The sequence below is a fragment of the Sphingomicrobium lutaoense genome (assembly GCF_014195685.1).
Lineage (GTDB): Bacteria > Pseudomonadota > Alphaproteobacteria > Sphingomonadales > Sphingomonadaceae > Sphingomicrobium > Sphingomicrobium lutaoense.
This window is the reverse complement of record NZ_JACICF010000001.1, coordinates 427,233-484,056: the sequence shown is the minus strand read 5'-3', so window position 1 is coordinate 484,056 and position 56,824 is coordinate 427,233. Positions and strand designations below refer to the sequence as shown.

The following is a 56,824-nucleotide window of genomic DNA, read 5'->3' as shown; positions in this document are numbered from 1 at the left end:
AAGCAAAAAACTTCGGCATCGAGGATTGGCGTGAATTCCTTTATTACTTGGTGGATTACCTCAGAGGATATTTTGCTATCGATGTTGAGGAGGAAGATGCACGCTGGATGCCTGGTCGCGCTCGACCAAGAAATGTCATTGGACCAGGGGATCCGCCGGGCCAATTGCGCGATATCATTTGGCCCAGTGCGAAGAGCAAGGGCGCACAGACCGATGCGGTTAAGTTACTTGCCATGGCGCTCGATCTAGACCTCTCCTCAGATCGAGATCGACACATAATCAATGAGACCATGCGCGTAGCGTGGGGCCAGCTCCTACCCTTACTTGAGGGGGTCGGAGGCACATACCGTTTGCGCCTTGAGAAAACCGCTCAAATCGAAGCAATCACAAAGGCATGGCAGTGCCCTGCAACCCGGCGCATCTTGCCGCGCTTAGTATTCGGAAGATCTCCGAACGCGATTAACGCGCAATTGTCGTCCAACAATTCTAAAAAGTGCGAAGTTGTCTTCCCCAAGCTCCCTCGGACGCGACCATTGAAGCCTGATGGCCGAGAAGAGATCAGCAAATGGCTCCAGAGTGACGCAGTCGTTGCGCAGCTACGCGACAGGATGCTGTGGGGAGATCTGCATGATCAAGCGGCGCTAGCCATGCCTTATCTGCGCGCCGAGGAGCATAGCGCTCAACAGCCTCCATATCGTCTTCGCGAATTCGAGGAGCAATTCAAACAGGGCGACATCAATCTGCTTGCCTGTTCGACCACCATGGAGATGGGCGTAGATATCGGATCGATAGAGGCTGTCATGATGACTAATGTGCCTCCCTCGATTGCCAATTATAATCAACGCGCAGGCCGCGCTGGACGTCGTGGGCAAGGGTTCTCGAGCAGTCTGACCATCGCTCGAAATACGCCCCTTGATCGAGAGACGTTTTTTGATCCAATCGCCTACCTTGGTCGAAAGCTCGCTTCCCCACGGGTCTCGTTGGACTCAGATCGAATTGCGCAGCGCCACGCTAATGCGTTTTTACTTGCTCGCTGGTTCAGTGAGGTCGACGGGCAATTCGCGAAAACAAAGTGCGGTGATTTCTTCGGATGCCGCGTTGATCTCCAACCGTTTGAGGGGCTGGCTCCAGTTGACGATTTCATTGAATGGCTCGGACGTCCTTCTACAGCGGTGGAAACTGAAGGAGCGCTACAACGGCTCCTAAGGGGAACGGGCTTGGCGTCCGACAAAGAGGTCTGGTCACACACGTCTGCGATGTTCAAGCTGGAAGCGGGCAAGTACAGAGGCATTTGGGATAGACTGAAAGCAGACCATCAAAATCTGACCGGACCGGCCAAAAAGGCGATCGAGTTTCAGGCGCGACGGCTCTGCAGAGAGTTTTTGCTAAAAGAACTGGCCAACCGGGCGCTCATTCCAGGAAGCGGATTTCCCACTTCGGTTGTCCCGTTCGACACGCTTTGTGCCGAAAGCCAAAAGGCTCAGGCCCGCAAGCCATCTGACGAAGAGGGTGCACGCGATACACGCTACGAATGTCCAACCCGCAACGCAGATATTGCGATCAGAGAATATGCCCCTGGGGCTGAAGTGGTTGTCGATGGCCTAGTGTGGCGCTCTGAAGGCGTAACACTCAATTGGCAAAGTCCGATCGATAGCGGGCAGAAAGAACCGCAGAACCTGCGCTGGGCTTGGTGGTGCGACCATTGTGGCGGTGCTGGAAGCGGACATAAGATTGAGGATCACTGCCTAAACTGCGGCGAAAGCGATATCTCGACAGAACAGTTTCTAGAACCGGCGGGCTTCAGGGTCGACTGGAACGCCAAGCCTCACGCGGACACTAATAATGCCGTTTACATTGAGCCCAAGAAGCCAATTGTGAGCGCAGGCGACGTGGATTGGCAACCACTCCTGATCCCCCAAAGTGGCCGGGTTCGCGCTACCCATGAGGGGCACATATACCACCACTCGCGAGGACCCGAGGATGACGGCTACGAGATCTGTCTGGAGTGTGGTCGAGCAGCTAGCGCGGGTAGCGGCGATCTCGAAGATCATCGCCCCTTAACCCCGCGCAATGGACAGTCGTCGTCTGAGCGTTGCCGAGGGAACGATGCGGCTTACGCTATCACGCGCTCGCTCGCGCTCGGCCACGAGGTCCTAACCGATGTGGTTGAAGTCCAGATACCCGGCGTGGAGACTGAGGGGGCCGCTTGGGCATTCGGTGCGGCTTTACGCGAAAGCCTCACGCGGTGGCTCGGCATCGAACCCCGCGAACTCGGCATCTCTGTAGCAGCGAGAGATGGCGAACTGGGGCAGCGAGTGGCGTCGATTTACCTATTCGACGAAGCTTCGGGCGGGGCCGGCTATTCCCCGCGCTTGCTCGAAAATGTTTATCCGATTTTCGAGCGTGCGGCTGATATCCTTGATTGTTCGAAGGACTGCGAAAAAGCGTGCGCAAGCTGCATACTTTTGAGTGATCTCCACAAACAGCAGGAAATCCTCGATCGAAAAACTGCGCTGGTCGCTGTTCGAGAATTCTTGAAAGTAAACGCCGAGTTGCCCGATGATGATCGCGCTGTTGCGGATGCTCGACCAATCAATGATGCAGCAAACGCAATCTTATTAAGGGCTCGAGGCGAACACCGGATTTCGGTCTTCGCTCCGGGGAAATTCGATCTCAACGGATTGCGATCAACGAAGATGCGTACGTTCTTCGCAACCGCGGCTGCTCGGGGCGTGCCCGTGACACTCGTGCTCGATGACAAAGCATTCGAACAATATGGAGAGGTTGAGCGCCGGGCTTTGCGAGACGCTTCGATCCGCCATGAGTTCGAGCTCGGGGTGGGTTCGGCCCAGCAAGGCAAAAACAAGAGCCACCGTATCGCAGAGCTACTCACAGATGAGGGCGGAACTGCATTCTTCTCACGTGATGAATCCTCGTGCCATCCGGGTCGTTCATGGGGCATCGGGCGGTCGCACCCTACGGTCGAAGGCGCTATTGGCACCCCGACAGCATATCGTGTGATTGACCCGGATGAGTTGGAACGACCTGGAGCTAGCGGCGATCTTGTCGAAGTCCTCGATGGTTTTGCACAGTGTCCCGTTGAACAGTTCGGAAGACGCTTCGGCTCCAAACTTAAGAATAAGCTCGAGACCATCGGCGCGTGGAAGCCAAACAAACTCGCGAGGATAACTTACGTCGACCGGTATCTGAAAGCGCCGCTGCAAGTCCTGCTCCTGCTTCGGACTTGTGAAGCGCTGGCTCGCGAATTGGCAGCAAATGAAACGACGGAAGTCGACATCGAAACCTGGTCAATCACCAACGCTGGTTACCCGAACGCCATTTTTCATGACTGGTGCAAGGACAACGATCGATATGACGTGACCAGGGAGCTCGGACATAAATTGGGACTCGACGTGGAGATCGCAACTCAAAGCGATATGCCGCATGGGCGAAAGCTTGTTCTCGAATATACAGACGGTGAGAAAGTTGCGATCTTCCTCGACCTTGGCTTTGGCTATTGGCGGGCAAGCGGCAAACCTTTTCACGACTTCCGCAAGCCTCCTGCCTATCAAGCAGGCGAATTGGTGCGGTCTAAGGCAGCAGTATCAGCGATTGGGGAAAGCTACATTGCAGTTGCGCGGATATGACAACATGCAAACTCGACTTGACCGAGCCTCAGGACCTTTGGAGCGAGGCACTATCAGGGCGATACATGTGGCCAGGGATTTGAACCTTTGAAAGAAGTCGCAGCCGCAATAATCGTCGAACATGGCAAGGTCCTGATTGCGAGGAGACGCCCCGGACAAATCCTAGAAGGGCATTGGGAGTTTCCCGGAGGAAAGCTAGAGCCCAATGAGACCGTTCAAGAATGTATTGTGCGCGAATTGCATGAAGAGCTCGGCATCGGAGTGACAGCCGGAGAAGTGCTGACCCATTCGATTTACGAGTATCCCGGCGGGGCAATTAAGCTGATCGCGATATACGCCGAAGTGAAGTCCGGCGAAGTTAAGTTAAGCGTGCACGATGCATTAGATTGGGTCTATCCATTGGAACTTCGCGAGACCCGCTTAGCACCAGCAGACATTCGGATCGCAGAAGAGGTTATCCTTCGCCATGCATGACATCGCCTCATTAGAGCTAGGCGCCCAACTTAGTAATGACGAACTATGCGCGATATTCTTATGCGGACCCCAAGGAGGAATGCGCCGGTCCAAACGGACCAACACGCTGGTTTTAATCTGTAACCACCTTGATTCAATTTACGAAGATCGTTGGATTGACGGGGTTCTGCATTACACTGGCATGGGGCAAAAGGGCGATCAGTCTTTGAACTTTATGCAAAATAGGACGCTAGCAGAAAGCTCACGGAATGGTGTGGCGGTCCACCTATTTGAAGTTTTTACCCCGAAGCCACGAATCTACACATACGCTGGCGAAGTCGTCTTGGCAGATGAACCCTATCAGGAGGTTCAGCCCGACGAAGACAAGAACGATCGGAAAGTGTGGGTCTTCCCACTCACACCCAAAAGCGACCGCATTCCGGCATTGCCTGCCAACCTCTTTGAGGAGGTCGAGGAGCGAAGAGCCCGCCGCATAAAGCGGCTAACCGACAAAGAAATTGAGGCTCGTGCGCGCCAAGGGGGAAAATCAGTTGTCGGTTCGCGCCCCGCCACAATCCGCACACATCAGCGCAACGAGTATGTAGTCGAACATGCCAAGCGACGCGCCAAGGGACATTGTGAGCTATGCAGAAAACCCGCACCGTTCACAGATAATGACGACAGACCATACCTTGAGACGCATCATATCGTTTGGTTGGCCCGCGGTGGACCCGATACGGTCGAGAATACAGTGGCGTTATGCCCGAATTGTCATCGCCGCATGCATGTTCAGGATCGAGCAGTCGACAAACAAACCCTTGTAGCAATGACACAGAACAAGGAATCTCGGACAGTCGCACACGACGATTGCGACAGCTGAATAGCAGTTTAGGGGTATAAGCCTTCCATCACCTGGGACCATTATAGCAAAAACGGCTAATCTGATTGATGTTCTAAATATAATGGATAGCACACAACATTAAATCCTCACCGCTGCTTTTTCGTTCTTTTCACGGCTGTCATATTTCACCGGCGCGCTCGTGTGGATAATTACTAGTAAAATCATATGAGAAGAAGAAAAAGAACACCTGCAGAAAAGGCTGAACGCGAACGGCGTATTCAGGCGACATTGCGCAAAGCGATGAAGGAAGCCCGATCAGATTCGCCGAAAGCCGGCAAGCAAAAGACCTCGCGGAAAGCTTCGCCCTCCGGCAGTGCCATGGCACAGGCGCTTGTCAGCGCGGGTCTAATAAAAGCTAAAAGCGGCGAAAGCTCGAAGATCGACGTACGAGATGGAAAAGGCCTGGCGACAAAAAGCAGCAAGAAACCTGCTCAGAATGGGCAAAGCAGCAAGCAAAAACGCCCAAGATCGCGTGCCCTGCGCAAGACGAAGAGCCCTGAGCAACGCGCACAAGAAGCAAAGGCGCGAGAAAAGCTGGAAAGAAAAAAACGAGAGCGCCTGGCTAGGAAGCTCGCCGCAATCGAGCGTGCGAGAAGGCGTGAGGAAGAAGGCCGGAAAGCGGATTTAGCGCGCCGAAAGGCAGAACGCGAAAAGGCTCTGCAGGGCTATCTTCGACAAGCTTCATCGCTGTCATTTACTATGCTGCTGTCGGGTTGGAAAAAATATGTCGGCTTACTTGATTACTACCAGAGAACTGGGAAAAATCCGCAACGAGCCGAGCTTTACGCTGAAGTTGTCGCCGCGGTTGAACGCGAATGGCAACGCCGTGCGAAGTTACCCCATACGAGTGATGAATATTTTGACTGGCCATCCACTAAGGCCGGAAAAGGGAAAGGCGGCTTGTCATCGGATCATTGGGTCGACCAGGGTGTGCTTGGCTACTTAGGTTACTCGGTTGGTGAGAAATCGGACCTGACGCAAAGCGAGCGTCACGCGATCTTGCGCCGCGTGTTTGAAATGCATTTGCCGCCGATCGAAAGCCCCACGTACATGAAACAATGGGGACGGCCAGCGAGCGCCTCACGACTAAGGAAAATGGCAAACTCGCTCGCCAGTTTTGCGCGTCAAGCGAAGCGGCGCCGGTCTACCAACATGCAGGAAGCTATCAATTCTTGGGAGCATGATTTGGACATGCTTTACCGCGAATATTACCAAGCTAAATTTGGGTTTGGCTGGCCTCCCGTTTGAACAAAGTGATGTAAATGCGTTGCGCGATGAAAGCCTCGACGCTCTCGTTGATCTGATCGCCACCCTGCTCTTCCGTCCGTACATGCTTATATATCCGCATATTTTGTTGGTAACGTGCAAGTTCTTCAGTCGGCAGTGTTTGTCGCCCGACCTTCGGAAACGCCGGTAACTGGTGTGTATTCCTCAGACCTGTTCTGACCCCTAGCCTCCGCTGGAATCGGTATCTGCTCTTGCAACTTGCTTGCTGACCGGGATGATGGGCGGATGCCCGAGCTCAATCCCTTAGGTCTGACAATCGGCGGAAGTAATCACGAACCGCTGATGGTTTTGGCGAAAGGCCCGGATGGGCAGGAACGATGGATCGACGAGGTCCCCAGGGGTTTGGCGTGTTTTTGCGTATGCTTGGCATGCCATGGCCCCCTAATAGCTCGGCAAGGCCAGACGAAAGCTTGGTCCTTCGCTCACACGGCATTTTCAGAGTGTTCCGGAGGTACGGAAACCCTAGCACATCGCTTCGCCAAAGAAGTTATTCAAAACGCTGGTGGACTTTACGTCGCGAGCGTCGAGGCCGACGGTTGGGGAAAGCTTCATGATAAGTTTGTCCAGCTAGAAGACATCCGTCTTGAACCAAAGATTGCTGGCTACAAAGCTGACTTGGTCGGCTCATCGAAGGGGCGTGACCTGATAATCGAGGTGAAGGTCACGCACGCGTGTTCCAAAGAAAAAGTAGCGGCTTATCGAATGACTGGCATGTCTGTACTGGAGATCGACCTAGCGCGGTTTCGGAACAAGAGCGAAGTTGAACTGCGCCAAGCCGTTTTGAAGGATGCCCCGCGAGAATGGCTTTGTCTGAGTGGCAATCGAGAAATACCCAAGCGATCCGCGAGCCTCGGATGGCGGGTCTCACGAAGTAATCTCTGCGGCGTTCAATACAAAAGGCCCGCGCGGATTTCCGCTCGAGAATGGGAACAAATGACGCCTCTTCAAAGAGTCAACGCGATTGATCCCGATGGTAGCCAAGCGATCCGGAGCCGTGGATTTCGAGGGTGAGACAGGCCCAAAGGGCTTGGCCTTTTTGGGGCGCTATTTGAATGTCAGCATTTTGGCCGATAAGAGCCGAATTCTCACCATGAATTGCGAACTGAGCTGAGAACTCCGAGCATAGGCTGACAGAGGCATGCCTCCGCGATAAGCGTTGTTCATGAGTGACGCATACGAAAGCCTCGAACGATTCATCCGCAATGAAATGCGGATGTCTCACATTTACCAGCCTGTCATGTTGCTGGTGCTGCTCAAGTCCAAAGGGCGGGCAACAGTTCGCGAAATTGCTCAGATCAGCAGTTTGACGTGAGGGCCAGCGAGGCGATCCCAATACTGAAAACGCGCGTGCCGCAGCGTCGCTACCCGCCAGCACATCGAGAACTTCGCCGCGCAGCGGTCCGCAAACCCGCCGCCAGTCACCCGAACTACGGCGTTGAGCTGCCAGCCGATGACGAGATTTTAAATGTCGGATTAAAAGTTGTCAGTTTTTGTTATCTCCGTTAACTTCCGCTGTGGCGCGGGGGCGCCAGCTTATTTAGCGTAGCGAGTAAGATGGGGCGGCGTAGTGGCGATAGCGTTAAGTAATCTTTCGGCCTCACCGTTTACCGTCCTTGGGGTTTCGCCACGAGGGACTCACGATGCGATAGTTTCCGCCGCCGAAGATCGGATTTTCGATGGTGTCGATGCCGATATTTTGGACAACGCTCGCACGTCACTCACGATTCCACGCGAGAGGATAAACGCAGAACTTCGGTTTTATCCTGATGTCTCCCCTGCTCGGCTCGAAGAGATTTGGCAGACGCTGAAGGCAGGAGCCAGCCGTGACAAGATCGAAGAGCTTCTAAATGGCCTACCGGCGCTTGCTCGCCTGAACTTGGCGACGGATCTTCTATGCTCGGAAGGCATCGATTACCTACCGGAATTCTGCAAGGCACTCGCGAAGTTTGAACCTGACTTGGCACTGCAAGCCATTGAAGACACCAGGTCCGTATCAAAGTTTCGTAAGGTTGGCCCCGATGAATGGCGCGATGCTCTCCAGTCGTATCAGCAGGACCTTGCTGAGGACCTCGTTCGATCACTTATTCGCACGAACGAGCCCGCCTCGCGCTTGATCGACCTTCTGAGCCAAAAATCTTGGCTGGAGGCGGAGTGGTATACATCGACACTGAACATCGCTGTCGATCGGTACGACCGATGGAGCGAGCCCAAGCTCTCGAAAATCCAGGCAAGCCTTGAGGGCAACATAGAGTTGGCTTTGCAGGGTCAACTTGAGAAAGCAATTTCGGCTATCGAGAATGATCTCAAAGATTGGGACTCGGTCAATCAGCCGGTACAAATGCGAGACGAAGCGCGTGGGCTGGACGAGCCGAAGTCTCGGAAGATTTTCAATCAAGTACGGGACCTGGCGCTCAAATTGGCCAATGAGGAAGGGCACTACCCTGAAGCGAAGCGACTTTCAGAAGCGCTTGCGAGAACATTCCCTGAGCTGCCGTCTGTCCTAGCGCGCCTGGATGAAGATCTTGAAACGCTTGACGAGCTAATCGCACAAAGCAAAGCGCAGGAAATCCTGCAGCCTCTTTTGTCGGCTGCGGAGGCCGCAAAGGCGGACCTAACTACCACCGCTAAATGGATCGACGCAGGGCACTTTTGCAGGAACGGAAAAGGCATCGCCGGAGAACTTTTCTCAACTCACTTCCGAGCAATTGCGCATGTCGAGAATAGCGACCTTGGCGAGTTTCGCGACCTGCCGTGGCGCATTACCAGATCGGTTGCGCTCGAGCTTAGTAACGATGCGGGCAAACCAAGTGCGGCAAGATCGATTTTAGAAGTTATTCGAACCGATGCGCCCTCTTCAATTGCTGCACAGATTGACCGTGATCTGTCGACCCTTGAAGGATTGATCCTGCAGGGTGAGCTCTCTTCAGCAATCAACGCAGAAAACTGGGATAAAGCCCTCGCAGCAGTTTCACGCCTAATCGAAATAGACCCGACCAATCGAGGAGATTGGCTAAAGGTGGAGTCGGGGATCAAGTCGAGGATTGCCAGTCGAACGCGAGGACGATGGTTTTGGGGGGTCGTCGCGCTGGGCATCCCGATTTTTGCTTTGTCCGACTGCGCCGAGAACGGCTCGACCACAGGTGGCTCTTATGAGAGTTATGAGTATGAAGACGCTCGAGGCGACAGCCCTACCTATGAGACACCAACAACGCCCCAGGACCTCGAAGCTGACAGTTCTGCAGATTCGACTGAAGAGGAACCCGAAAGCCTGAGCTCCCTCTTGGTGAAAGTTCCAGCTGCAGAGGCTGCTTACAGTACCTTGTCTCGCCCTGAATTGCGCTATTGCATGTTCGAGGAACGGAAGCTGTCCTATCTCGAGCCCCGCGTCAGGCCTTTTGCTTATAGCAACTATAATTTGCGCATCGACGAACTTAATAGTCGATGTGAGAACCGCCGATTCAATCGCCGTGACGAGACGGCAGTGCGTTTGGAAGCCGATAAGTATAGGGCCGAATTAGAAGCAGAAGCTCAGCGGATTCTCGATAGTTGGTCCGCGCAGAACTCATCCTCCAGCGCGATGAATTATGAGTTCGGTCGAGATGAATACAGCAGGCCTTCCACCCCTGAAACAGCCTACCCTGCCCCGCAAACCAGCGACGAGCTCGACACGGATGACGTGTTGGACGGTGACCCGCTAGCCCCCTTCGAACAAAGCGAGCCGAACGCTTATGAGTATTGAAAATGACGACTTGGCAGAACTTGCTGTCCAGTATTGGAAGCTTTCGCGTAGCTATCAGAAATCTCTCAGTATTCTGCCGGAGAAAAAAGCGAACAAAGCGCGTGCGCAGGTTCGGTTCTCAGATGGCAAGGTAAGCTCCATCTTTGAGCGGCTGCGTTTGGAAATTATGACTTTCGACGGGGCTCTGTTCTCGGCCGAGTTGCCTGTTTCGCCGATTAATGCAGACGACGTTGAAGGATCACAACCCGTCAGAATAATTCAGACCATAGACCCGGCAGTAGTACTTAACGGCAAAGTATTGCGCGTTGCTCGGGTTATGCTGGAAGGAGAATAGCGCGTGTATATCGGCATCGACCTGGGAACCTCCAACTCGGCCATCGTCTGTAATGGCGAAGATGGCTTGCGGCACTGCAAAACTATTGAAGGCCGAGATATCCTTCCGAGCGTTATATTCGAAGATCGACGTGGTAATCGCTTTGTTGGCGCGAAGGCATATGACCAAGGGTTATTGTCACCACAAAACGTTGCGGCTGGTTTCAAGCGTTTGATGGGTACTGACACCGTAATCGAGCTTAAGGCGAGCGGAACGAAGATATCGCCAGTTGAGGCAAGTGCTGAAATCATACGTACGCTACTGACCCAAGCAAAAACCGAATTAGGTGATTTCGATGTAGAAGGAGCGGTAGTTACGATTCCGGCGGCATTCAATCAGCTCCAGTCTGAAGCCACAATTCAGGCCGCCAATGATTGCGATATCGAGTTTGTCGGACTTTTGCAGGAGCCGATTGCAGCGGCGTTAGCCTCTTTGGAAAACGCGAAAAATAAGAGCGGTCAGTTTTTGGTTTACGACCTAGGAGGGGGGACATTCGACGTAGCCCTTGTGCAGAGTGTGAAGGGGGCCGTCACGATCCTTGCGCACGAAGGGATAAACATGCTCGGCGGTCGCGATTTCGACAAAGCGATCGTAAACTCAATCGTTCGTCCTTGGCTCCAGGAAAACTTCGATCTGGCAGACGACTTTCAAAAGCAGCCGCAATTCCAACGCTTAATCCGCTTGGCCCAACTTAAGTCAGAGCAAGCCAAGATTGAGCTTTCCGGACAGGAAAGCGCAACCATTTTCATTTCTGAGGAAGAAGCTCGTTCTGCCGATGACAATGGTGAGGAAATTTACGTCGAGGTCGAGATTACACGAACTGACCTCGAAAGGCTCATTTCGGATCAGGTCGATGCTACGATCGCGCTTTGCAAGAAGGTGCTCGCAGACAATGGCTACTCCAATGACGATATCGATCGCGTCGTCATGATCGGCGGCCCCTCCAAGATGGCTGCAATCCGAGAGCGCGTTCCAACGGAGCTGGGAATTCCTGTCGATCTCAAGACCGATCCTATGACCGCGGTGGCACGGGGCGCGGCGATCTTCGCTGAATCGCGTGACTGGTCCGGCACCAAGAACAAAAAGAAGTCCGCTATCTCCTCGAAGGAAAAATCGGGATCGGTATCTCTAAAGTATGACTATGAAGCTCGAACGTCATCCGATGAAGTGCGGGTCAAAGCTACCGTTTTGTCGGGCGATGCGACGGGTATGCGCATTCACGCGGAAACCGATGATGGTTGGAAATCAGGCGCTGTATCACTGGATAACGGGCCAGTAATTAGGGTCAGCTTGAATAAGCTAGGTAAGAATCGCGTTCGAATTTTAGTGACCGATTCATCCGGCTCCGTCCGCAAGGATGTCTCGGAGACCCTTGAGATTGTGAAGACTGCAGCATCAGCAGCTGGAGCGCCCGCCACGCACGCATTGGCTGTAAAGATCGTCGACGGAAGCGGGAGCTTTCAGCGCAATTTTCTCAAAGAAGTGCTTGCAAAAGGAACGACTCTGCCGACGTCACAAACTACAAGTTTCCGTGCGGCAAAAACACTCAAAGCTAATGAGTCCGATCACATTGATGTCGAGCTTTACCAGCAGGCCGAGGGAGTCCCTGAGCCAGAAAATAACTTGTTTGTAGGATTGCTTCGCATTTCGAACGACCTCCTCGACGAAGGCCGCGACCTGCACCGCGGCGATGAAGTGCACTTGCACCTAAACGTCGACGAAAACGGGATTGTGAATCCAGTGGTCGAACTGCCCACGCTGGATCTCCGAATCGAGCAAAAAAGCATATATCTCCCCCAACTGGGACAGCTGGATTTTTCCAGCGAGAACGGCCGGGCGATTGTGGGAGAGGCCGTTATTTCATCGGACAATGCAATCGATCAATTGCAGGACGACCTGGGCGATCGTGTATCAACGGAAATTCGGGACTTGAGGCGCCGTCAGGAACGCCTGTTCGAGGCATTGAACGATTCTACCGAACCCGATGACCTCCGCTTGATCGCGGAATCAGCGCGTCACATCAAACAAGATATTTCGCGTATTCGTCACTCAGAGGGTCATCGACAAGCCGTTTTGACGGCCGAGTTAGGGCGTGTGCTGAAGTTAGTCGAGAGAGCGCAAGAAGGCATCGAGGTTGACGGCGCGCGAGAACGCGCTGCTCAGATCCATGACCATATCAAACGCTCGCTCGCAGACCGAAAATATGACGACGCGGAATATGGCATAGACCAGCTTCAGCATTTCGCCTTCGAACTTTTGCGGGCCAATCCGGGCTTCGTTGTCAGCCAATTCCGACACATTGCTTCCCTGAAACATTTAGCAATCGACCCTGCCCTGCATGACCGGCTTGTGGCTAATGGCTTGGCAAAGCTCGAAAGCGAAGATGTTGACGGACTTAATTCGACGATCGCAGAAATCTATAGCAACCTCGCCATTGCCGCTGACGCGGAACATGACTTGGCAGCAGTGGCAGACCTAATGTCACACTAATAACTGCGAACCTTTAGTGTAATCCATGCGATTAGCAGAATCTGCGCCCAACTCGCCGAACGCGAATTCGCCTGGGTTAAACTTTCGTAGCTTGCTGCCGATCACTAGCTCGAATGACTTTCATGTAGTTGTCTAACGCTCGCGATTTTCGGCATGATCAGGTACAAACCAAATTGATTACTAAACATGTTGCAAATACTTGATGAGGGGCTAGGGTCTTGCTCGTTCTTAATTTGGGGGCAAATATGGAAACTGTAGCAACTGACACGCGTCCTGATCACAATTCTCTTGGAAAGGCGGCGGGAATAACCGGGATCTTGGCACTTATATTAAGTTTTGTTCCATTCATCGGCTTTGTCAGCTGGTTGCTAGCTCCTCTTGCAATTCTTTTTTCCTTATTTGCATTGAGGCGAACTCCGCGATCCATGGCAATTGTCGGCCTGATAACCGGGGCTCTTGCGCTTGTCGTTTGCTTCACTTGGATCGGGGCTACCAAATCAGTTGGTGAGGCGATGAGTGCGGACACCTTTAATCCCTCGGGAGAGGCCCGTGACAACTCCAATGCCGAGGTGATGGACGCTTCGATCAAGACACTTTGGAATGATATCGAAGCGAACAAAGTGGCGGCAGGTCAGCGCTACGGCGGAAAACGATTGGCTTTTACCGATGAGAAAATTGCTGATTTTGGCGGAGACGCAACTAATCCCTCAATCCAGATCATCGGAAAAAGCGATGGATATCTAAATTACTTCGTTACTGCCTCATTTTCGGAAAAAGATGGGCCAGCCATCGCACAGATGGCCAAAGGGGATGGTGTTAGTTTCATTTGCAACGAAATCTCGGAAAGCTTTGGAGAAGGATACAACCTTCGCGAGTGTACTCTCGGCCACTAGCCGCGAGGAGCTCCGAGAATCCGAACACCGCATCGACGGCTAGGCGTGGCCCAAGAGGTGCCTGACTGGACCGGGGCGAGGCTGGGGCGATGAGCATCGCTTCGAAGTGGCAGCGCTATAAGGCTAAGCTGCAGTCGCGTCGACGATCAGATAGGGCGCCTCTTTCTCGGCGCGCGCGGCTTCGAGATAGGCGCGTCCGTCCGTGTCTTGCTTGTCAAGCAGGGCTTCTCCGCTTGCAGAGAGATTTCATAGAGGTCGGGCGAGGTATCGACTGCCTCGGGTTCTGACGCAGCCGGCGCGGGGTGTGCAGCACGACTGGCAGGTTGCGGTGACACCGGCGACTGCCAAACCGGCGGCTGCGCCGGCGGTGCCCAGACGGGTTGGACCGGGTGCTGTGCATAGCGCGACTGAGGCGGATAACCGCGCATGATGGCGTCTGCATCCTGGCAGGCATCGCGATAGGGTTCGTACATCGCAGCAGCAATCTGCCGGCGATGACCGTTGTGCGGCTCGATGCCCATATCCCGAAGTCGACTATCGATAAAACGCGGGCTGATGAAAGCGTGGCCTTGCTCCTCAAGGGCTATGACCGCTTCAAGTTCCTGGACGCGGCGTATACCCCACCTGGCAGCCAGCACGCTGCGCTCGGCAGTGGTCAAAGGCGCCGGACCTCCCCGTTCACGGCAGCGCTCGTAATAGTCCGCGAAGGCGCGGTTCGCGATCGTATGCGTATCCGCGAGTTGCGGCGCGCGGCGCTGTTGCTCGCAAAACCGCCCCAGGAGTTCGTCATAGGCCTGGCGCGCGATCGCCTGGACCTCGCTTTCGGTGAGCCGCGCGTCTGCCGCGCGGATCCTCTGTTCGAGCATGTGCTGCACTTCCCCCGTGGACGCGGTCAGAAATGCCCCCCGGCAGACCGCCTCCTGTTTTCGATATATTCTTAAGGATAAACGCAGATCGAGGGGTCGAAAAGCGGAAGTTGAAATTTTTCTTCGCCACCAGAATATCCGGCCGCGCAGGTAGAGGTTGGGAGTTGTCGTCATTGGTCTGGCCCAAGGTTTGGGGCACAGTGAGGGGCACAATCTGGGGCACACTCCTCACCGGCCGGTGAAGCTTTTCCAGATGTTTCAATGACTTGTTTGGAAAATGGCTGGGGCGGCAGGATTCGAACCTGCGAATGGCGGCACCAAAAGCCGCTGCCTTACCACTTGGCGACGCCCCAGCAGCGTGGGCGGCTTATAGCCGCTGTTTCGTCAATGAAAAGGGGTCAGGCGTCCTGTCGTTGCGCGAGGCGGCGTTCGGGAATGAGGTCGGCCTCGATCGCTTCGGGACGGCCGAAGTAGAAGCCCTGCATCTGCTCCACCCCGAGCGAGGAGAGAAGCGCGGCTTCGCGTTCGCTTTCGACCCCTTCGGCGGTGGTGATGACCTCAAGTCCATCGGCGAGCGCGAGGATGGCGCGGAGGATCGCGAGGCAATCCCGCTGCCCCTCGGCCGCGCCGCGCACGAAGCTGCGATCGATCTTGATCTTCGAGAAATGGGCGCGGCTGAGATAGCCGAGGCTGGAGTAGCCCTTGCCGAAATCGTCGAGCACCAGCTTCACGCCCAGGGCGCGCAGCCGTTCGAGCGAATCGAGCGTCTCGCTTTCATCGCCGATGAAAATGGTCTCGGTGACTTCGAGTTCGAGCCGTTCGGGATCGAGGCCGGTGCGCGCGAGCGCGTCGATGACGGTCTGTTCGAGCCCTTCGCCCGACAATTGGGCGGCGCTGATGTTGACCGCCACGGCGGCGCCGTCCTGCCATCGCATCGCTTCGCTGCACGCTTCGCGGATCACCCAGGAGCCGATCTGGTGGATGAGCCCGGCATCCTCGATGATCGGGATGAAGCGTTCGGGCGAAATCGCGCCGCGGATATGATGGTCCCAGCGAAGGAGCGCTTCGCGGCAGACGGTATGCTTGGTCCGCGCATCGACGATCGGCTGGTAGGCGAGCGTCATCTTGTTGGTGGCGAGCGCTTCGCGAACGTCATTTTCGAGAAGGCGGTTATGTTCGGCAGCTTCGAGCAGGCGCGGTTCGAAGAAGGCATAGTCGCCCCGCCCGCCTTTCTTGGCATGGTAGAGCGCTAGATCGGCGGCGCGCATCAAGGCGCCTTCGAGCGTACCGTCGCGCCCGCCGATGGCGATGCCGACGGTTGCCCCGACATTGAGCGCGGCGCCGCCCACATGGACGGTGCGCGAGACTTCCTCGACAAGGCGCTGGGCGATGCCGGAAAGCGTGTCGCGGTCGGCGCTGCCGCGCCAGATCACCGCGAATTCATCGCCGCCCAGCCGGCCCACCACCCCATCTTCGCCCGTGGCGCGGTCGAGGCGGTTGGCTACCTCGCAAAGAAGGCGGTCGCCGATGGCATGGCCAAGCGTGTCGTTGACCAGCTTGAAACGGTCGAGATCGACGAGCAGAAGCGCGCCGCGTTCATCCTCGTCATAGGTGTCGAGCAGCAGTTCCTCGAGCTGTTCGCGGATGAACAGACGGTTGGCAATGCCCGTCAGCGGATCGCGGCGTGCCTCGCGCACCGCGTCGATGCCGCGCAGCCGCACCTCGGTGATGTCCGAGCCGACCCCTCGCCAACCGGTGATCTGGCCGTCCTCGTCGCGGGTCGGGCGGCCCGACAGCGACCACCAGCGGTCGTTGGCGACCGCGGGGACCGCGATGTCGCGGAAAGGTTGGCCGGTGCGCAGATGGTCGAACAGGGTGCGCATCCCGCTCGACAGTTCGGAGACGCGATTGTCGGGATCTAGCATCTTCTTAAGGGGGATGCCGATCAGGCTTTGCGCGCTGTTGCCGATCTGCTGCGCCAGTTCCTCGCTGATCATGGTGAGGCGCAGGTTGGCGTCGGCTTCCCACAGGCCGCCCGACCCCGAGGCCTCGAATTCGCGCAGCAGGCTGACGATCTCGCCTTGCTCTTCCAGTTCGATGCGCGAGCGGGCGTGGGCGATCGATTGGCGTGCGCTGGCGGTAATCGCGAAGAAGACCGCGACGCCATAGATGGCGGTGAGAACCGCCATCGGCATATTGTCGAGCTTGAAGGAAATGATGAAGGTGCCCGCGAGGCTGACCGATGCGAAGGCCAGCGCGGCGGGAGGCACTGCGAGGACAGTGAGCGAACCTGCGCTGACGAGCACCGCGGCGACCACCGCCATGAGAAGTTGCGCCGAGGCGCTGGCCTGGTCGAACCAGATAAGCGGCGGGACCAGCCAGAACAGCGACAGGCAGAAGACCGTGAGCGTGGCCGAGAGGAAGGATGCCGGCGCTTCGTCCTGATAGTCGGGGTCCTGGCGCAGTCTCCAGACGCGCGCCATGCGGACCGCGCAGAACACCCCGGCCAGGGCGAACCAGAGCAGAAGCGCGAAGGGATTGACGCTGTCGGCCAGGGCGGCGAGCACCACTCCGCCGCACAGCATCTGGACGACGATCGTATAGGGCGCGAGGCGCAGGATCTTGTCGATCTGCTGGTCGCGGATCGAGCAGAGCACCTGGTCGTCGGGACAGCAGAGCCGATAGATGTCGAGCAGCGAAATGCGCGGGGACCGCGAATCAACCGCCTGGCCGGTCGTTCTGCTCATGACGCGTCCACTGCACGATGTCGCTGCATCGGCTCCCCCACCATCGCGCCGAGGCGCCTCTCAAGGTCTCCTTGTTACAGGAAATTGACCCAAAGACCAATGAGCGGAGTAAGTCAGAAATTAACGACGCGCTGGTTGACCAGATCGTCATAGTCCTGGCGCATCTGGCGCGAGATGGCGCCCGGCGCGAAGTTCCAGGGACCGGCCTCGGAAACGAAGGTGACCTCGGCTGCGCTGCCGGTGAGGAAGAATTCCTCGAAGTCGGCCAGTTCCTCGGGCCAGATACGCTTTTCGACGACCTCGATGCCGCGCTTCTCGGCCAGTTCGATGACCGTCTGGCGAGTGATGCCGTTGAGGAAGACATCGGCGGTGGGCGTGAAGAGCTTGCCGTCGCGGACGAAGAAGGCGTTGGCGCCGGTCGCTTCGGCGACGCGGCCCTGCCAGTCGAACATCAGCGCATCGTCATAGCCGCGCTTCTCGGCATGATGCTTGGACATGGTGCAGATCATGTAGAGGCCCGCGGCCTTGGCATGGACCGGCGCGGTGTGCGGCGCGGGGCGGCGATAGGGCGCGATGTCGAGGCGGATGCCCTTTTCGGCCTTTTCCTCGTCGAAATATTTGCCCCATTCCCAGGCGGCGATCGCAAGGTGCGGCTTGGTCTGCTGCGCGCTGACGCCCATCTGTTCGGACCCGCGCCAGGCAACCGGACGGACATAGGCATCGGTGAGGTCATTGGCGGCGAGCACCGCATTGCAGGCATTGTCGATTTCCTCGACGCTCCACGGCAGATCGAAGCCGAGGATCCCGGCCGAGCGGCGCAGGCGTTCGGAATGCTGGCTGAGCTTGAAGATCACGCCATTATAGGCGCGCTGCCCTTCGAACACCGAGGAGGCATAGTGCATCGCATGGGTGAGGATGTGGACATTGGCATCGCGCCAGGGGCGAAGTTCGCCATCCATCCAGATGAACCCGTCGCGATCGTCATAGGGCTGTACCATGCATGTCCTCTTTGCATTACCGGCGTTGGCGAGCGCCTAGCGGCTAGTGCGGCAGACGGTCAACCACGCGCTGCGGCGGCGAGTTCGTCGCTGCGGCGGCGCGCGGCCTCGACCACGCGGCGGACGAGCGCGTCCACGCCCTTTTCTTCGTCGAGCACTGCGAGTCCGGCTTCGGTGGTGCCGCCCGGGCTGGCGACGCGGCGAGCGAGCGCGTCCATGCTTTCGCCCGTGCGCCGCGCCATGAGGCCCGTTCCGGCGACGGTTTCGAGCGCAAGCCGAGCGGAGAGTTCGGCATCGAGGCCCGCCGCGCAGCCTGCCTTGGCGAAAGCGTCGATGAAGCGCGCGACATAGGCAGGGCCCGAACCCGCGACGGTCGAGGTGATGACGAGTTCGTCGTCGCTCTTGCACCAGGGCGCGAAGCCGAGCGCCGAGTGGAGCGCCTCGATTTGGGTCCGCAGCTGCTCGTCCGCGTCGGGGGAGTAAAGGGCGGTGACCCCCTCGCCTTCGCTGACCGGCAGGTTGGGCATCAGCCGGACGATCGCGCGGGCATGGGGGAAGCGAGCGCGCAGCGTGGCGGCCTCGACCCCTGCGAGGAGCGAGAGGACAACCGAGTCCTTGCCGATGGCGGGGGCAAGATCGGGCGCGATCCGGTCGAGCATCTGGGGCTTGAAGCCGAGGAAGCACCAGCTGGGCGGGCCTTCGGGCAAGCCGGTGACGACTTTGAGGCCCGGGATGTCGCGGCCCGAGGGGCTGATCGCAGTGAGACCGACAAGGTCGATCCCGGCCTTCTGCCAGCCGCGCACCATCGCGCCGCCCATATTGCCGCAGCCGACGAACCAGCTGCCATGGGGCATCACAGCCTTTTCCATCAGGCTTCGCCGTGGGTGTCGATGAGCGCCGCGGCGATCGCTTCGCTGGGCGATTTTCCGCCCCACAGCACGAACTGGAACACGGGATAGAAGCGTTCGCATTCCTCGAGCGCGGCCTCGGAGATGGTTTCGGCTTCGTCGAGGGTCATCTGGCCCGACAGGTCGATGAGCGCGGCGTGGCGGAAAGCGATGATGCCTGCGCCCGACCAGAGTTCGAAATGGCCGAGCCACAATTGTTCGTTGATGAGGCCGATCGCTTCATAGACCGAGGCGCGCTTTTCGGGCGGTACCTTGATGTCGGGAAAGGCGAGGAATTGCAGCACCCGATCGTCGGGGCGCCACACCGCGCGCAATTCATATTGCGACCAGCTTCCGGTGGCCGAGGCGAGCACCTCTCCCTCGGCGACCCGTTCGGCCACCCAGCCGCGGGCCTCGAAATAATTTTCGAAAATCTCGATCGGCGCGTCTTCCTCGCGTCCGGGTTCGTCCTGCCTGTCGGTCAAAGGACCTCCTGCCTGCCGCTTATGATTTTTTCTTCGCCGCGGGCTTCTTTGCCGCGGACTTTGCCTTGGGCGTGTCCGCCTGCATCGCGTCGAGGCGCGCCTTCAGGGCGACATTTTCCTCGCGCGCGACGATCGCCATGGCCTTCACGGCCTCGAATTCGTCGCGGCTGACGAAATCCATTCCGCCGACCCACTCGCGGACCTTGTCCTTCATCGTCTGTTCGGCTTCGCGGCCCATACCGGCGAAAGTGCCAGCGGCGCCGTTCACCATCCGGACCACATCGTCGAAGAAGCGGTTTTGGGACTGCATCTTTATTCCTTTCCTACCCGAAGAGCGGACTGCCCGCGCCCGGGTTCATTCGTTCGATCGCGCCGTTGAGCACGGCCGCGAAGATCAGCCACGCAAGATAAGGCAGCATCAGCGCGCCCGCTAGGGGGCGGATACGCCAAAAACGGCCTGCCGTCATGCTGGCGAATACGAGAATGGCGTAAAGCAGCCATTTGGCGGTGCTGATCGCATGGGCGCCGAAGAAGACACAGGACCAGGAAAAGTTTAGCGCGAGCTGGACGAGGAAGAGCGTGACCGCGACCTTGCGCTCCTTTCCGGGCGGGTGAGCGAGCACGACCGCCAGCGCCAGTCCCATCATCGCGTAGAGCAAGGGCCAGACGATACCGAACAGATAGGAAGGCGGCTGGAACGAGGGCTTTTCGAGCGCGCGATACCAGTCGTCGGGGCTGAAGGCGACGCCCGAGAGGCTGCCGCCGATAACGATCAGCGGCACGAGCCAGAGAGTGCGTCGCGCGATGGCGCGGTTTGACGGTGTCATGCCGGTTCCTTTCTCGCGGCGAGGAGAAATTCGACATTGCCTTCGGGGCCGGTAATCGGGCTTTTTTCCACGCCGATCACGGTCCAGCCCTTGGAGGCGACCCACTCGGCGGCTTGGTCGCAGACACGGCGGTGGACCGCCGCATCGCGCACCACCCCGCCCTTGCCGACCTCTTCCCGGCCTGCCTCGAACTGGGGTTTGACGAGCGCGACGAGATGCGCGCCGGGAGCCGCCAGGTCGAGCGCGGTGTCGAGCACCTTGTGGAGCGCGATGAAGCTGGCGTCGCACACCACGATCTCGGGCGGTTCGGTGACGATGTCGGCGGTGAGGTGGCGGGCATTGGTCCTTTCATGGACGATCACCCGTTCGTCCGAGCGCAATTTCCACGCCAGCTGGTTGGTGCCGACATCGATCGCGAAAACCTTTTCGGCGCCACGCGAGAGCAGGACATCGGTGAAGCCGCCGGTCGATGAGCCGACGTCGAGCGCAGTGAGACCTTCGACCGAGATATGGAAATGTTCGAGGCCATGATCGAGCTTCAGGCCGCCGCGGCTGACCCAGGGATGGTCCTTTCCGCGCACTTCGAGCGGGGCGTCCTCGGCCAGCTGGTCGCCCGCCTTGGCGATGCGCTTTTCACCCGAGAAGACATTGCCCGAGAGGATGAGCGCCTGCGCGCGCGAGCGGCTGTCGGCGAGGCCGCGCGCGACGAGCATCTGGTCGGCCCTAGTTTTTGCCACGGCGCTCGATCACGGCCTCGGTTGCGCCTTCGCGAAGCTGTTCGCTGGCCTCTTCCTCGGTGTCGTCGGGGGCTTCGGGAGCGACCAGCCGTTCCTCGGCATTGTCGGTGAGGCAGAGATGGAAAAGCACCGGAAAATGATCCGACCCGATCTTTTCCATGCGCTTCATCTCGATGAGCGAGAAATGGGGGCTGGCGAAGAGATGGTCGAGCGGCCAGCGCATCAGCGGCCATTTGGCGTTGAAGGTCGAAAGCAGGCGGCGGCCGACGCGCGGATCGTTCATCCCGCTGGCTTCTAGGAAGAGGCGCGAGGTCGGCGACCAGGCGACGTCGTTGAGATCGCCCAGCACCAGCGCGGCGCCGCCGTCGTCGCGCACTTCGCGACCGACAAGGATGAGTTCGGCATCGCGTTCGCCCGCATTGTCGCCGGGCTGCGGCGGTTCGGGATGGAGGCCGTGCAGCGTCACTTTCTGGCCGTTGCGCAGCGTGAGCTGTCCCTTGATCGAGGGAATGTCGGGTTGCACCCGCGCGAGCAGTTCGCCCGTGAAGGGCAAGCGCGAATAGAGATGCATGCCGTAGAGATTGTCGAGCGGGCGACCCAGCCGGTAGGGATATTTGTCATGGATGGGATGCATCGCGGCCTCCCACATCCTGTCGGATTCGGTGAGCAGCACGACATCGGCATCGGCACGTCCGATCATGTCGAGCGTGTCCTGGTAGCGGTCGTTGGGGGTCAATACGTTGACGCCGAGCAGCGAGAGCCTCTGTTCGGCGGGGCAGCCGTCGACGCTGGCGATTTCGCGGGGCCAGAAGGGCAGGTAGCGGATCGTGTGCACCAACTGCCAGACAGTCGCGATACCCAGCATGGAAAGGATCCAGACCGAGCGCCCCCGGCCCGGATGCGGTTCGCTGACATAATAGAGAAGAAAGACGATGATCCCGATGCCCGCGAGCTGGAGGCGCGGGAAATCGAGCATGCGCACCCACCAGAGATCGGTCTGCCGGAGCGGCAGGAAAGCCCCGACGATGAGAATGAGCGCGAGGACGAGAAGCAGGCCGCGCAAGCCGCGACGCCAGCCCGTCGTTCCCCATTCGCTGCTTGTCGTTGTCATTGCGTAACTACGCGCGTGCGCCTTCTTCGATCCCCACATCGTTGCGCCGCAGGGCCTTCAGCACCGTCTCGACGATGTCGGGGGCGGTGAGGCCCGCTTCCTGATACTGTTTTTCGGGCGTGTCCTGGTCCTGGAAAGCGTCGGGGAGCCGCATGCTGCGGATCTTCACGCCGCTGTCGGTGAGGCCCATGTCCGAAGCGAGCGTCAGGACGTGCGAGCCGAAGCCGCCGACCGCCGCTTCCTCGATCGTCACCGCGACTTCATGGCTGGTGAGCAGTTTGCGCACCAGCGCCTCGTCGATGGGCTTGGCGAAGCGCACGTCGGCGATCGTGACGCTGAGGCCCCGTGCTTCGAGAAGCTCGGCGGCCTTGCGGCATTCCTCGAGCCGGGCACCGAGGTTCATCAGCGCGACCGTCTTGCCTTCCTTGACGATGCGGCCCTTGCCGATTTCGAGCCGCTCGGGGGTTTCGGGCAAGGCGACGCCGGTGCCCGCGCCGCGCGGATAGCGGACCGCGGTGGGACCATCGTCGTGAAGCGCCATCGTGTGCACCATGTGAACGAGTTCGGCTTCGTCCGAGGGGGCCATCACGATCATGTTGGGCAGCGTGCACAGATAAGCGAGGTCGAAGGCGCCCGCATGGGTGCAGCCGTCGGCGCCGACGAGCCCTGCGCGGTCCATCGCGAAACGCACGGGCAGATTCTGGATCGCCACGTCATGCACGACCTGGTCGTAGGCGCGCTGGAGGAAAGTCGAATAGATGGTGCAGAAGGGGCGATGCCCCTCGGCCGCCATGCCCGCCGCGAAGGTCACCGCATGCTGTTCGGCGATGCCGACATCGAAGGTGCGGTCAGGGAAGGCCTCGCCGAACTTGTCGAGCCCGGTGCCCGAGGGCATCGCGGCGGTGATCGCGCAGATCTTATCGTCGCGCTGGGCCTCGGCGATCAGCGCCTTGGCGAAGACGCCCGTATAGCTGGGCGGGCCGCCCGCGCTTTTCTTCTGTTCGCCCGAGACCACGTCGAACTTGGCGACGCCATGATATTTGTCGGCGGCATTTTCGGCGGGGATATAGCCCTTGCCCTTCTGGGTGACCGCGTGGATGAGGATCGGGCCTTCATCGGCATCGCGGACATTTTCGAGGATCTCGACCAGGGTCTCGACGTCATGGCCGTCGACGGGGCCGACATAATAGAAGCCCAGTTCTTCGAACAGCGTGCCGCCGGTCGCCATGCCGCGGGCATATTCCTCGGCCTTGCGGGCCGCGGCCTCGACCTTCTTGGGCATCTTGCCAAAGACGCGGCGGGCAAAGCCGCGCGTCTTGAGATAGGTTTCGGAGGAAACCAGCCGCGCCAGATAATGCGACAGCCCGCCCACCGGGGGCGCGATCGACATATCATTGTCATTGAGGATGACGATCAGCCGGTTGCCCGCCTGCTGGGCATTGTTCATCGCCTCATAGGCCATCCCCGCGCTCATTGCGCCGTCGCCGATCACCGCGATCGCGCGGCCGGGTTCGCCTGCCAGCTTGCGCGAGACGGCAAAGCCGAGAGCCGAGGAAATCGATGTGGACGAATGGGCCGCGCCGAACGGGTCATATTCGCTTTCGGCGCGCTTGGTGAAGCCCGAGAGCCCCCCGCCCTGCCGGATCGTGCGGATACGGTCGCGGCGGCCGGTGATGATCTTGTGCGGATAGCATTGGTGGCCGACGTCCCAGATCAGCCGGTCGTGCGGCGTGTCGAAGACATAATGGATCGCCACGGTGAGTTCGACCACGCCAAGCCCCGCGCCGAGGTGGCCGCCCGTCACCGACACGGCGGAAATCATTTCCTCGCGCAGTTCGTCGGAAAGCTGGCGCAGCTGGCTCCTCTCCAGCTTGCGGAGATCGGCAGGATACTCGACCGTATCCAGTAACGGTGTGTCGGGGCGTTCTGTCATGGCCATTCCCTACCCCTGTGGGCCAGGAGAGTCGATAAGGGAGGAGGGCCCAATACACCGTTTGCCCGCATGCAGCCGCGTAGATTTTCCTTTCCGGGCGCGAATAAGGCACTGAATGGTAGGCGGGATTGACCTATCTTGTGCGCCTGCTAACCAGCAAGAATGGTGCTCGGCCGAAACAATGTGCATGTCAGCGGGTCTGGCGACCGCATGATGTTCTTTTCCCATGGCTTCGGATGTGACCAGACGATGTGGTCTGAAGTGTCCCGGGTTTTCGAGGACCGGTTTCAATGTGTCCTCTTCGACCATGTGGGGGCCGGCGATTCCGACCTGTCGGCCTATGATTCCGCCAAATATGCGTCGCTGGACGGCTATGCTTCGGATGTCGTCGAGATTGGCGAAGCGCTGGGTGCCGAAAATGCCGTTTTCGTGGGTCATTCGGTCAGCGCGATGATCGGTGCGCTCGCAAGTATCGCGAGACCCGAGATGTTTACCGACCTGGTCATGGTCGGCCCCTCTCCCCGTTACCTGGACGATGAGGGCTATCATGGGGGGTTCAGCAGGCCCCAGCTGGACGAATTGCTGCAATTCCTCGACGAAAATCATTTCGGCTGGTCGCAGCAGATGGCGCCGGCAATCATGGGCAATCCCGATCGACCCGAACTGGGCCAGCGCCTTTCCGAGAGCTTCTGCAAGACTGACCCGGCGATCGCCCGCGAATTCGCACGCACGACTTTCTATTCGGACAATCGGGACGATCTGTCCGAGATCCGCGCCCGAACGCTGGTGCTGCAATGCCGCGAGGATATCATCGCCGACGAGAAGGTCGGGGAATATGTGGCCGCGGCCATTCCCGAGAGCCATTACAAGCTGCTCGACGCAACCGGCCACTGTCCCAATCTGAGTGCGCCGGACCAGGTGATCACGGCGATCAGGGAATTTGTCTGACCGTCCGGCAGCGGAGGGCACCACGCGCCCGAACGGCGGGGAAGATTTCGCCGATCTCTATGACCATGCGCCCTGTGGCTATGTATCGCTGGACCCTGAACGGCATATCGTCAATATCAACAGGACGCTGGCCGATTGGCTGGGGCGCGACGTGGATGATTTGCTCGGCCGTCCGGTCAGCGACATTCTTAGCTTCGGGGGCAAGATCGCTTTCGAGACGCATATCGCGCCGCGCCTACTTCTGGAAAGTCATGTCGACGATATCGCGCTCGACCTCGTGGCGGCAGGTGGCGAAAAACTGCCGGTCATCGCCAATGCGGCGACCAAGCGCGATCCGCAGGGCGCGGTCCGGTTCGTCCGCCTGACGCTGCTGGCCGCCGCGGAACGGCGAAATTTCGAACGCGGCCTGATTGCCGCGCGCGCCCGGGCCGAAGCGGAGAGCGAAGCGCAACGCAGCGCAGCCGAGACGCGCGAGCAATTCATTGCCGTCCTCGGACATGATCTGCGCAATCCGATTGCCGCGATCGAGGCCGGTATCCGCGCACTGCGCCGCGCGGACGAGGCGAAGCGCGAGCAGATCCTCGATGCCATGGCGGTCAGCAGCAAGCGCGCCCACGATATTATCGAGAATGTCATGGACCTGGCGCGCGGCCGTCTTGGCCAGGGAATGCAGCTGTCGATCGAAAGGAATTGCGACATTGGCCCCGTGGTCGACCATGTGACCGCCGAGATGCAGCAGATTTTTCCCGACTGCATTTTCGAGAAAGACCATGATGACCTGGGTCCGGTCGATTGCGATCCGCAGCGGATCGGCCAACTCCTTTCCAACCTTCTCAGTAACGCGGTCCATCATGGGGATTGCAGCCAGCCCATCCGCGTGTCGGCACGGACAGACCGGGAGCGCTTCCGCCTGTCGGTCGTCAATGCGGGCGACATGATTCCGCCCGAGCATCGCGCGCTCCTTTTCGAGCCCTTCCGCCGCGCAAAGGCGGAAGGTCATGGGCCGGGGCTCGGCCTCGGGCTGTTCATCTGCCAGATGATCGCATCCGCACATGGCGGTAAAATGGCGCTCGAATCGGACCCCGTCCGCACGATTTTCACGTTGGACATGCCGAGGGGCTTCGGCGACTAGCGCTCGCATTCCCCGCAGCGGCCGCGCACTTCGATCACCGGGCGCGCCGCCTTGAAGCCCGCCTTGCTGGCGACGTCGCGCACTTCGGCAGTGAGGCGGTCATCGTCGATATGGGTCGCTTTTCCGCACTGGTCGCAGATGAGGAAGATGCAGTCGTGGAGGCAGCCCGGATGTTCGTTCGCGACATAGGCATTGGCGCTTTCCACCCGCCGGGCGAGATTGGCCCCCACGAACAGGTCGAGGATGCGATAGACGCTGTTGGCGGCGACTCTCTTGCCCCGGCGGCGCGAGACTTCTTCGGCGATGTCATAGGCCGAGGCGGGACTGTCGAAGGTGGCCAGCGCCTCGAACACGGTCGCGCGCATTTCGGTCCATTGTTCCCCGCGGTCGATCAACTGCGTGCGCGCGGCGTCCTTCAGTGCCGCGGTATCGTTGATCGGATGATGATGCGTTCCCATGGCGCCAAGATAGGCACGGCGGCACCGTGCGGCAAGCATGCTTGGCTAGGGCCCGAGAGCCTAGTCGCGGGCGATTTCGTTGAGGCGGTGGCCGAGCGCGAGAACGCCGACGCCGAGCATGGTGAACCAGACGCTGTCGGTGCCGTCATGCGGCATCGCGGCAGCCCCCGACATGATACCGAGACCGAAGCCGCCGACTGCCGAGGGCATCATGAAGCCATGTTCGAACATGCCCCGCCCGAGCGTGTAGGCGCCGATCACCATCGCGATCCACAAACCCACCTCGTGGATGATCGGGGAGCCGAGGAGGCCGCCCGCGCTGGCGAGCGTGGCGATGAGGACGGTGGTCACGACGCAATGCACGAGGCAGAAGCCCGACAGGCCGATGCCGAAGCGGTCGAGCCGCCGAGTCGTGAGTGCGCGTGAAAGCATGATGGCGGCGATATAATATATCCTGTGCAAGGTTACAACATTACATTATCGATGATTTCGCGCGCTCCGTCTCTTTTCATTCGGGGCGATCGAGGCCATAGCGCGAAGCCATGACCGTCCGTGCCAAGACCCGTCCGATCGCGATTGCCAACTGGCTATATGGCGTCGCCGCGCTCGTTTTCCTGATGGTAGTGGTCGGAGGCATCACCCGGCTTACCGAAAGCGGGCTTTCGATCACGCGCTGGGACCTGGTGACGGGCACCCTGCCCCCCTTGAGCCAGGCCGATTGGGAAGCGCAGTTCGCGCTGTATCGGCAGACGCCCGAATATATCGAGATCAACGGCCCGGCGGGGATGGACCTCGAGGCCTTCAAATTCATCTATTTCTGGGAATGGCTGCACCGCTTTCTCGGGCGGCTGGTGGGACTGGCCTTTGCCCTTCCGCTGGCCTGGTTCTGGGTCAAGAATGCGATCCCGCGCGGCTATAAATGGCGTCTGCTCGCTCTACTCGCGCTTGGCGCGAGCCAGGGGGCGCTTGGCTGGTACATGGTGCAGTCGGGGCTCGTCGATCGCACCGATGTCTCGCATTTCCGGCTGTCGGCGCATCTTCTCACCGCGCTGTTCATCCTTGCCGGGCTGATCTGGACCGCGCTCGATCTCCGGATGCTCAAGCGGCGGGGGTCCGATCGACCCGCGCATCTGGACGGCCTGTCGATCCGCGTGAGCCTGATCCTCTTCGTCCAGCTTCTTCTCGGGGCGTGGGTGGCAGGGCTCAATGCCGGATATGTCACCACCGAATGGCCGCTGATGAACGGGCGCTTCTTTCCCGACGGGGTCGATTGGAGCCGGGGCGTGGTCCATGCGCTGACGCATGACCCCTTCCTGCTTCACTGGCTGCATCGCTGGTGGGCCTTTGTCGCCCTGGCCGCGCTCATCGTGATGGCGCGGGCGGTGAAGGTGAAGGACCGGCGCGCCTCGATCGCGATCCATTCGGCGCTGGGACTGCAGATCCTTTTGGGCATCGCCACGGTGATGAGCGCGATGAACATCGCGCTGGCGGCAGCGCACCAGGCGGTTGGCGCCTTGCTGGTCGGAAGCCTTGCCTGGGGCGCACATCTCCTGGGGCGGCGGCGATGAGCGTGGTCTCTGCCTATTTCATCTGCGGCAGCCGCGAGGAGGCCGAGCGGATTTCGACGGCGCTGGTCGAGGAGCGCCTGGCCGCCTGCTGCAACATCCTCGGCGAATGCCATTCCATCTATCGCTGGGACGGCGCGGTCGAGCGAGCCGCCGAAGTTCCGGTCATCGCCAAGACCCGAAGCGACATGGCCGATGCGCTGATCGCGCGAGTGAGCGAGATGCACAGCTATGACAATCCCGCGATCGTCGTCTGGCCGATCGACCGGCTGCCGCTCGATTATGCCCGCTGGGTCGAAAACAATAGCGGAAACGGGCCGTTTTCCGACACGGCCTGATCGGGGCCGGTATTATTTTACCCGTAGGCAACCCCGCAGAATTGCTTGACTTATCGGGTGTGCAGCGCCAATAGCGCGCCCGACGGCGCACCTTTCGAAGGGGCGCTCCATTCATTTGTGATCGATTAGGAGATCAGGCCATGAAGGCGCTGATGAAGACCACCAAGCCGGCGAAACCGGCGGAAGTGGAAAAGAAATGGCATCTCATCGATGCGGAAAACCTGGTGGTCGGGCGCGTTGCCGCGATCATTGCCAACCTCATCCGTGGCAAGCACAAGCCCTCCTTTACGCCCCATGTCGATTGCGGTGACCATGTCGTCGTCATCAATGCCGACAAGGTGCGCTTCACCGCCAACAAGGTGCAGAAGAAGGTCTATTACAAGCACACCGGTCACCCCGGCGGCTTGAAGGAAACCACCCCCGAGCGGATCCTCGAAGGCAAGCACCCCGAGCGCGTGCTTGAGAAGGCCGTGAAGAACATGGTGCCGCGCGGTCCGCTGGGCCGTGCCGTCATGAAGAATCTTCACCTCTACAATGGCACCGAGCATCCGCATGGCGGCCAGGACCCGCAGGTCCTCGACGTCGCTGGCATGAACCGCAAGAACAAGGTGGGCGCATAATGGCCGATAAAAAGTCCCTCGCCGATCTGGGCGACCTGACCAAGAAGTCCGACATGGGCGAAACGGTCGAAGATACCAAGACCGCACCCGAAGGCGGCGCCGACACCGGCACCACCGCCGAAGCCAGCGAAGTCGAAACCGACACCCCCGTGGTCGAGGAAGCGCCGCTTCGCGAACAGGAGCTCGACCAGTATGGCCGCGCTTATGCCACCGGCCGCCGCAAGGACGCCGTGGCACGTGTCTGGCTGAAGCCGGGTTCGGGCAAGATCATGATCAACGGCCGCGACCAGTCGGTCTATTTCGCGCGTCCGACGCAGCGTCTCGTCATCAACCAGCCGTTCGGGATCACCGATCGCACCGGTCAGTATGACGTCATCGCCACCGTCAAGGGCGGCGGGCTTTCGGGCCAGGCCGGCGCGGTGCTGCACGGCATCGCCCAGGCGCTGACCCGCTACGAGCCGGCGCTTCGCACCACCGTCAAGCGCGCGGGCTTCCTGACCCGCGACAGCCGCGTGGTCGAGCGTAAGAAGTATGGCCGTGCGAAGGCACGTCGCAGCTTCCAGTTCTCGAAGCGTTAAGTTCGCGAGACTTGCAAAAGAGAAGGGGCGGTTCCGCGAGGAGCCGCCCTTTTTCTTGTCCGCCGCGCATGAAGGCCGGGGCGACAAAGGCCTTGCAAAGGCCGCATTTGCCCTTCAATCGAGCGGCGCATGACAAATGAAAAAGAGATTGAAGGCCTCCTCGACGAAATCGAGGCCATTTACGACCGCAACGTTTCCCGGCTCCGCGACGCCCTGACGGCTTTTGCCAAGGATGGCACCCGCCCCGAGCCCGATGCCAGTTTCAGCTATCCCGAACTGCGCATCCTTTTTTCGCCCGAGGGCCCCGCGCCAACGCCTGCGCGCGCCTTCGCGCGGCTCACCCAGCCCGGCGTCTATGCCAGTTCGATCGCGCGGCCGCGGCTGTTCCGCGATTATCTCAAGACCCAGCTCGAGCATCTGACTCACGATTATGACATCGAACTGACCGTCGGACAGTCGGCGAGCCAGATCCCCTACCCTTATGTGCTCGACGGCGATCTCGAACTCGAAGGCACCACCACCGCCGAACTGTCGCGCTGGTTCCCCTCGACCGAGCTGGTGCATATCGGCGATGAAGTTGCCGACGGGGTGTGGGACCTCAACCTCAATCCCGACCGGCCGCTGGCGCTGTTCGACGGTCCGCGCACCGATTTCAGCCTGGCGCGGCTCAAGCATTATTCGGGCACCGCGCCCGAGCATTTCCAGCATTATGTGCTGTTCACCAACTATGTCCGCTATGTCGACGAGTTCGTGCGCTTCGCGATCGACGAACTGCGCCGCGATGACAGCCGCTTCACCCATTTCTCGGTGCCCGGCGGGATGTACGAGCGCGGCCAGCTGGCCGATGCCGAGGCGCAAATTGCCGCCGGCACCTGGCGCCGGCACCAGATGCCTGCCTATCACCTGATGGCCGAAAATGGCACGGGCATCACGCTGGTGAACATCGGCGTGGGTCCGTCCAACGCCAAGACGATCTGCGACCATATCGCGGTATTACGGCCGGAGGCCTGGCTGATGATCGGCCATTGCGGGGGGCTTCGCCCGTCGCAGACCATCGGCGACTATGTGCTCGCCCACGCCTATCTGCGCGACGACCATGTGCTCGACGATGTGCTGCCCAAGGAAATCCCGATCCCCGCGATCGCCGAGGTGCAGACCGCCATGTATCGCGCTGCCTTGAAAGTGACGGGCGAAAGCGACGAGAATTTGAAGAAAAGGCTGCGCACGGGGACGGTGGTGACCACCGACGACCGCAACTGGGAGTTGCGCTACACGCTGTCGGCGCTGCGCTTCAACCAGAGCCGCGCGGTCGGGATCGACATGGAATCGGCCACTGTGGCAGCGCAGGGATATCGTTTTCGCGTTCCCTACGGCACCTTGCTGTGCGTGTCGGACAAACCGCTACACGGCGAACTCAAGTTGCCGGGGCAGGCGAACAGCTTCTACGAGCGGGCCATCAGCCAGCATCTGCGGATCGGGATCGAGACGCTCGACATCCTGCGGCATGAAGGCGACGGGCTGCACAGCCGCAAACTGCGCAGCTTCGACGAACCGCCGCTGCGCTAGTCGACGAGCGAAATCTGGCGCGGATCGTACATGTCGATCCGCATGACTATTCTCCCAATTTGCGAATGCGGCCAACCGGCGGCGGGTCGCGGCCTTCGGCGAGCCAGAAGATCACCGCGTCGAGATCGAGCCCCGCGCCGGTGCGGTTCCGCCCTTCCTTGAGTACGCTGTAGCCGTCGCCGCCATTGGCGATGAAATTGTTGGCGGTCACGCGATAGTCGGCGGCGGGATCGATCGCCTGACCGTCGAGCGTCATCGAGACGATGCGGTCGCCCTGCGGACGCGACAGGTCGTATGCGAAGCTGAAGTTGGACGAGGGAATGAGATGATATTCCTGGTCCTCGCCGCGGGCGCTGACGAACTGCTGTTCGAGCAGCTGCTTCAACTGGGCTCCGCTGAGCGTCACGGTCATTAGCGTGTTGCCGAAAGGCTGGACCTCGAAGATCTGGCCGTAGGTGATCGCGCCGTCGGGTCCGGGAACGAGGCTGGTGCGCACGCCGCCGCCATTGATGAAGGCCAGTTGCGCGCCGCCATGTTCGGGTGCGCGAGTGGCGGCGAGTTGGGCGTCGGCGATGAGATTGGCGGCGGGGCTTTCGAAATCGTTGGGATGATCGGGCGCGGGGCCGCTCAAGGTACCGACGATGCGGTTCGCCATCGGTTCGGCGGCGCGGACCGTGCGCTCGACCAGCGCCGCGACGCGCGGATCGGGGGCGAAGCGGGGCAAGGCGTTGCTCGGCACGACCTCTTTCCCGTCGCGATCGGTGAAGGGTTCGCCCTGCACCACCAGATTGTCGGCGGCGAGCCGGACGAGCCGTTCGCCCTCGAAAGTCATGCGGATGTCGGTGAGCATCGCGCCGTAGCGGCCCGCGCTGGTGAGCAGCCGTTCGCCCGAGCCGTCGGGCATCGGCAGACTGCAGTCATAGGCATTATGGGTATGGCCCGAGACGATCAGCGAAATTGCAGGATCGAGCCGTTCGTGGATCGCGAGCACCGGGCCCGACAGGCCCGTGCAGGCCGGATCGTCCCAGCGGCCGTCGTTATAGGCGCCTTCGTGGATAAGGAGGACGATGCTGTCGGCACCCTGCGCCTTCAAGTCGGCGACCAGTGCATTGGCGCTGTCGGCTTCGTCGGCGAAATTGAGACCTGCGACGAGATTGGGTGCGACGAGGAGCGGCGTGTCGTCGAGAGGCAGGCCGATGATGCCAAGTTGCACGGAACCGAAGTCATGGAGGGTCGAGGTGGGAACGAGCGCCGAGCCGTCGGCGCGGGTCACATTGGCGCCGAAATAAGTGAAGTCGGCCCCGTCATGCGGCTGCAGGCGGCAGGGTTCGAGATTGGTATATTTCTCGCATCCGCCATTGATGATGCGCAGAAGTTCGTCCGGCCCCTTGTCGAATTCATGATTGCCGAGCGCCGAATATTGGAGCCCCATGAGATCGAGTGCCTCGATCGTGGGTTCGTCGAGAAAGAGGGCCGAGGCAATCGGGGTCGCGCCGATGAGGTCGCCGGCCGCCACCGTGATGCTCGTTTCGGTGCGAAGGCCGTTGATGGCGCCCGCGAGATAGGCGGCTCCGCCTGCGGGAACGCGGGTCGTGCTGCCGTCGGGAAGGGTCACGGGCACCGCCTGCATCGGCGCATCGAGGCGGCCGTGGAAATCGTTGATCGCGAGCAATTGCACCTCGGTCTCGGCGAGCGGGAGCGGCGGGCTTTCAACCGGCGGCGTCGCCGAACAGGCAGCGAGGAGAAGGGCAAGCGAAAGGGGGGCGAGGCGGCGCATGGAAACTCCTTGGCGATGACGGCTTCCCACGCTTAAGGTCTTCGCCATGACGGATAAAGACCTCATCGAAGCCGCGCGGCAGGCGGCGCTCAAGGCTTATGCGCCTTATTCGGGATTTTCGGTCGGCTGCGCGATCGAGAGCGTGGATGGCGAAATGGTGACCGGGGCGAACATGGAAAATGCCTGTTACCGGCTGGGCATCTGCGCCGAGCAATCGGCGCTGACCGCGGCGCAGCACGCCTTCGGGCTCGACAAGGTCAGGCGGATCGCAGTGGCGGGCGGCGATGGATCGGGCGATGCCTTGCGCGGCGATGCGCCGGTGACGCCGTGCGGGGGATGCCGCCAGGCGATCCTCGAGGCCGCGCACCTGTCGGGCGAGGATGTCGAGATCCTCGCCGCCAATGGCGATGGCAGCAAGGTCGAGCGGCTGCACATCCACAATCTCATCCCGCACGGCTTCGGGCCGGCGAATTTGAAGGACAGCGAAGCCTAAGTGAAGATGGCGATGCTTTGCCGTCCGGCGGCGAGGCAGCGGCCACTTTCGTCCCACAGCTGCATTTCCTGCGGGCTGTAGCCTTCCCCTGCCCCTTCGGCGCGCGAGCGCATCAGGTGCCAGCCGTCCATGCTCTCGGGATGGTGGAGGATGTCGATCTGCCAGGTCATGCTGCTGATCGGTGCGAACTGGCGGAAGCGGGTCATCGCGGCGGGCGGAGGCACGTCGGCCATGGCGAGAAGCGCGCTGGTCGGATTGGCACCCGGTGCATCGCGAAAGCGGGTCCAGAGCCGCAAGGGTGCCTCGTCCCCCATGAAGGGGCGGCCGCCATCCGCATTGAGCATGATGAAATTGCCCGTGAAGCCGGGCGCACGTGCCGCGGCATCGCCGAACAGTCCCTGGCACTGATCGGGCGGCGGCGCGTCGGGTATGGCGAGATCGGAAAAGGTCACCATGCTCTCGCGCGCGGCGCCGAAGACGAGCGATGCGCGCAGCACCTGTCCCTTTTCGCCATGGGCATCGACCGCCACCAGCGTGGCCGAGCGACCCTGTCGGAGAAGGGTCGCGGTGAAGGACAGCCGCCCTTCGGCGGGCCCGACGAACAGCATTTGCGCGCTGCGGAGAGGCGGCAGTCCGTCGAGCGAGCGGATCGCGCATTCATGCGCGAGCGCGGCGGTCATGCCGCCGTAAAGCGTTCGGCCCTGCGCCCAGTCGGCGGGCGCGTGAATGGAGAAGCCGTTCTTGTCCCGTTCAAGCGCCTTCAGCGCGGCGCCGAACGTCATTCCTCGGACTCGGCAGGGAAAATTGCGTGGATGGCGGCCCGATAGGCGCGTGGGATATCCACGGCATGCGTGGCGTCCGGAATATCGATGGCATGGACGCGCCACGGAGCATCCTTTGCCCCCTCCCAGCGTGCCATCCAACGCCGCGCATATTGGCGGAACGGCGGATAGTCGCCCGTCGCGCTGGTCATGACGAGGTGGAGATCGTCGCGGCTGGTCGCGGGCGGCGCGCCCAGATAATCTTCGCCATCGGGATGGGTCGACGGGTTGCTTGCGATCCGCGCCCAGAAAAAATCGGGCGCGCTGAACGCATCGTAGAGAACATAGCCCGCTCCCCGCGAATTGCCGATCAGGATGCGGCGTTCGCTATCGGCGCGATATTCCCTCTCGATCAGCGGCACCAATTCGTCCTGCAGAAAACGCTGAAATCGTTGCGCTTGCCCTCCCTCCGGATTGTCATCGGTAGCGCTAGTGGTGAAATCGAGACCGCGCGAATTGCCTTCGCCGAACGTGCCGAAAGCGATGCCGACGACGATCGCCTCTGGCACCTTGTCCTCATAAGTCATCAGGAGGTGCGCGGGCGCAAGCATCGGAAAGGTCGCATCGCCATCGAGCAGATAGACTGCGGGATATCGGATTGCCGCAGCGGGGTCATACCCCTCGGGCAGCCGCACGTAAGCATGATAGCGCCGTCCCGTCGCGGCGCTGTGCATGAAATGATATCCGCCTTGGAGAGATGCCAAATGATTGGGCGGAGCCGCATCGGGAGGCGGATGAGTGGCTGCCAGTGTCAACGAGGCGAGCAGCGCGAACATCAGGCCAGCTTGATCTCGCGGAGCCGCTCCAGGAGATAATCATGGCTGCTGATCGGCGGCCATTTGGGTTCCTCGCCTTCGGGGACGCAATTGTCGAGCGCCTCGATCATGAAGTCGGGGCGGAAGTGGAGGAAGAAGGGCATCGAATAGCGCGCCTTGGAAGCGCGGTCGGGAGCCGGGTTGATCACGCGGTGGCTGGTCGAGCGCAGTTTACCATTGGTCAGGCGCTGCAGCATGTCGCCGATGTTGATCACCAGTTCGCCCGGCTTGGGGCTGACGTCGAGCCATTCGCCCTGCCGGGTGAGAAGCTGGAGGCCCGCTTCCTCGGCACCGAGCAGGAGCGTGATGGTGTTGATATCCTCATGCGCGCCGGCGCGGATATGCTCGCCCGTGGGCTCGTTCTGCGGCGGATAGTGCAGGAGGCGCATCACCGAATTGCCGTCGCGCACGCTATCGAGGAACCAGTCCCTGTCGATGTCGAGATATTCGGCGATCGCGGTGAGGATCTTGGCACCCGCCCGGTCGAAGGCGTCATAGAGTTCGAGGAAGGTTTCCTTGAAGCCCTCGACTTCTTCCGGCCAGATGTTGTCGGCCATCACCTCGCGGTAGGGATGGCCTTCGGGCAGTTCGCGCCCGACATGGTAGAATTCCTTGAGGTCATGCGCCTTGGCGCCCTTGGCCGTCTCGATCCCGAAAGGCGTATGACCGCGCGCGCCGCCGCCGCCCTCGACATGATATTTGCGCTTTACCTCATCGGGGAGCGCGAAATATTCCTTCGCCTTGGCCTCGGCCCGGTCGATGAGATCCTGCGGAATGCCATGATCGCGGATGATCGCGAAGCCATAGGTGACGAAGCTGTCGCCCAATTCCTTGTGGAAGGCGGGGTTGTCGGCGTCCTCGAGGCTGACGGACGCGACGCTGTCGGAAGTGATCGTATCGGTCATGGGAGCGCATTACTCCTTGCGCGCTATGGGTGCAATCGGGGCGGAAAAAGGCCGGTCAGAAGCTCAGAAGCAGACCGGCGAGCGCGGCGCTCATGAGGTTAGCGAGCGAACCCGCCGCGAGCGCGCGCATGCCCAGCCGGGCGATGGTCGGGCGCTGGTTGGGAGCCAGCCCGCCGGTCACCGCCATCTGGATCGCGATCGAGGAGAAGTTGGCGAAACCGCACAAGGCGAAGGTCACGATCGCGGTGGTGCGGGGCGAGAGCGTGTCCATCGCCCCCAGGTCGATGAAGGCGACGAACTCGTTGAGCACGACCTTGGTGCCGAAAAGACCGCCCGCGATATTGGCTTCACTCCAAGGCACACCGATCAGATACATGATCGGCTGGAAGACATAGCCGACGATCCGCTGGAAAGTGAGATTTTCCAGCCCGAACAATCCACCGATGCCGCCAAGGATGCCGTTGGCGAGCGCGACGAGCGCCACGAAGGCGAGCACCATCGCGCCGACCGCGACCGCCAGCTTCACGCCGGTCTGTGCGCCCTGTGCGGCGGCCATGATGATATTGGCGGGCTTTTCCTCGTCGCCATGCGGATCGAGCTGTTCGACATCGTCGTCGAGTGCCGCGGGGATCGCGCCCTTGGGAGCGCGGCCTTGCTCGGCGAGCACCGCGTCATCATCGGCGGCGGGCAGCGGATCGGGCATGATGATCTTGGCCATCAGGATGCCGCCGGGGGCGGACATGAAGGCCGCCGCGAGGAGGAATTCGATCTTGATCCCCATCGCCGCATAGGCCGCGAGGATGGTGCCCGCGACGCCCGCCATGCCCACCGACATGATGGTGAAGATATGGTTGGGCGGCATCTTGGCGAGATAGGGTTTGACCACCAGCGGGCTTTCCGACTGGCCGACGAAGATGTTGGCCGCCGAGGCGAGGCTTTCGACCTTGGTGATGCCGGTGATCTTTTGCAGGGCGCCGCCGATCCATTTGATGATCAGCTGCATGATGCCGAGATAATAGAGGATCGAGATGAGCGAAGCGAAGAAGATGATCACCGGAAGCGCGGCGATCACGAAGGTGTTCGCCAACGGATTATTCTCGTTGGGGCCGAACAGGAATTGCGTGCCAGCCGCCGAATAGCCGAGCAGCGCGGACACCCCGCCCGCCATCCATTCGAGCACGTTCGCGCCCCAGGCGGTGCCGAGCACCAGCGCCGCGATCCCGGCCTGCAGCGCGAAGGCCGCGCCGGTCACGCGAAGGCGGATCGACTTGCGGTCGGTTGAAAGAAGGAGCGCCAGCCCCAGGATCAGGGCAATCCCTGCCAGGCTCATCAGAATTTGCATTGCGCTCCCCTCCCCAGTGTCGCGCACGCCCGGAATGGACGCGTTACCAGATCATCCCATCGGAAGGGTTCGCCACCGCTTCGTCAAGTTTTTCGATCGCTTCCTGCGGCGAATGGGCCAACAGAAGCTGTCTTCTCCGGTCCTCGGACAGGAAGCCCTGCCGCGTGACCGTATCCATGAAACCGTCGAGACCGTCCCAGAAGGCGCCCACGTTGAGCAGGCAGAAGGGCTTGGAATGATAGCCAAGCGCATTCCAGGTCCAGGCTTCGAACAGTTCGTCGAGCGTGCCGATGCCGCCCGGCAGGCAGACAAAGGCATCGGCCAGGTCAGTCATCTTGGCCTTGCGTTCGTGCATGTCGGCAACGCCGTAGAGTTCGGTGCAGCCTTCATGGGCCACTTCGACATCGATGAGCGCCTGCGGGATGACGCCATAGACCTTGCCGCCATTTTCGAGCACGCGGTCGGCGACGATGCCCATGAGGCCGAGCTTTCCCCCGCCATAGACGAGGTCGATGCCGTGCGCAGTCATCACGTCGGCCAGTTCGCGCGCAGCCTCGGCATAGGTGGGATCCGCCCCATCCTTCGAGCCGCAATATACCGCGAGTTTGCCGATATTCTTCACAGTCCCACCTTTTCGCGCATGTCGCCGTCGGGGCGCGCGCCATAGCGTGAAATCACGTCGGCGGCGGCCCTGCCCCCCGTGAGGAGGCAGCGTTCCAGATCCAGTCCCTTTGCCCGCGCGACGAGGAAGCCTGCCGCGAACATGTCGCCCGCTCCGGTGGTATCGAGCACCCGTTCGGGCGGCGGGGCGCTGATGTCCACGCGCTTTCCCTGCTCGAGCGCCAGTGCGCCATGTTCGCCGCGGGTCACCACCAGAGTGGGTACGCGCGCGGCAAGATGCGCGAGCGCATGGTCGAGGTCGGACGTCGCGGTGAGCATCATCGCTTCATCCTCGTTGCAGAAGAGAAGGTCGATCCCGCCTTCGTCGACCATCTGGGTGAAGCGGTCCTTGCGCTCAGTGATGCAAACGCTTTCGGACAGGGTGAAAGCGACTTCGCGCTGCGCTTCCTTGGCGATGTCGACCGCCTTCATCATCGCGGCGCGCGGCTTGTCAGGGCCGAAGAGATAGCCTTCGAGATAGAGGATCGCGCTGTCGCGGATGAGATCGGGATCGAGCGTGTCGGCAGTGAGTTCGTGGCTGGCACCGGGCGATGTGTTCATCGTGCGCTGCCCGTCGGGCGTGACGAGGATGAGGCAGCGTCCGGTGGGCGGGCCGCCGGTCAGCATCGGCGTGTCGAAATGGACGCCGAAGGCATGCATGTCATGTTCGAAGATCAGGCCCAGCTGGTCTTCGGCGACCTGGCCGATGAAAGCTGCCTTGCCGCCCATCGCCGCGATGCCCGCCATCGAATTGGCCGCCGAACCGCCCGACATCTCGCGGGCCTGGCCCATTGCCTCGTAGAGGCGGTCCGCGGCCTCGGGCGAAAGGAGCTGCATCGACCCGCGCGGCAGCCCGTGGGTGTCGAGAAACGCATTGTCGCAGGACGCAATCACGTCGACGATGGCATCGCCCATTGCAACGATATCAAAACGCGTGTCGCCCATTGGCCCCTAAGTCTGCGAAGATGCGGGAGGAAAAGTTGCGCGTGACTAGCCAGACCATGCCCGAGCGTCAATCAAAAGCCTTGGCATTCGCGCCAAAGCCGCTAGGCCTTACGCGCATGAACGACCAGACCGCTTCGCGCACGATTCCGCTTTCCCTGTTCCTCTTTGCCGTCTTCTATGGCGGCATGGTCTGCATCGCAGGCGTGCTTGCCAACAAGCAGGTGGCGCTGGGGCCGCTGGCGGTCGAGGCGGGTATCTTTGCCTTCCTGATGCTGGTGGTGACGTCGAGCGCGGTGACCGAGCTTTACGGTGCCGCGGTGGGGCGCAAGCTGGTCTTCTTCGGCTTCATCCCGCTCATCATTTCCTCGCTCCTGACCTATTTCATCCTCGCGCTTCCCGCGGCGGACGAAATGGATCCGGCTCGGCTGTCGGCCTATGAGCTCATTCTGTCGTCCACGCCGCGCATCTGGATCGGGGGGATCATCGCCTATGGTATCTCGACGCTGCTCAACGTGTGGATCTTCGACAAGATGCGCCGCCCGGGCGGCTCTCTTCTGTGGCTGCGTTCGGCGGTGGCAGGGATGCTGAGCCAGGCGCTCGACACGCTGATCTTCATCTCGATCGCTTTCTACGGCGTCTTCCCGATCCTCGAACTGATGCTGGGGCAGATGCTTGCCAAGGTTGTGCTGTCGGCAATCGCCTTCCCGCCGCTCATCTACGGGATGGTTGCGCTGGCACGGAAGATCGATGCGCCCCAGGTGACGAGCGAAGCGGGCTGAGCGAGGGGCGCCTAGCGCGCCTCCTCCCCGATCGCCGCCAGCCCTTCGGACAGGGCGGCGCGGGAAATCGCGCCCGAATGCACCGAGTGGACCGAGCCGTCCGCCGCCACGAAGATGGTAGTCGGGAGCGCGCCGCCATAGGTTTCGGCAAGCTGCGCCGCAGGATCGATCAGCAGATCCTCATCGTCGAGACCGACCGAGCGGGCGAACTGCCTTGCCTGCTCCGGCTCCTCGGCCATGTTAATGAAATGGAAGCGCACGTCCTCGCGTTCGGCGGCCATGTCGCGCAGCAGAGGCATTTCGGCGCGGCAGGGTCCGCACCAGCTCGCCCAGAGATTGATGACCGCGGGGCCTTCCATGTTCGCGGGGAATGCGAGGCCGCGACCTTCCATGTCGGTCAGGAGGACCGTGGGAAGCGGCGGCGGCGGGCGGCGCAGCGCCTCGAGCGTCAACAGGCTGGCCGCTGCGACCAGGGCAATGAGGAAAAGAAAGCGCAGGCGTGCCGCGCCCTTGGACTTCCAGATGGCGACCACGGCCGCTGCGGCGATGCCCCAGTCGATGCGGAAACCGCCTTCCCAGACCTTGAAGATGGCAATCGGATCGATGCGGAAGGCATCGAAATGGACTACGACATAACCGATCCTCGCGAACAGGAGACCGGCGAGCATGACCGCCCAGGCGGTTCGGTCCGCGCGCTTGCCGAACCAGTTTTCGCGCGAGCCGATGACGAGGAACAGGAGGATCGCGGCGAGCGCGATCAACCGGTCGGCAGCTAGCGCCAGCGGGCCGATATGGACGATACCGGTCATCGCGTTTTCGTCATGCTGGCCTGCAGTCCGGTCAAGCGAGCGCTTCCATTTCGGCGACCAGCCGTTCGAGGCGTCGGGCGCTAATGCCGGGCAGCTTCTTCGCGAAAATGTCGGCAAGCGAGCGATAATACCAGAGCGTGCCTTCCTTGCCGCCGTTGAAGCGGCCCCAGACCTGTTCGCCGTGCGCGTGAAGATCCGCGACGATCGCTCCGGCATTGTGGGTCTTGTCCGCTAGCCCGACCGCGAGCGATGCCTCGGGCTTTCGATCCAGCGAAGCGAGATAGGCTTCCTTTCGCGCGCGCCACGGGGGCTTGGGCTGCGCATCGGTATCGGTGCAATGATCGACCATCTGTGCGACCCGAGGCCCGAAGCGTTTCTCGATGTCAGCGAGGCGCGGTGCGCCGCCCTGGTCCTCGACCGCGTCGTGGAGCAAGGCGGCGATTGCCTGATCCTCGTCGGCGCCATTCTCGATCGCGATCGAGGCAACGCCTAGCAGGTGGGAGACATAGGGGATGTCCGTGCCCTTGCGCCGCTGTTCGCGATGCGCCTCGCTTGCATAGACGAGAGCCTCGTCGAAACGTCGTGTCAGCATGCTGATCTCCTATCGGCGCCCCAAGCTGGGCGCGTGGAAAGTCGGTGATTGACGAAAAGATGGCAGATTGCCAAATGGGCCGCCTGGAATTGGCGGGTGTAGCTCAATGGTAGAGCAGGAGCTTCCCAAGCTTAAGACGAGGGTTCGATTCCCTTCACCCGCTCCATTTCCCTGAAATCCGATTAGTCCTGGTCGCGGTCGAGGGCGGCGTCCTTGCCGACCGTCAGTTCGACGCGGCGGTTGGCGCGTTGACCTTCCACATTGTCGCTGCCGTCGGGGAGATAGTTGGGCTGGGCCGGATTGCCTTCGCCGAGGCTGATGACGTGAATGCGTGCCTTGTCCACGCCCCGCTCTTCGAGAAAAGCCGCGACGGCGCGCGCCCGCGCTTCGCCCGCGCGAAAATTGGCCTCGTCGCTGCCGACGGTGTCGCTATGGCCGGTCAGGCGGATGGGCAGATCGCTTTCGATCAATGCTTCGTCGACGAATGCTTCAAGTGCCTCGCGGGCTTCCTCGCTCAAATCCGCTCCACCATCGGGGAAGCCGACAAGAAGCTGGCGCGGCCCCTGGGTCACTTCGGATTCGAGCGGCTCCATTTCGGCGCGCACCTCCTCGCGGAGGATCGACTGGGTGTTGCCGGTTTCGTTGACGAGGCCATTGTCGGGCGAGGCATCGCGATCGTCGCGGTCGGCGCAGGCACCGAGCATCAGGGCGGCAATCATCGCGGGTACAAATCGGGCGGTCATTTCACTTCCTCGCTCTCGTCTTCTTCTTCGTCGGCCTTGTCGGTTACTTCGAGGTGCAGTTCGGGCGTGCCGGGCGGACAATAGGCAACGATGATGTCGCCCGGCCGGCCTTCGGGCTGGGAGGCATGGGTGATGAAGCGCAGCCGCCCGTCTTCGCGCAGGATGAACAGCAGGTCCGCCTCTTCGGGCAGGCGCGACAGGGCGTCCTTGAAATCGTGGCGGATGGTGAGGTCGATGGCGCGCAGCGTCCAGCCCTTGGTCTCGGCGGCGGCGACATCCTCGACGCCATGGCCCTTAGAGAAGAGCGCCCTGCCCCGCAGCGATTCGGACAGAGCGTGCGGGTCGTCGCCTGCCGCATCGCCGAGCTGGTAGACGGCGTCCGAGCCGATCTCGTGCGCGAACTCGCTGCAGACCAGAGCGTTATAGGCTTCGTTGTCGGTGGTCGCGACGAGCGCCTGGAACTGCGCGAAATCCAGTTCGTCCTCGGTCGCCTCGGAGAGGATTTCGCCATGGAAGATGGGGATGCCCGCGGCGCGCGCGGGGCCGAGCCGCTGCCAGCCGGTATCGGCGATCGTCACCGGCACCCCGAGGCGCAGCAGCATCTTGGCGAGCGAGAAGGAAAAGCTCTGCCCGCCGACAATCAGCACGCCATTCGAGGGGCCGCCGTGCAGGCCCAGGATGCGCGCCAGCGGCTTGATCGTGAAACCGTGCGCGATGATCGTCGCGGCGACCACGGCGAAGGCGAGCGTGACCAGATATTGCCCGCCCTGATAGCCGATTTCGTCGAGGCGCAGCGCGAACAGGCCGGTGATCGCGACCGCCACGATCCCGCGCGGAGCGATCCAGCCGATGAAGATCTGTTCGCGCCATGGCACCTTTGTGAAGGCAAGGCTGATGAACACGGTGAGCGGGCGCACCACGAACAGCAAGGCAAGGAGGAAGAGGAACCAGCGGCCCTGGAATTGCGCCAGCGCGTCGAGATCGAGCGAGGCCGATAGGATGATGAACACGCCCGAGACGAGGAGAATGGTGATATTCTCCTTGAAGGGCAGATAAGTGCGCGCGCTCGACAGTTTCATGTTGGCGAGTGCGATGCCCATCACCGTCACCGCGAGCAGTCCGGTTTCCTGCTGGATGAGGTTGGAAAGAACGAAGGTGCCGATGACGAAGACCAGCAAGACCGGCGCTTTCAGAAATTCGGGAACCAGGCCGCGTGGGAAGGTCCAGCGCACCGCATAGGCCGCGCCATAGCCCATCGCGCCTGCGACGATGATCGAGAAGAACAGCCCGATCATGTTGTCGATAAAGGTCGAGCCTGCCTGCGCCTGCACCAGATATTCGTAGGTGATGACGGCGAGCAGCGCGCCGATGGGGTCGTTGACGATGCCTTCCCATTTGAGGATCGCCTTGGGGCGCTGGGAGAGATTGGTCTGGCGCAGGAGCGGCATGATGACGGTCGGGCCCGTCACCACGAGAATGCCTGCGAAGAGGATCGCCACCGGCCATTCGAAGCCCGCGATATAGTAAAGCGCGGCCGCCCCCGCGGCCCAGGCCACGGGCACCCCGATGACCACCAGCCGCTTGATCGCGTCGCCAGCCTTCTTGAGCTCGGAAAATCGCAGGCTGAGCCCGCCTTCGAACAGGATGATCGCGACCGCCACCGAGACGATGGGTTCGAGAAGCGCCCCGAAATCCTCATGCGGGTGGAGGAGCCCCGTCACCGGACCGAGAATGATCCCCGCGATCAGCATGAGGGCGATAGCCGGCCAGCCGGTGCGCCATGCGACCCATTGCGCGCCGATGCCCGCGAGGCCGATCAGCGCTATCGCGACGATAAGATGATGTTGGTCCAAAGAGGGTGCCCCGGCTTTCTTCTGAATTCCTGCAGTTAACGGAACAGAAACGCGCCCGTTCCGATTGCCTGTTCATGAGCCAAGGATCAAGCAGGCCCCCTGCCCGCCACCCGGTCACGCCCGACGGACGCTATTTCGTGGTGCGCGGTCGTTTGTGGCGGATGAGCGATCCTTCGCTGCCCGAAGAAAAGCGGCGGGGGCTGGTGACCGAGTTGATGCGGGCACGCAGTGCCAAGGGCCGGGCGATGGCCGCGGGCGATGCCGCGGCGCGCGAGAAAGCACGGCAAGCGGTCGATGCGGCCAAACATGCGTTGGGCGAGCGGGGCGATCCCTGGTGGGACGATGGCGCGCCCGACTACAACCGGCGCATGGCCGAGAACACGCCGTATGCCGACTGGTATCGTTCACTCGAAAAATAATCGCGTGCGCCTGTAACCGGACCCAGAGCGCGCACGAATGGGAATAAGGCAGCTTGGGCCCTCCCGCCGGCTGCTGTGTCCGGTCCCCGGAGGTTTCTGCCCCTCCCCCGCTCCATACCCGAAAGGGTCAGATGCCGCCGGGGACACTCGGAAAACCGGCGGTGTCGAGCTTTTCCGCCAGCTCGTTCGCGCAGCGCTTCGCCACTTCGCCATCTTCGGCGCGTACCACGAAATTGGAGCCGACCCTGCCGTCCTTGAAGAAGGGATAGCTGCCGATCGCGGTGTCGGGATAGCGCTTCATCACTTCGCGCAGCATATCGGCGACCTCGCTTTCGGGAACGAAAGCACCGACCGTTTCGGAGACGAGCGGATTGCCGCCTTCCAAGGTGCCGGTCAGCCCTTCGAGCATCCCCGCGGTGATGTGGGGGATGCCCGCCATGATGAAGATGTTGGCGACCTTGATCCCGGGAGCGCCCGAAACCGGATTGGGAATGAGGTCGGCGCCCTCTGGCACCCGCGCCATGCGCAAGCGGGCCTCGGTCAGCTCGCCGCCGATCCTGGCGTAATAATTCTCGAGCATCGCGCGGGCTTCGGGATGTTCGACGACTGGCACTTCGAGCGCCGCGGCGATCGCATCGACCGTGATATCGTCATGCGTTGGGCCGATGCCGCCAGTCGTGAAGAGATAGTCATTTTCGTCGCGCAATTCGTTGACCGCCTTGACGATCTTTTCCTCGACATCGGGCACCACCCTGACCTCGGCGAGGCGTATGCCCTGCACGTTGAGCCATTGCGCGATCTGGGCGACATTCCGGTCCTGCGTGCGGCCCGAGAGGATCTCGTCCCCGATGATGCACAAGGCAGCGGTGTAGATTCGTCCCATGGCCGCATCCATGCCCGAAAGCGGAGCGGTCGGGAAGGCCGGGAGGGCCTGCTTTGCCCCTGAAAATCGCGCTTGACGGCTCCTGCCTCGCAATCGGCGGCAAGCTCGCCTATATCGCGGCCATGACCGAATATATCCATGTCGGGCCCGAGGACCGGGTCGAGCCGAAAAATGGCGTGATCAAGCTGCATGGCCCCGAAGGCTTCGAAGGCATGCGCAAGGCCGGACGGCTTGCCGCCGAGATCCTCGATGCGCTGGTCGCCCATGTGGTGCCGGGCGTGACCACGGGCGAACTCGACAGCATCGTCCATTCGATGACCCTCGATGCCGGCGCGGTGCCCGCGACACTGGGTTATCGCGGCTATACCAAGAGCTGCTGCACCTCGATCAACCATGTCGTGTGCCATGGCATCCCCTCGGACAAGAAGCTCAAGGACGGCGATATCGTCAATATCGACGTCACGCCGATCCTCGATGGCTGGCATGGCGATACCAGCCGCATGTATTTCGTCGGAAAGCCCAATGTGAAGGCGCAGCGCCTTGTCGCGGTGACCTATGAATGCCTGATGCTCGGCCTCGAGCAGGCGAAGCCCGGCAACCGGCTGGGCGATATTTCGCATGCCATCCAGAGCCATGCCGAAAAGCATCGTTATGGCGTGGTGCGCGATTTCTGCGGCCATGGTCTCGGGCGACTGTTCCACGACAGCCCCGAAGTGGTCCATGCGGGCCGTCCCGGCACGGGTCCCGAACTCAAGCCCGGCATGTTCTTCACCGTCGAACCGATGATCAATATCGGCCGGGCCGACGTGAAGCTTCTCGATGACGGTTGGACCGCGGTCACCCGCGACCGCTCATTGTCGGCCCAGTTCGAACATTCGATCGGGATTACCGAAGACGGTCACGAGATTTTCACCAAGAGCCCCAAGGGCCTCGCCAAGCCGCCCTACGCTTAAGCGGCGGCGACGTCGCGCTGGGCTGCGTCCCAGCGGGCGGTGAGTTCGCGCGCGGCATCGACATCCTCGGGGAAGTCGACTTCGCCCCATTCATGGCCCTGGATGTCGAGGGTGTGGATATCCTCTCTCTGCGCGAGCTGGTGGATCACGCGCAGATACCAGATGGTCGTGCCTTCCTTGCTGCGGATGGCCTCTTCGACCGCGCGGCGGAAGCGTTCGGCACCATCGCCGCGGAACGCGAGCAGTCCGATCGATTCGGCATTGACCGCCCGCATCGGCAAGCGCTTGCCGATGGCGTGGAGAAGGCCGTCCTGGCCGGTGACGACCTTCATGTCGTCATCGTCATAGGAAGGCTTGCGGTCGATGGTGACGCAGATGCCTTCCTGCCGGTTTTCGAGGACCGCAGCCATCAGCGCGTCAGAGACCAGCGTGTCGCCGTTCCAGACGAGCGTGTCGCCTTCGAGCGCGGCGCGGGCGACATAGAGGCTGCCGAGATTGTCGGCGACCTTGAAGAAGGGATTGAAGATCGTCTTCACTTGCGGCCCGCCGGTGCGGCGCGCGAGCGATTCCTCGATCCCATCGTCGCGAAAACCGGTGACCACCGTTACTTCCTCGACGCCATTCTTGTCGAGCGTGTCGAGCTGGCGGTCGAGAAGCGTGCGGCCATTGAATTCGATCAGGCACTTGGGCCGCTCATGGGTGAGCGCGCCCAGCCGTGATCCCTGGCCGGCGGAGAGAATGATCGCTTTCATAACCTTGCCCTTTGACGGGCAATTGCGGCAGGCTTTGGGCAAGAAAGACATAAAATGGCGTGGATTTGCGCGCCAAAGCCCCTTTGCGGCCTGCCTTTGCACGGCTATTCGGTTGGCGGGCAGCCTTGGAGATATGATCCCGTGAAAAAGATCGAAGCCATCATCAAGCCCTTCAAGCTCGACGATGTGAAGGATGCCTTGTCCGATGCGAGCGTGTCGGGCCTGACCGTCACCGAGGTGAAGGGGTTCGGCCGCCAGAAGGGGCATACCGAACTCTACCGCGGCGCCGAATATGTGGTCGATTTCCTTCCCAAGGTGAAGGTCGAGGTGGTGGTCGAGGAAGACCAGGCCGCGCGCGTGGTGGAAGCGATCGAACATGCCGCGCGCACGGGGCGCATCGGCGATGGCAAGATCTTCGTTTCGACCATCGACGAGGCGATCCGCATTCGCACCGGCGACCGCGACGTGGACGCGCTTTAAGAGAAGGGCCGATGACCAGCGATCCCCGCCTCGCCTCGATGAGCCCCGACGAATTGCGCCGCACAATGCGCGCGCTGGGCTATCGGACGCAGGGCCAGCTGGCCGAAGCGATCGGGGTCAGCCGTTCGGCGGTGAGCCTGTGGCTCGAAGGCAAGGTCGGGGTGCCGCGTCCGGTGGCGATGCTGCTCCGGATGCTGTTGAGCGCCCAGCGTCGTTCCTACTGATTTCCCGCACCATCGACCGAAAGGCTGAAGACGAGGCGGACATGCAGGCCTTCGTCGAGCCATTCGCGCTCGTAGCTGGCGCCCAGCTGCCGCACCGACATGTCGATCATGCGCGAGCCGAAACCGCTGCGACGCGTGCCTTCGTTCGGTTGGGGCACGGGGCCGCCCTTTTCGCGCCAATGCCATTCGACGCGGACGCCATTGTTGCCCACCGGCTCGGCGGTCCAGTGGATCTCGACCGCGCCGTCATCGACTGACCAGCTGCCATATTTGATCGCATTGGTGGCGAGTTCATGGACGATCATGCCGATGGGGGTGATCTGGTCATTGGCAAGCTCGACCGCGGGGCCGTCGATTTCGAGCGTGCGGCGCGGATCGTCATAGGGAGCGAGCGTTGTTTCGAGCAGCAGTTCGAGGCTGGCGGTCGGACGGTCGAGCGCGCCCTGGCTGACTTCATGCGCGATCGACAGCGCCTGAATCCGCTCACTGACCTTTTGGGCGGCGGCCTGCACTTCCTCCTCGCTGCGCAGCGTGCTGCCGACCACCGCCTGCACCACCGCGAAGATATTCTTCACCCGGTGATTGAGTTCGCGGGCCAGGAGGTCGGCCTGTTCGCGCGCGCGGCGATCGCTTTCGGCGCGGCGGGCGGCCCGTTCGGCGCGGAGCATCCGCATCGATCCGAAGAGTCCGATCGCGAGAAAGGCAAGAACGAGCGCCGAGAGGATCAGGATGATCGGCTGGGTGCGCGCGGCGGCGCGTTCGACCGCTTCGAGATCGTCGGCGAGCACCGATTGTTCGTGATTTTCCATTGCTTCGGTGACCGAGCGGATCTCGTCCATCAGTTCGAGCCCGGTATCGGTGTCGACCCAGCGCATTGCGTCCTCGCGCTGGCCCTGGCGAACGAGGTCGACGCCGATTTCCAGTTCGCGCATCTTGGAAGTGACCGCGCGGCGCAAGCGAGCGAGGCCGTCTTCCTGTACCTCCGAGGGGTAAGGGCCGATCCGGTCTTCCAATTGCTCAAGAGCAGGGAGCGCCACGTCGGCCCCACTGCGGTAATTTTCGAGATAGCGTTCGTCGCCGGTGAGAACATAGCCGCGCTGGCCCGCCTCTGCATCGGTAGCGGCGCGCTGCACGTTGCGGAGTTCGGCGAGGATGTCGTTGGTCTGGCCAACCTGGTCGCGCAGCTCGCGCTCGGCCTCGAAGGTGGTGACCAAGGACAGGACGATTCCGGCAATAGCGGCGGCGACGAGGAGCAGGAGGATGAGGCTCGGTACCCTCGGGCCCATCAACAAAAGGCGGCGCATTTGCCAGCGCCCCGGCACGATTTCCCTTGGCATGATGGGCGAACGAGAATTGGCTTCAATCGTTCCGGCTGCGCATCGCCCGTGAATTGTTCACCGCCGCCGCAATCGCGCTTGCCGGGAAGCGGCCTGCGTGGAATCCCTTCGCAACATCGCGGGCCGACGGGCGTTGGCTGGCGAAACCCTCATCGAGATGGAGCAGGCAGTATCATGGCGACGCAGGCAAAAGACGTACTCAAGCGGATCGAAGACGAAGAAATCGAATATGTCGACCTGCGCTTCACCGACCCCAAGGGAAAGTGGCAGCATCTCTCGATGGTCGCCTCGGCGCTTGACGAGGACCAGCTGGCCGACGGCTTCATGTTCGACGGCTCTTCGATCCAGGGCTGGAAGGCGATCAACGAAAGCGACATGATCCTGCGGCCCGACCTCGACGCCCTTTATGTCGACCCGTTCATGGCGACCCCGACGCTGGTCCTGTTCTGCAACGTGGTCGATCCGGCGACGGGCGAACTCTATGCACGTGATCCGCGCTCGACCGCGACGCGCGCCGAGGCCTTCCTCAAGAATACGGGCATCGGCGACACCATCTATGTCGGCCCCGAAGCCGAATTCTTCATGTTCGACGACGTGCGTTTCTACGACGGCTATAATGGCAACGGTTTCAAGATCGACGACATCGAACTGCCGACCAACGCCAATCGCGAATATGAGAGTGGCAATATGGGGCACCGCCCGCGCGAGAAGGGCGGCTATTTCCCGGTCGCGCCGGTCGACAGCGCGTCGGACATTCGCGGCGAGATGGTCTCGACCATGCTGGAAATGGGCCTGCCGTGCGACAAGCATCACCATGAAGTCGCCGCCGCGCAGCACGAACTGGGCCTTACCTATGGCGAACTGACCGAGACCGCCGACCGGATGCAGATCTACAAATATGTCGTCCACATGGTCGCCCATGCCTATGGCAAGACCGCGACCTTCATGCCCAAGCCCATTGCCACCGACAATGGTTCGGGGATGCACACGCACATGTCGATCTGGAAGGACGGCAAGCCGCTGTTCGCGGGCGATGGCTATGCGGGGCTTTCGGAAACCGCGCTCTATTTCATCGGCGGGGTGGTCAAGCATGCCCGTGCGCTCAATGCCTTCACCAATCCCACCACCAACAGCTACAAGCGGCTGGTGCCGGGCTTCGAGGCGCCAGTCCTGCTGGCCTATTCGAGCCGCAACCGTTCGGCATCGTGCCGGATTCCCTATGGCGCGGGCGAAAAGACCAAGCGCGTCGAATTCCGCTTCCCCGACGCGATGGCCAATCCCTATCTGGCCTATTCGGCGCTGCTCATGGCGGGCATCGACGGGATCCAGAACCGCATCCATCCGGGTGAGGCGATGGACAAGAATCTATACGACCTGCCGCCGCAGGAACTGGTCGATGTTCCGACCGTGTGCGGATCGCTTCGCGAAGCGCTTGTCGCTCTCGACAAGGACCGCGAATTCCTTACGCAGGGCGAGGTGTTCACCGACGACCAGATCGATGCCTATATGGAATTGAAGTGGGAAGAAGTGATGCGTTGGGAAACCACGCCGACCGCCGCCGAATTCGACATGTATTACAGCGCCTGATCACGGGCGGCTGTTAAATTAACATTCAATCGCAGGATTAACCGCGATCCTAAAGATATCGTAACCCTTGCGGGACTAGGTTGCGCGCGACCGAATTCCGCAAGGGTTGTCATGTATGAACAGTTTTCGCCAGCGTATCGGCCAACCGCCCGCAAGGGATGACGACGGCCCTCTTCTTCCCCGGAAGGGTAACGGGCAGTCGCGTTTCGACGATCTCACCTCGGTTTCGATCAAGCGTAGTGCGAATCGCGGTGGCAACACGCGCGGCGGCGACCGTCACCGATTGAAGGCCGAGCAGGTCGTCCTCGTCACACATGACCAATGCGAACATGTTGCCGATCTCATCAATGTCAGCCAAGGCGGGGCGATGATCCGCTGTGACCTTGCGCTGGAACTGTGGCAGCCGGTGATGCTCGATTTCGGGGACGGCGGCTTGGTCGAATGCGCAGTGCGATGGCTGCGTGCCGACCGCGCGGGACTGGAATTCACCGCCGAGACACAATTCGGCTGCGATCCGGCAATGCGCGACAGCATCCTCCTGTCGACCATCCGCAAGAGCTTCCCCCAGCATGCGGTGCGCGATATTGATGTGGGCCAGTCCTCGACCGGTGGAACGCACAAACGACGGCGCGCGGGTGGCGAAACGCGGGTTGCCAAGCGTCACCCGCTGATCTGGTCGGGCAGCATCCATTACGAGCATGACACGCATCAGGTGCGGCTGCGCAACATCTCCGAGACCGGGGCGATGATCGATTGCGGCATCGGCCTGCCGGTCGATGCGGGTCTGCTTCTCGACCTTGGCGCAGCCGGGCAATTGTTCAGCTTCGTTTCCTGGTCGCGGGGCGGACAGGCGGGGCTGATCTTCGAGGAGCCCTATGATGTGGCGCGGCTGGCCGATGCACGGCCCGAAGTCGCGGGCCCGCCGAGTTGGACGGCGCCCGACTATCTGCGCAAGACGCCGCCGCCTTCATCGCCATGGGTCGATCATTGGATGCCCGCCTCGCTCGACGAACTGAGCGAGGAATTGGAAGGCTTCATCAAGCGCTAGGCGCTAATAATCCTTGGAAATCCGCACGTTGGCGCCTGACCGGTTGATGCTGTCGATCGCCGCGAGGATCGACAGCCATCGCGTGACCTGGAACTCGGCCTGGGTGGCGGTATAGCCCTGTCCGTCGCTGATCACTTCGACGAATAGGCGGCGAGTGATATATTTGCCTGCCGCGACCGCGGTCTTCTGGCCCGTCGCGACGTCGGCAGGGAGGATGCGCAGGCGGTCGAGCCCGATCGCTTCGCGGATCGAATTGATGGGGTCGAGGCCCCCTCCCCCGCCGCGCAGGCTGGCGACCGCGACGCCCAGTTGCGCTGCCTCGGCGACCGAGAGATTGGTGATCGAGGTGCCGAACAGCAGCCGGGCGAGCAGTTCGTCCTCGGGCAGAGCGGGCACGCTCGTGAAGCTGATTTGCGGATTGAGGCCGGTGCCCGCGACCGCGACCGTGGCGGTGAGATCGCGAAGCTGCGATTCCGCGACGATATTGAGCAGCGGATCGGGCGGGTTCTGGCCGCGAAAGCGGATCTCGCCTTCGGTGAGATCGAAATTGCGTCCCGCGAAATTATATTCGCCGCGCCGCAGGGTAGCGACGCCCCTCAGCCGGGGCGCGAGAATGGTGCCGCCGATCGCGAGGTCGGCGCGCCAGCTGCTGTCGATCCCGAGGCCGCGGACCTCGAGCGGGCCCCCCTTCACGTCGAGGTCCAGCGCCCAGGGCGCGAGGCTCGTTCGTTCGATCACTTCCTCGGGTGGAAGGCCCCGCTCGACCACCTCGATGCGCGGCACCGCGGCGACCGTTCCGGCACGCCCGAGCGTGAACTTGCCTTCGTCGAGGCGAAGATTGCCGCTGATCGTGCCGCCATTGCCCGAGGAGCGCACGCGGATCGGCCCCGTCACCGAAGCGGCGATGTCGTCGCGGGCAAGGATCGCCGCCTTCTGCGTTTCGAACGACAGGTCCATCCCCACGCCCGCCGGGCCGATGATGACCTGTCCCGCGCCGCTCACCGAGCCGCCGCCGGGGGTCGCACCGCGCAGGTCGGCGATCCGGAGGCGCGAGCCGTCGAAGTGGCCAGAGGCCTGCACCCCTCGCAGCACCATGCCGGTGACCGGGCTTTCCAGCCGCGCGCCTTTCAGCTGCACGGCACCCGAGATGTCGGGCGACAGAAGGCTTCCGCGCACGTCGAGCGCCGCGGCCATGGGGCCCGAAAGATCGAACAGTTCGAAGCCCGACAGGCGCCAGAGCGTATCGGCGGGGCCATCGTAGCGAAGCTGGGCGACAATTGGGGCGCGCATCAGGTCGGCGACGAGATCGCCATTGCCCAGCGGTGACAGCCGCGCCTGTGCGCGGCCGATCCGCTTGCCGTCGAGACCAATCACCGCGCGCATACCGAGCTGGTCGGGTTCGAGCTTGGCCTTGAGAGCGACATCGATGGGGCGCGAAGCAAGCACGAGGCCCGAGCGGCTCAAGCCCTTGATCTGGAGATCGGCATTGCCGCTGCGGCGCGGCCCGAGGTCGAGGTCGAGCGAGCCGCTCGCCTTGCCGCCGAGACCAAGATCGGGATCGGCAAGGTCGAAGATCGAGAGCGGCAGGTCCTTGAGCGAGGCATCGATCCGCGTCGTTTGCCCGAAGCGCCCGGCAAGGCTCGCCTGCCCGCCTGCATAGGAAAGCCGCGCGGAGGACAGTAGCCAGTCGCTGCCGTCGCGGCTGAGCACGGCGTTGGCGAGGCGGATCGGCACCCGGTCGAGCGCGCCCTCGCCCTTCAGCGCGATCCGGTCGGAGGCGATCGCGGCGTCGAGATTGAAATTGAAATTGGAGCCCGGCAGGCCCGCGAGCCGGGCCGAGACGCTGCCCGTGCCGTCGCGCAGCGATCCCTGCGCTTCGACCCGTCCGAAGGTCATGCCGGCGATCCGCGCACGGCGGACATCAAGCGTTCCCGCCACCTGCATTCCGCCATCGGGCGTGAGAAGCAGCCGTGCATCGACCCGCCCGCTGGCGAAGCGCATGGCGGGCGGACCCGGGAAGTCGGCCTGGTCGAGAGTGAGGTCGAGGTCGATGCGCTGCCCTGCCTTTATTGCCTTCAGCGTGACCGTGCCGCCGACTTCGCCGCCCTGGAGCGCGAGTTGTCCGTCGAAGCCCCCTTCGACGATGGCGATGCTTCCCGAGCCGCTGCTGCCCGCGAGATCGAGGCGCGCGATCTCGATGCGGGCATCGCGACCTGCCGGCAGAAGAATCGCGCCCGTCGCGGCAAAGGGGCCGAAGCGCGATCCGCCGCCCGAGGTGAAATCGAATCCCTCGCGGGTCGGGCGCAGCGTCATCGCGACATCGTTCAGGCCCAGCGCTTCATTGGGACGTTCGAGCCGCAGGCTGATTTCAGGCCGGGCGATATTGCCGTCGAGGGTGACCTCGACCGGGCCATAGCCCGCCTGCTCGCCCCGCGCCTCGATGTAGAAAGTGCCGTCGCGGCGGCGCAGGCCGTTGCCGCGCAGATTGACTTCCGGTGACGCGAGGCGAAGGTCGCCGAGGCGCAGAATGCCGTCAGGCCCGAGCGATATCTGCGAGGTCAGTGTCGGATTGCCGCCGGTAAGACCACGGAAGAAGCCATTGTCGAGGCGGCGCACGTCGACCCGCACCGGCCCTGCCAGCCGGGTCCCGCCGCCCGGCGCGGGGCGCACCGAAAGGTCGGCGCTGATGTCCATGCGCCCGATGCCCGGCAGTTCGTAACCCGCCATGCGCCCGTCGATCGCGACGTCGAAATCGCCATTGGACAGGTCGAGCGACAGATCGACCAGCGCGCGCAGGCGTCGCGTCTGAAGCCGCGCGTCATCGGCGCGGATGCTGGTGGGCGAGACCTGCAGCAAGGCTTCGAGTTTCACCGCGCTGAAGATGTCGGTGACCAAGTCGCCCCCGCCGCTCACCCGTGCGGCGGTCAGCGTGAGCGGGACACGCACCGGCGGCAGGCCCCAGCGGCCACGCCCGTCGGCCTGCCAATTTTCGAGGCGGTAAGTATCGATTTGCGTCGCCGCGCCGCGCAGGCGGTAGGTGAAGGCCATATTGTCCATCGGCCCGTCGAGCGTGGCGGCAAGGCGCACTGGCTGCCCGCCGAGCGTGGGCAGAAGCGCGGAGGGACGCTTGAGCTGCGCCGCGACGCGCACATCTTCGTAGCGATTGTTACCGAGATCGACCGCGCCGCGCGCCACGAAGTCAAGCGCGGCGCCGCGCAGCGAGGCTTCGCCCGAGAGGCGGCGTTCGTCGAACCGCCCAGTCGCATCGATCCTCTGCGGCCCTGCGAGAAGGCTCTTCAGCGTGCCGTCGAGGAGGGCGGCGGGCCTTGCGGTGCCCGTGATGCCATAGTCGCCATTGCGCGCGGTGAGCGCCAGGTCGGCAAGCTGCACTTCGCCCATCATGATGTCGGCATTGCCCGACCAGTTGGCCCAGTCGCCCTTGCCCACCAATGCCAGTTCGGCGTCGGCCGGCAGGCCAAGAAGCCCCGCGAGCACGCCGTCGGCGGGTGCGACCACCCGCGCGCCGAGGTCGAGCCGGTTGTCGTCGGGCGATGCGTCGAGCCGGATGGCGAGGCGGTCGCCGCCTTCGACCGCGGCCTTGAGATCGACGAGCGCCCGGCCCGCGCGAATGTCCACGCGGCCCGCGAGTTTGCCGCGCCGCTCCTCTCCACCGATTGCGGGACCGATGACCATATCATTGATCGAGAGCTTGCCGATGTGGATGTCGAAACCCGGCAGGATCGGCCCCTCGCGCCGGGAGGGCCTGGTCACCGGAAGCCGTTCGAGGCGGACGGTCTCGGCGCTTAATTCGTCGATGTGCAGCTTGTTATAGAGCCAGGCGAAGGGCGCCCATTCGAGGGTGATGGCAGGCGATGTGAGGAAGACGCCCTTGGTGTCATGCACCTCGACATTGCGGAGTACCGCGCGGTCGTAGATCGAGCCTTCGATGCGTCCGATCCGCACCGAAAGGCCCGAGGCGGTCTCCATTGCCGCGATGCGGTCGGCGAGGAAGCGTTTTCCCGGTGCGCTGTCGATCGCGGCGAGGGCGAGCGCGAAAAGCCCAGCAAGGATGAGCAGGAGCCAGCCCGTTTCGCGTGCCAGCCGACGATACCAGGGCTTGCGCCGTGGGACGGCGGATGGCGCCTCAATTTCCTCTTCGGCCATCAGAAAGCCTGTCCCAGCGACACGGCGACCGCCACCGCGGCATCGCCTTCGCGCGGGTTGAGAGGAGTACCGACGTCGATGCGAATGGGGCCGAAGCTGGTATAATAGCGAACGCCGATGCCGGCGCCGAAACGGAAGTCGCGATGTCCGGGCCAGGGATCGCGCGAGACGCGCCCCGCGTCGATGAAGGGCACCACGCCCCAGCTTTCATTGAGCCGGTAACGCACTTCGAGCGCGACTTCGGTCAGGCTTCGTCCGCCGCTCGGATCGTTGAAGAAGGGGTCGCGTGGGCCGATCGCCTGATATTCGAAGCCGCGCACCGAGCCGCCTCCGCCGCCGTAGAAACGGCGCGAGGGCGCAATGTCATCGAGCCCCGCGCCGAAGATCGAGCCGACGCGCGCTCGACCCGCCAGGATCATTTTCTCGCCAACAGGCTGGTAGAGGCTGCCATCGATTTGCGCGCGCAGATAGGTGCGCGTGGAGCCGTCGAGGCTGACTTCGGGACTGACCCATCCGCCGAGGCGGAAACCTTTGCCGGGATCGAGCAGATCGTCGCTGCCATCATAATGGAGCCGCAGCGGAAGCGCGCCGATGAAGAAGGTTTCGCGGCGGCTGATGATCTCGGGATCGGTCATACCGGGCGGAGGTTCGAGCACGATCCGGTCGGTTTCGTCCGACGCGATGAGTTCGACCCCCGCCGAATAGGTCCAGGGCTTTTGCCAGATGAAATTGCTGCTGCGTTCGACGCCGGCGGTGAGGACGACCGTATCGGCATTATAGGCGGGACGGTCGATGCTGCCCGCCAGCGCCGAAAGCGAGAGCGACTGGTCGCGGCGGCGCCAGTTGCCGAAGCGCATACCGAGT

Annotated in this window: 53 protein-coding genes and 2 tRNA genes (2 of these 55 only partly in view); 26 read left to right on the top strand and 29 right to left on the bottom strand. The window is 61.7% G+C overall.

Translation table 11 applies throughout. The features are described 5' to 3' along the window. The 10 genes from FHS50_RS02370 to FHS50_RS02325 all read left to right on the top strand — a co-directional run. On the top strand, positions 1–3,647 hold the 3' portion of the coding sequence (locus FHS50_RS02370; protein WP_246332922.1) for a DEAD/DEAH box helicase. The gene continues 2,320 nt to the left of window position 1, outside the view; only the last 3,647 of its 5,967 coding nucleotides appear in the window; its start codon lies beyond the left edge, outside the window; it ends in the stop codon at positions 3,645–3,647. An 87-nt stretch (positions 3,648–3,734) separates the two neighbouring features. Continuing rightward, positions 3,735–4,121, top strand: a complete 387-nt coding sequence (locus FHS50_RS02365) for a (deoxy)nucleoside triphosphate pyrophosphohydrolase (RefSeq protein WP_183932787.1) — start codon at positions 3,735–3,737, stop codon at positions 4,119–4,121. Then, complete coding sequence (locus FHS50_RS02360; protein WP_221184817.1) at positions 4,114–4,980, top strand: HNH endonuclease; 867 nt, start codon at positions 4,114–4,116, stop codon at positions 4,978–4,980. The genes FHS50_RS02365 and FHS50_RS02360 overlap by 8 nt, the downstream gene beginning before the upstream one ends. A 186-nt stretch (positions 4,981–5,166) precedes the next feature. Then, positions 5,167–6,249, top strand: coding sequence for a hypothetical protein (locus tag FHS50_RS02355; protein WP_183932786.1), 1,083 nt, complete (start codon positions 5,167–5,169; stop codon positions 6,247–6,249). A gap of 264 nt (positions 6,250–6,513) precedes the next feature. Next, positions 6,514–7,299: a competence protein CoiA family protein gene (locus FHS50_RS02350; protein ID WP_183932785.1), complete on the top strand. Its 786-nt coding sequence runs from the start codon at positions 6,514–6,516 to the stop codon at positions 7,297–7,299. Between the two features lie 151 nt (positions 7,300–7,450). Then, positions 7,451–7,600: a hypothetical protein gene (locus tag FHS50_RS02345; RefSeq protein ID WP_183932784.1), complete on the top strand. Its 150-nt coding sequence runs from the start codon at positions 7,451–7,453 to the stop codon at positions 7,598–7,600. A gap of 255 nt (positions 7,601–7,855) precedes the next feature. After that, positions 7,856–10,027 carry a hypothetical protein gene (locus FHS50_RS02340; protein WP_183932783.1) on the top strand — a complete coding sequence of 724 codons (2,172 nt, stop codon included), beginning with the start codon at positions 7,856–7,858 and terminating at the stop codon, positions 10,025–10,027. Further along, complete coding sequence (locus FHS50_RS02335) at positions 10,017–10,361, top strand: hypothetical protein (protein WP_183932782.1); 345 nt, start codon at positions 10,017–10,019, stop codon at positions 10,359–10,361. The genes FHS50_RS02340 and FHS50_RS02335 overlap by 11 nt, the downstream gene beginning before the upstream one ends. A gap of 3 nt (positions 10,362–10,364) precedes the next feature. Beyond that, complete coding sequence (locus FHS50_RS02330; RefSeq protein WP_183932781.1) at positions 10,365–12,890, top strand: Hsp70 family protein; 2,526 nt, start codon at positions 10,365–10,367, stop codon at positions 12,888–12,890. A gap of 245 nt (positions 12,891–13,135) precedes the next feature. Continuing rightward, complete coding sequence (locus FHS50_RS02325) at positions 13,136–13,783, top strand: hypothetical protein (RefSeq protein ID WP_183932780.1); 648 nt, start codon at positions 13,136–13,138, stop codon at positions 13,781–13,783. A gap of 146 nt (positions 13,784–13,929) precedes the next feature. Here the strand turns inward: FHS50_RS02325 and FHS50_RS02320 are convergent, their stop codons facing one another. The 11 genes from FHS50_RS02320 to dxs all read right to left on the bottom strand — a co-directional run bounded on the left by FHS50_RS02320 (position 13,930) and on the right by dxs (position 24,374). Beyond that, entirely contained in the window at positions 13,930–14,823 is an 894-nt protein-coding gene (locus FHS50_RS02320) for a hypothetical protein (protein ID WP_183932779.1), read from the bottom strand. A gap of 104 nt (positions 14,824–14,927) precedes the next feature. Next, positions 14,928–15,002: transfer RNA gene (locus tag FHS50_RS02315), tRNA-Gln, on the bottom strand. A 45-nt stretch (positions 15,003–15,047) separates the two neighbouring features. Further along, positions 15,048–17,396, bottom strand: coding sequence for a putative bifunctional diguanylate cyclase/phosphodiesterase (locus FHS50_RS02310; protein WP_183932778.1), 2,349 nt, complete (start codon positions 17,394–17,396; stop codon positions 15,048–15,050). Between the two features lie 113 nt (positions 17,397–17,509). Then, positions 17,510–18,394, bottom strand: a complete 885-nt coding sequence (locus FHS50_RS02305) for a branched-chain amino acid aminotransferase (RefSeq protein ID WP_183932777.1) — start codon at positions 18,392–18,394, stop codon at positions 17,510–17,512. Positions 18,395–18,453: 59 nt separating this feature from the next. Next, positions 18,454–19,263, bottom strand: a complete 810-nt coding sequence (locus tag FHS50_RS02300; protein WP_246332921.1) for a pyrroline-5-carboxylate reductase family protein — start codon at positions 19,261–19,263, stop codon at positions 18,454–18,456. After that, on the bottom strand, positions 19,263–19,766 hold the full coding sequence (locus tag FHS50_RS02295; RefSeq protein WP_183932776.1) for a type III secretion system chaperone family protein: 504 nt from the start codon (positions 19,764–19,766) through the stop codon (positions 19,263–19,265). Before FHS50_RS02295 ends, FHS50_RS02300 begins: the two co-directional genes overlap by 1 nt. A gap of 19 nt (positions 19,767–19,785) precedes the next feature. Beyond that, a complete protein-coding gene (locus tag FHS50_RS02290) occupies positions 19,786–20,076 on the bottom strand; it encodes an accessory factor UbiK family protein (protein WP_183932775.1) in 291 nt (96 codons plus the stop codon). 13 nt (positions 20,077–20,089) lie between these two features. Continuing rightward, complete coding sequence (locus FHS50_RS02285) at positions 20,090–20,593, bottom strand: TspO/MBR family protein (RefSeq protein ID WP_183932774.1); 504 nt, start codon at positions 20,591–20,593, stop codon at positions 20,090–20,092. Continuing rightward, entirely contained in the window at positions 20,590–21,330 is a 741-nt protein-coding gene (locus FHS50_RS02280; protein ID WP_183932773.1) for a TlyA family RNA methyltransferase, read from the bottom strand. The genes FHS50_RS02285 and FHS50_RS02280 overlap by 4 nt, the downstream gene beginning before the upstream one ends. Beyond that, positions 21,317–22,441 (bottom strand): endonuclease/exonuclease/phosphatase family protein, encoded by a 1,125-nt coding sequence (locus FHS50_RS02275; RefSeq protein WP_183932772.1) that lies wholly within the window; start codon positions 22,439–22,441, stop codon positions 21,317–21,319. Before FHS50_RS02275 ends, FHS50_RS02280 begins: the two co-directional genes overlap by 14 nt. A gap of 7 nt (positions 22,442–22,448) precedes the next feature. Further along, entirely contained in the window at positions 22,449–24,374 is a 1,926-nt protein-coding gene (gene dxs / locus FHS50_RS02270; protein ID WP_183932771.1) for a 1-deoxy-D-xylulose-5-phosphate synthase, read from the bottom strand. A gap of 162 nt (positions 24,375–24,536) precedes the next feature. On the opposite strand from dxs, the gene FHS50_RS02265 reads away from it, so the two are divergent. Both FHS50_RS02265 and FHS50_RS02260 read left to right on the top strand, forming a co-directional pair. Further along, on the top strand, positions 24,537–25,322 hold the full coding sequence (locus FHS50_RS02265; RefSeq protein WP_183932770.1) for an alpha/beta fold hydrolase: 786 nt from the start codon (positions 24,537–24,539) through the stop codon (positions 25,320–25,322). Further along, positions 25,315–26,454 (top strand): sensor histidine kinase, encoded by a 1,140-nt coding sequence (locus FHS50_RS02260; protein ID WP_183932769.1) that lies wholly within the window; start codon positions 25,315–25,317, stop codon positions 26,452–26,454. The genes FHS50_RS02265 and FHS50_RS02260 overlap by 8 nt, the downstream gene beginning before the upstream one ends. Here the strand turns inward: FHS50_RS02260 and FHS50_RS02255 are convergent. Then, a complete protein-coding gene (locus FHS50_RS02255) occupies positions 26,451–26,912 on the bottom strand; it encodes a Fur family transcriptional regulator (protein ID WP_183932768.1) in 462 nt (153 codons plus the stop codon). The two genes, FHS50_RS02260 and FHS50_RS02255, sit on opposite strands and share 4 nt — an antisense overlap. A 60-nt stretch (positions 26,913–26,972) precedes the next feature. Further along, a complete protein-coding gene (locus FHS50_RS02250) occupies positions 26,973–27,344 on the bottom strand; it encodes a MerC domain-containing protein (protein ID WP_183932767.1) in 372 nt (123 codons plus the stop codon). A gap of 110 nt (positions 27,345–27,454) precedes the next feature. On the opposite strand from FHS50_RS02250, the gene FHS50_RS02245 reads away from it, so the two are divergent. From FHS50_RS02245 to FHS50_RS02225, 5 genes are all read left to right on the top strand, one after another. Next, positions 27,455–28,480: a COX15/CtaA family protein gene (locus tag FHS50_RS02245; RefSeq protein WP_183932766.1), complete on the top strand. Its 1,026-nt coding sequence runs from the start codon at positions 27,455–27,457 to the stop codon at positions 28,478–28,480. Further along, a complete protein-coding gene (cutA, locus tag FHS50_RS02240; protein WP_183932765.1) occupies positions 28,477–28,815 on the top strand; it encodes a divalent-cation tolerance protein CutA in 339 nt (112 codons plus the stop codon). The genes FHS50_RS02245 and cutA overlap by 4 nt, the downstream gene beginning before the upstream one ends. Before the next feature lie 140 nt (positions 28,816–28,955). Beyond that, on the top strand, positions 28,956–29,435 hold the full coding sequence (rplM, locus tag FHS50_RS02235; protein WP_183932764.1) for a 50S ribosomal protein L13: 480 nt from the start codon (positions 28,956–28,958) through the stop codon (positions 29,433–29,435). Further along, a complete protein-coding gene (gene rpsI / locus FHS50_RS02230; protein WP_246332920.1) occupies positions 29,435–30,013 on the top strand; it encodes a 30S ribosomal protein S9 in 579 nt (192 codons plus the stop codon). Before rplM ends, rpsI begins: the two co-directional genes overlap by 1 nt. Before the next feature lie 129 nt (positions 30,014–30,142). Then, complete coding sequence (locus FHS50_RS02225) at positions 30,143–31,579, top strand: AMP nucleosidase (protein WP_183932763.1); 1,437 nt, start codon at positions 30,143–30,145, stop codon at positions 31,577–31,579. Positions 31,580–31,625: 46 nt separating this feature from the next. Here the strand turns inward: FHS50_RS02225 and FHS50_RS02220 are convergent, their stop codons facing one another. Beyond that, positions 31,626–33,356 (bottom strand): bifunctional metallophosphatase/5'-nucleotidase, encoded by a 1,731-nt coding sequence (locus FHS50_RS02220; protein ID WP_183932762.1) that lies wholly within the window; start codon positions 33,354–33,356, stop codon positions 31,626–31,628. A gap of 46 nt (positions 33,357–33,402) precedes the next feature. On the opposite strand from FHS50_RS02220, the gene FHS50_RS02215 reads away from it, so the two are divergent. Next, a complete protein-coding gene (locus FHS50_RS02215) occupies positions 33,403–33,849 on the top strand; it encodes a cytidine deaminase (protein ID WP_183932761.1) in 447 nt (148 codons plus the stop codon). Here the strand turns inward: FHS50_RS02215 and FHS50_RS02210 are convergent. The 6 genes from FHS50_RS02210 to FHS50_RS02185 all read right to left on the bottom strand — a co-directional run bounded on the left by FHS50_RS02210 (position 33,846) and on the right by FHS50_RS02185 (position 39,337). Further along, entirely contained in the window at positions 33,846–34,631 is a 786-nt protein-coding gene (locus tag FHS50_RS02210; protein WP_183932760.1) for an acyl-CoA thioesterase, read from the bottom strand. The genes FHS50_RS02215 and FHS50_RS02210 overlap by 4 nt on opposite strands. Beyond that, entirely contained in the window at positions 34,628–35,344 is a 717-nt protein-coding gene (locus tag FHS50_RS02205; protein ID WP_183932759.1) for an alpha/beta hydrolase, read from the bottom strand. Before FHS50_RS02205 ends, FHS50_RS02210 begins: the two co-directional genes overlap by 4 nt. Before the next feature lie 101 nt (positions 35,345–35,445). Continuing rightward, on the bottom strand, positions 35,446–36,390 hold the full coding sequence (locus FHS50_RS02200; RefSeq protein WP_183932758.1) for an isopenicillin N synthase family dioxygenase: 945 nt from the start codon (positions 36,388–36,390) through the stop codon (positions 35,446–35,448). A 55-nt stretch (positions 36,391–36,445) separates the two neighbouring features. Beyond that, positions 36,446–37,732: a NupC/NupG family nucleoside CNT transporter gene (locus FHS50_RS02195; protein WP_183932757.1), complete on the bottom strand. Its 1,287-nt coding sequence runs from the start codon at positions 37,730–37,732 to the stop codon at positions 36,446–36,448. 43 nt (positions 37,733–37,775) lie between these two features. Continuing rightward, positions 37,776–38,345 carry an LOG family protein gene (locus tag FHS50_RS02190; RefSeq protein WP_183933853.1) on the bottom strand — a complete coding sequence of 190 codons (570 nt, stop codon included), beginning with the start codon at positions 38,343–38,345 and terminating at the stop codon, positions 37,776–37,778. Positions 38,346–38,350: 5 nt separating this feature from the next. Continuing rightward, on the bottom strand, positions 38,351–39,337 hold the full coding sequence (locus FHS50_RS02185; RefSeq protein ID WP_183932756.1) for an adenosine kinase: 987 nt from the start codon (positions 39,335–39,337) through the stop codon (positions 38,351–38,353). A gap of 116 nt (positions 39,338–39,453) precedes the next feature. Between FHS50_RS02185 and FHS50_RS02180 the strand changes: the two genes are divergently transcribed. Continuing rightward, positions 39,454–40,116: a queuosine precursor transporter gene (locus FHS50_RS02180; RefSeq protein WP_183932755.1), complete on the top strand. Its 663-nt coding sequence runs from the start codon at positions 39,454–39,456 to the stop codon at positions 40,114–40,116. Between the two features lie 11 nt (positions 40,117–40,127). Here the strand turns inward: FHS50_RS02180 and FHS50_RS02175 are convergent, their stop codons facing one another. After that, a complete protein-coding gene (locus tag FHS50_RS02175; RefSeq protein ID WP_183932754.1) occupies positions 40,128–40,925 on the bottom strand; it encodes a TlpA disulfide reductase family protein in 798 nt (265 codons plus the stop codon). A 31-nt stretch (positions 40,926–40,956) separates the two neighbouring features. Continuing rightward, positions 40,957–41,517, bottom strand: a complete 561-nt coding sequence (locus tag FHS50_RS02170) for an HD domain-containing protein (RefSeq protein ID WP_183932753.1) — start codon at positions 41,515–41,517, stop codon at positions 40,957–40,959. Positions 41,518–41,609: 92 nt separating this feature from the next. Here FHS50_RS02170 and FHS50_RS02165 point away from each other — a divergent pair. After that, positions 41,610–41,683, top strand: a tRNA-Gly gene (locus FHS50_RS02165). A 16-nt stretch (positions 41,684–41,699) separates the two neighbouring features. Here FHS50_RS02165 and FHS50_RS02160 read toward each other — a convergent pair. Both FHS50_RS02160 and FHS50_RS02155 read right to left on the bottom strand, forming a co-directional pair. Then, complete coding sequence (locus FHS50_RS02160) at positions 41,700–42,260, bottom strand: OmpA family protein (RefSeq protein ID WP_183932752.1); 561 nt, start codon at positions 42,258–42,260, stop codon at positions 41,700–41,702. Continuing rightward, the gene (locus FHS50_RS02155; protein ID WP_183932751.1) at positions 42,257–44,113 is read right to left on the bottom strand and encodes a cation:proton antiporter; all 1,857 of its coding nucleotides are present in this window, start codon (positions 44,111–44,113) and stop codon (positions 42,257–42,259) included. The genes FHS50_RS02160 and FHS50_RS02155 overlap by 4 nt, the downstream gene beginning before the upstream one ends. 74 nt (positions 44,114–44,187) lie before the next feature. Here FHS50_RS02155 and FHS50_RS02150 point away from each other — a divergent pair, with 74 nt between their 5' ends. Beyond that, positions 44,188–44,532 carry a hypothetical protein gene (locus tag FHS50_RS02150; RefSeq protein WP_183932750.1) on the top strand — a complete coding sequence of 115 codons (345 nt, stop codon included), beginning with the start codon at positions 44,188–44,190 and terminating at the stop codon, positions 44,530–44,532. A 127-nt stretch (positions 44,533–44,659) separates the two neighbouring features. Here FHS50_RS02150 and FHS50_RS02145 read toward each other — a convergent pair whose 3' ends face one another. Next, positions 44,660–45,415: a competence/damage-inducible protein A gene (locus FHS50_RS02145; protein ID WP_183932749.1), complete on the bottom strand. Its 756-nt coding sequence runs from the start codon at positions 45,413–45,415 to the stop codon at positions 44,660–44,662. Between the two features lie 122 nt (positions 45,416–45,537). Here FHS50_RS02145 and map point away from each other — a divergent pair, with 122 nt between their 5' ends. Then, positions 45,538–46,368 carry a type I methionyl aminopeptidase gene (gene map, locus FHS50_RS02140; RefSeq protein WP_183933852.1) on the top strand — a complete coding sequence of 277 codons (831 nt, stop codon included), beginning with the start codon at positions 45,538–45,540 and terminating at the stop codon, positions 46,366–46,368. Here map and FHS50_RS02135 read toward each other — a convergent pair. Then, positions 46,365–47,120: a phosphocholine cytidylyltransferase family protein gene (locus FHS50_RS02135; RefSeq protein ID WP_183932748.1), complete on the bottom strand. Its 756-nt coding sequence runs from the start codon at positions 47,118–47,120 to the stop codon at positions 46,365–46,367. The two genes, map and FHS50_RS02135, sit on opposite strands and share 4 nt — an antisense overlap. A gap of 141 nt (positions 47,121–47,261) precedes the next feature. Here FHS50_RS02135 and FHS50_RS02130 point away from each other — a divergent pair, with 141 nt between their 5' ends. Continuing rightward, positions 47,262–47,600, top strand: a complete 339-nt coding sequence (locus tag FHS50_RS02130; RefSeq protein ID WP_183932747.1) for a P-II family nitrogen regulator — start codon at positions 47,262–47,264, stop codon at positions 47,598–47,600. An 11-nt stretch (positions 47,601–47,611) separates the two neighbouring features. After that, positions 47,612–47,824, top strand: coding sequence for a helix-turn-helix domain-containing protein (locus FHS50_RS02125; RefSeq protein WP_183932746.1), 213 nt, complete (start codon positions 47,612–47,614; stop codon positions 47,822–47,824). On the opposite strand, the gene FHS50_RS02120 is transcribed toward FHS50_RS02125, so the two are convergent. Continuing rightward, positions 47,818–49,128 carry a CHASE3 domain-containing protein gene (locus FHS50_RS02120; RefSeq protein WP_183932745.1) on the bottom strand — a complete coding sequence of 437 codons (1,311 nt, stop codon included), beginning with the start codon at positions 49,126–49,128 and terminating at the stop codon, positions 47,818–47,820. The genes FHS50_RS02125 and FHS50_RS02120 overlap by 7 nt on opposite strands. A 207-nt stretch (positions 49,129–49,335) precedes the next feature. Between FHS50_RS02120 and glnA the strand changes: the two genes are divergently transcribed. Together glnA and FHS50_RS02110 are read left to right on the top strand one after the other, a co-directional pair. Then, positions 49,336–50,748: a type I glutamate--ammonia ligase gene (glnA, locus tag FHS50_RS02115; protein WP_183932744.1), complete on the top strand. Its 1,413-nt coding sequence runs from the start codon at positions 49,336–49,338 to the stop codon at positions 50,746–50,748. A gap of 115 nt (positions 50,749–50,863) precedes the next feature. Continuing rightward, on the top strand, positions 50,864–51,796 hold the full coding sequence (locus tag FHS50_RS02110; protein ID WP_183932743.1) for a PilZ domain-containing protein: 933 nt from the start codon (positions 50,864–50,866) through the stop codon (positions 51,794–51,796). 3 nt (positions 51,797–51,799) lie between these two features. Here the strand turns inward: FHS50_RS02110 and FHS50_RS02105 are convergent, their stop codons facing one another. Further along, on the bottom strand, positions 51,800–55,960 hold the full coding sequence (locus FHS50_RS02105) for a translocation/assembly module TamB domain-containing protein (protein ID WP_183932742.1): 4,161 nt from the start codon (positions 55,958–55,960) through the stop codon (positions 51,800–51,802). Next, on the bottom strand, positions 55,960–56,824 hold the final stretch of the coding sequence (locus FHS50_RS02100) for an autotransporter assembly complex protein TamA (protein WP_265568887.1). It continues 1,127 nt past the right edge of the window; only the last 865 of its 1,992 coding nucleotides appear in the window; its start codon lies off the right edge, out of view — the gene reads right to left on this strand; the stop codon is at positions 55,960–55,962. The genes FHS50_RS02105 and FHS50_RS02100 overlap by 1 nt, the downstream gene beginning before the upstream one ends.

Excerpts from the sequence above, each read along its gene's own strand:
- FHS50_RS02335 (WP_183932782.1), top strand. The coding sequence starts at position 10,017 with ATGAGTATTGAAAATGACGACTTGGCAGAACTTGCTGTCCAGTATTGG.
- cutA (WP_183932765.1), top strand. The coding sequence starts at position 28,477 with ATGAGCGTGGTCTCTGCCTATTTCATCTGCGGCAGCCGCGAGGAGGCC.
- FHS50_RS02150 (WP_183932750.1), top strand. The coding sequence starts at position 44,188 with ATGAGCCAAGGATCAAGCAGGCCCCCTGCCCGCCACCCGGTCACGCCC.
- FHS50_RS02120 (WP_183932745.1), bottom strand. The coding sequence starts at position 49,128 with ATGCGCCGCCTTTTGTTGATGGGCCCGAGGGTACCGAGCCTCATCCTC.
- dxs (WP_183932771.1), bottom strand. The coding sequence starts at position 24,374 with ATGACAGAACGCCCCGACACACCGTTACTGGATACGGTCGAGTATCCT.
- FHS50_RS02185 (WP_183932756.1), bottom strand. The coding sequence starts at position 39,337 with ATGGGCGACACGCGTTTTGATATCGTTGCAATGGGCGATGCCATCGTC.
- FHS50_RS02300 (WP_246332921.1), bottom strand. The coding sequence starts at position 19,263 with ATGGAAAAGGCTGTGATGCCCCATGGCAGCTGGTTCGTCGGCTGCGGC.
- rplM (WP_183932764.1), top strand. The coding sequence starts at position 28,956 with ATGAAGGCGCTGATGAAGACCACCAAGCCGGCGAAACCGGCGGAAGTG.
- FHS50_RS02350 (WP_183932785.1), top strand. The coding sequence starts at position 6,514 with ATGCCCGAGCTCAATCCCTTAGGTCTGACAATCGGCGGAAGTAATCAC.
- FHS50_RS02200 (WP_183932758.1), bottom strand. The coding sequence starts at position 36,390 with ATGACCGATACGATCACTTCCGACAGCGTCGCGTCCGTCAGCCTCGAG.
- FHS50_RS02290 (WP_183932775.1), bottom strand. The coding sequence starts at position 20,076 with ATGCAGTCCCAAAACCGCTTCTTCGACGATGTGGTCCGGATGGTGAAC.
- FHS50_RS02360 (WP_221184817.1), top strand. The coding sequence starts at position 4,114 with ATGCATGACATCGCCTCATTAGAGCTAGGCGCCCAACTTAGTAATGAC.
- FHS50_RS02210 (WP_183932760.1), bottom strand. The coding sequence starts at position 34,631 with ATGACGTTCGGCGCCGCGCTGAAGGCGCTTGAACGGGACAAGAACGGC.
- FHS50_RS02135 (WP_183932748.1), bottom strand. The coding sequence starts at position 47,120 with ATGAAAGCGATCATTCTCTCCGCCGGCCAGGGATCACGGCTGGGCGCG.
- FHS50_RS02345 (WP_183932784.1), top strand. The coding sequence starts at position 7,451 with ATGAGTGACGCATACGAAAGCCTCGAACGATTCATCCGCAATGAAATG.
- FHS50_RS02320 (WP_183932779.1), bottom strand. The coding sequence starts at position 14,823 with ATGACGACAACTCCCAACCTCTACCTGCGCGGCCGGATATTCTGGTGG.
- FHS50_RS02145 (WP_183932749.1), bottom strand. The coding sequence starts at position 45,415 with ATGGGACGAATCTACACCGCTGCCTTGTGCATCATCGGGGACGAGATC.
- FHS50_RS02220 (WP_183932762.1), bottom strand. The coding sequence starts at position 33,356 with ATGCGCCGCCTCGCCCCCCTTTCGCTTGCCCTTCTCCTCGCTGCCTGT.
- rpsI (WP_246332920.1), top strand. The coding sequence starts at position 29,435 with ATGGCCGATAAAAAGTCCCTCGCCGATCTGGGCGACCTGACCAAGAAG.
- FHS50_RS02255 (WP_183932768.1), bottom strand. The coding sequence starts at position 26,912 with ATGGGAACGCATCATCATCCGATCAACGATACCGCGGCACTGAAGGAC.
- FHS50_RS02105 (WP_183932742.1), bottom strand. The coding sequence starts at position 55,960 with ATGGCCGAAGAGGAAATTGAGGCGCCATCCGCCGTCCCACGGCGCAAG.
- FHS50_RS02245 (WP_183932766.1), top strand. The coding sequence starts at position 27,455 with ATGACCGTCCGTGCCAAGACCCGTCCGATCGCGATTGCCAACTGGCTA.
- FHS50_RS02170 (WP_183932753.1), bottom strand. The coding sequence starts at position 41,517 with ATGCTGACACGACGTTTCGACGAGGCTCTCGTCTATGCAAGCGAGGCG.
- FHS50_RS02265 (WP_183932770.1), top strand. The coding sequence starts at position 24,537 with ATGGTGCTCGGCCGAAACAATGTGCATGTCAGCGGGTCTGGCGACCGC.
- FHS50_RS02180 (WP_183932755.1), top strand. The coding sequence starts at position 39,454 with ATGAACGACCAGACCGCTTCGCGCACGATTCCGCTTTCCCTGTTCCTC.
- FHS50_RS02250 (WP_183932767.1), bottom strand. The coding sequence starts at position 27,344 with ATGCTTTCACGCGCACTCACGACTCGGCGGCTCGACCGCTTCGGCATC.
- FHS50_RS02310 (WP_183932778.1), bottom strand. The coding sequence starts at position 17,396 with ATGAGCAGAACGACCGGCCAGGCGGTTGATTCGCGGTCCCCGCGCATT.
- FHS50_RS02215 (WP_183932761.1), top strand. The coding sequence starts at position 33,403 with ATGACGGATAAAGACCTCATCGAAGCCGCGCGGCAGGCGGCGCTCAAG.
- FHS50_RS02225 (WP_183932763.1), top strand. The coding sequence starts at position 30,143 with ATGACAAATGAAAAAGAGATTGAAGGCCTCCTCGACGAAATCGAGGCC.
- FHS50_RS02195 (WP_183932757.1), bottom strand. The coding sequence starts at position 37,732 with ATGCAAATTCTGATGAGCCTGGCAGGGATTGCCCTGATCCTGGGGCTG.
- FHS50_RS02285 (WP_183932774.1), bottom strand. The coding sequence starts at position 20,593 with ATGACACCGTCAAACCGCGCCATCGCGCGACGCACTCTCTGGCTCGTG.
- FHS50_RS02205 (WP_183932759.1), bottom strand. The coding sequence starts at position 35,344 with ATGCACAGCGCCGCGACGGGACGGCGCTATCATGCTTACGTGCGGCTG.
- FHS50_RS02110 (WP_183932743.1), top strand. The coding sequence starts at position 50,864 with ATGAACAGTTTTCGCCAGCGTATCGGCCAACCGCCCGCAAGGGATGAC.
- glnA (WP_183932744.1), top strand. The coding sequence starts at position 49,336 with ATGGCGACGCAGGCAAAAGACGTACTCAAGCGGATCGAAGACGAAGAA.
- FHS50_RS02355 (WP_183932786.1), top strand. The coding sequence starts at position 5,167 with ATGAGAAGAAGAAAAAGAACACCTGCAGAAAAGGCTGAACGCGAACGG.
- FHS50_RS02305 (WP_183932777.1), bottom strand. The coding sequence starts at position 18,394 with ATGGTACAGCCCTATGACGATCGCGACGGGTTCATCTGGATGGATGGC.
- map (WP_183933852.1), top strand. The coding sequence starts at position 45,538 with ATGACCGAATATATCCATGTCGGGCCCGAGGACCGGGTCGAGCCGAAA.
- FHS50_RS02125 (WP_183932746.1), top strand. The coding sequence starts at position 47,612 with ATGACCAGCGATCCCCGCCTCGCCTCGATGAGCCCCGACGAATTGCGC.
- FHS50_RS02175 (WP_183932754.1), bottom strand. The coding sequence starts at position 40,925 with ATGACCGGTATCGTCCATATCGGCCCGCTGGCGCTAGCTGCCGACCGG.
- FHS50_RS02275 (WP_183932772.1), bottom strand. The coding sequence starts at position 22,441 with ATGACAACGACAAGCAGCGAATGGGGAACGACGGGCTGGCGTCGCGGC.
- FHS50_RS02325 (WP_183932780.1), top strand. The coding sequence starts at position 13,136 with ATGGAAACTGTAGCAACTGACACGCGTCCTGATCACAATTCTCTTGGA.
- FHS50_RS02160 (WP_183932752.1), bottom strand. The coding sequence starts at position 42,260 with ATGACCGCCCGATTTGTACCCGCGATGATTGCCGCCCTGATGCTCGGT.